We start from the raw sequence: 57,671 nt of genomic DNA on the forward strand, positions 1-57,671 counted from the left end.
ACATTGAATTAGACAGACTTGCAAATCTCAAATCTAGGATTGAGGAGAGTCTGCCATATATTAGTTTGACTAGTGAAGCAGCCCGCAGAGAGTTACTAATTGCCCCAATTTTATTGGATATTGTTCATTACACCCGCGCCCAACTTAGAATCGAATATCCTTTAATTGTTACAGAACAGTTAAAAGGTTCCCTTGACTATTATCTCCATGCAGACCATAACCTTTTAGTTGTGGAAGCTAAAAATGCTGATTTGGCAAAAGGTTTTACCCAGCTTGCTGTAGAACTGATTGCGATTGATGCGTGGACTGATTCTCAAGAGCCAAATTTACAGGGAGCTGTTTCTACAGGGGATATCTGGCAATTTGGTTTATTGAATCGAGAAAGTAAACAAATAACTCAAGACCTTAATTTATATCGTGTTCCTGCTGACATAGAAGATTTGGTTCGTATTTTGGTGGCGATACTGGGTTAAAGATGAAACACTATCACATTAATATTTTCTACAGTGAATCCCCATAAGACAATCATGCTTTTCAGCGATTTTGTGACTTAAAGGGAATTATGTCACACTTGGGTAAATTGATTTTTTACACAGTTCCCAAAATTAGGGACTTGCAAAAAATCAATTATTCCAAATTATTTGTGGATTTGTAAGGGCGCAAGGTCTTGCGCCCCTACTATGGGATATTTTTTTAACTGGAAGTCCCTTGCTATAGTTAAACTTTAGTCGTTATGTTTAATGCTTTGTTTAATAAGTAGTTAAGGTCTTTCCAATCACTACAAAACTCAGCAAACAAAGCTTCTATTGGCTTGCCTTCGCTCGAAGACTTTCCAATTAAATCAATTGCATGTTCTTTCATATCAATTTTTAGCTTGACACTAGAATGTCCCTCTACGCTAGTTACATCAACACTAAATAGAGTATTTTCTATGATTCCTGTACAACATTTACTGTCTTTGTCTCCTGTCCATCTTATATACGGAAAGTTTTCTTGACATTTTTCTAATAAGCTCAGTGTGCTTGTTTCCATTTTGTTTTCATAAAGCAGTGTTCTTTTTATACTGCCCAAACTAAAGCTAAAAGTTGCAACGCTGTTGTATAGGTTGTGGGCTACATGTGACAAAATGGAGATTATGCCCAGTACCCAAGTTCTAAAATGTTTAGCTGTATCATACTTAGTACTGGTGAGATTCTTTCTGATAACCTAGTTCAATTATTCCCACATCAACTTGTAAGTAACATCTGATACAGATAACTTGTAACCATCAGCTATCCCACTTCTACCCATCAGCACAATTAATCACGGGATCGCTTGCTGTATTCTTCACAGTTTGTTACAAAAGTACAAAGAACTTCTAGAGACTAAAAACCACATGTTCGGCGGACTTACTGGTTTACAAGATCCAAAAGGCACTGATTGGGGAGAGCGGATGCTCAACACAGTCGCCAGCCAAACGATTCGCCACCTGTTTAGCCAAAGCGAGTCAGTAGAAGTTTTTGTGCGCTGCTATCCCTCCAGCAAACTGTTGCAAGGCAGCATTGATAGCTTCAAAATGAGCGGTCGTGGCTTGGTAATTCGGAGAGATTTCGCAGTAGAGGAGATGTCTTTTGAAACCGATGCGGTTGCCATTGACTTCGGCTCGGTTTTAAAGGGCAAACTCAGTCTCAAGCAACCCACTCAAGCGATCGCTCAAGTAATTCTATCAGAAGCAGGCATCAACCAAGCCTTTAGTGCTGAACTGGTGAAAAAGCGCCTACTTAACCTCACCGTACCAGCCTTGACGGCATTATCTGGCGGTGAACCAGTCTCATTTACAGAAGTTCAGGTACAGCTATTACCTGAAAATCGCTTACAGCTTGTAGCAAAAGCAGATTTAAACAATGGCGAACTTGTACCCCTGAGCATGATTCTAACTATAGGCATTGAAAGGCGGCGGCGAGTTTCTTTCAAAGATCCGAAAATTGAACTTGACCAAGTGCCAGAAGCCCAACGGGAAATTTCGCAAACTTTGAGCGTGGCGCTGGTAGAAATTTTGGATAATATGGTTGATTTGGATCGTTTTGACCTTGATGGAGTGAAAATGCGGCTCAACCGATTAGAAACTGAAGGTCAAAAACTTATTTTCAGTGGATATGCTGAAATTGAACGTATTCCAAGTAGCACTTAATCTGAGAGTTTCACGTAAAAATACCAAATTTTTTTCAGATTTAGTCAGAAAAAATCTGCGAAATATGGCCTAAAAAGCGATGCCTAAGGCGGTCTACGCCTACGCACTATTTCATCCACAACCAATAAGCGATGCTAAACCCCTATATTCATTGACGATAGATGAGCGATCGCAGTCCATTATCTATAAAAACAGAAAGGCGTAGACGCGTAGCGGTGAGGGAGTCGCAGTCTTCTCTACGAGACGCTCCGCGTTGGCGAAGCCTCTCGCAGAGAAGGCGGTCCCCGTCGATTGCGTTAGCGCAAGCGGTTGCGACGTTCGCGTAGCGTCTCCCCTTGGGAGAAGGAGCCTCACCCCCGAACCCGAAGGGCTTGTCGTTAGACATCGCTAATCAGTGGATAATTAGGATATAGTTTATCCTTATATGAATGTTCCTTGGATAATAAACACAGATGTCTAAGATATTAGTAATCTCAGAACATATTGAAATTACTCCAGGTGTGTGTGGAGGTAAACCGCGCATTGCTGGACACCGAATTAGAGTAGAAGATATTGTTATTTGGCATGAAAGGATGGGGCTTTCCCCTGACGAAATCGTTTATCATTATCCCAGTATTACTTTAGCTGATGTTTATGCGGCTTTAGCTTATTACCACGATCATTTAGATGATATTAGACAACAAATTGCAGAAGGTGAAGCCTTTGTAAAAGAATTACAAGCTGAAACTCCTTCGATTCTGCAACAGAAACTAAAAAGTCGAGCGTGACACAGAAAATTCGATTCCATCTAGACGAGAATGTTAGTAATGCTATAGCAGAGGGTTTGCGTCGCCGTCGTATTGGTGTGACGACTACACCAGAAACAAGACTGATAGCTGCATCAGATGCAGAACAGGTTGCTTTTGCACTTTCTCAGAATCGGGTAATTGTTACTCATGATGATGACTTTCTGGTGCTTCATCAAAGTGGTGTTGTCCACTCAGGAATAACTTACTGCGCTCAGAACCGCCGCTCAATTGGTGAAATATTGACGAGTTTAATTTTAATCTGGGAAGTTCTTGAGCCTGAAGATATGAAGAATCAACTTGAATTTCTGTGAAAGATGTGATTGGTTTTATTCAAATGTAAAAAAGCGATACCTACGGGGGGCTACGCCTACGCTCCATCTCATCCACAACCAAAAACAAGCGATACCTACGGGGGCTACGCCTACGTACTTTGGATAGTCATAAGGGCGATCGCTCTATTTCATCCATAACCAAAAACAAGCGATCACGTCCTCATAACTATATCAATGCCATATCAAACAGCAATCGCCTTTCAATTCAAACTTCAAGAGTGATCACTTACTTACTTCATTGAAAATAGCTACAAATTTTAAATTCAGTCCCAAATTATCAAAACAGAATAAAAGCATCAGTCGTCAGAATTGAGCATTAATTCTGACGACTGGTAGATAAATAAACGGCGTTTTTGCACCCCCACTTCAAAGATTTAGTGGTCTTCAAGACCTTCGCGGACTTATAAAGGGGGGTTAGAGGATCTTTTTGCGTCAGTTCAAAACTATCTATCTTCCCACACCTACATATTGGAATCCAGCCCGGATGAGTGTTTCGGGGTCGAGGAAGTTGCGACCGTCGATGATAACGGGGTGGGCCATCAATTTTGCCATCTTCACATAGTCGAGAGTGCTGAACTGCTGCCATTCGGTAACGAGTACTAAAGCATCGCAGCCGTCAGCTAGTCTTTCGGCATCGGTTTCTACTAGCACACCGGAAAGCCCATGACGTAAACCTGTTTGGGAAACTATGGGGTCGTAGGCTTTGACTTTGGCTCCCAGTCGGTTTAGCTGCTCAATTAAGTTGAGTGCTGGGGCATCGCGCAAGTCGTCGGTATCTGGCTTGAAAGTCAGTCCGAGTAGTCCGACTGTTTTGCCTTTGAGAATTTTCAGAACTTGTTGGAGTTTCTCCAAAGCAATCAACCGCTGACGTTCGTTAACACTGACAGCGGATTTCAGTAGCTGGGCTTCATAACCATAGTCATCAGCAGTGTGAATCAGGGCGGAGACATCTTTGGGAAAGCAAGAACCGCCCCAACCAATACCAGCTTGTAAAAACTTGTTACCAATGCGGGAGTCTAGACCAATACCTTTGGCTACTTGGGTGACATCAGCACCGACGCGATCGCAAATATTAGCAACTTCGTTAATAAAACTAATCTTAGTGGCTAAAAAAGCATTAGCGGCGTATTTGATCATCTCCGCCGAACTCAGGTCTGTTGCCAGAATTGGCACAGGGGGTAAAGATTGATCCTCAGCGTACTTGCGTTCCACAATGGGGGCATACAGTTGTTGCATTAAGGCTACTGCCCTTTGACTATTGCCTCCTAGTACAATGCGATCGGGGTTGAAGGTGTCGTGAACTGCCGAACCTTCGCGCAGAAATTCTGGATTGCTCACTATATCAAACTCGGCTGCAAACTCAGGTAATTTCTGATCATTCGGCACTCCACCTGCGAGTATCAGTGTTTTTTGCCGCTCTGCAATCCCATCTAGAACAAGCATCCGCACCCAGTCACCTGAGCCAATGGGTACTGTAGATTTATTCACTATCACCTTATAACCACCGTTAAGATTTTCCCCAATCCCACGGGCTACAGCTTCGACATAACGAGTATCACTTTCACCAGTAGGTAAAGGTGGTGTTCCTACAGCAATAAACAGAATTTCTCCGTGAGAAACTCCAGCAGCGAGATCACTAGTAAAATGAATCTTCTCTGTTTGAATGGCAGACTGCATAATTTCTGAGAGTCCCGGCTCAAAAATTGGGGACTGCCCAGACTTCATTAACTTAACTTTTTCTTCGTTGTTGTCTACGCAAATTACATCATGTCCAATATGAGCTAAGCAAGCACCTGTAACTAAACCAACGTAACCAGTACCAATCACGCAAACACGCATTTTTTAACTCCTCGCTTTTTTAGGGTTAGTCTTCAAAAAGAAGTTCTCAATATAACACTTACACACTGGCAGTAAACTCAGCCACCAAGCATACTTGCTACCGATAGGGTGAGCCTGCATGAAAATTCAGAGCGACGCTAGGCGTCACTCAGGTGGTTGAATTATTGACATCACTTTGAATGCGATCGCGAAAATCTTCTATTGTCAGTTTTAACCCTTCTTGCAGAGGAATGGTAGGTTCCCAATTTAACCAAGTTTTTGCCTTTGTAATATCAGGCTGGCGACGCCGGGGATCGTCCGAAGGTAGTGCCTCGAACTTAATCTGCGCGTCCGGGTTGATCATATTTTGCACAGCTTGTGCCAATTGTAAAATCGTGTATTCACCAGGATTGCCCAAATTTACTGGGCCAATGTAGTCGCCATTCATTAGGCGGATGAATCCTTCTACCAAATCGGAAACGTAGCAGAAACTACGAGTTTGCGAACCATCTCCGTACACGGTTAAAGGATTACCCCGCAAGGCTTGAACTATAAAGTTGCTCACCACCCGACCATCGTTTTCTAACATTCTTGGCCCGTAGGTGTTAAATATCCGCACAACTCGAATATCAACTTTATTTTGTCTGTAGTAATCAAATGCTAAAGTCTCAGCAATTCTTTTACCTTCGTCGTAGCATGAACGTATCCCAATGGGATTGACGCTACCCCTATACTCTTCAGTTTGGGGATGAACTTCTGGATCTCCGTATACTTCACTAGTTGAAGCCAAGAAAAACCTAGCTTTTACACGTTTAGCCAGCCCCAACATATTTAGTGTTCCCATTACGTTAGTTTTAACGGTTTTAACTGGGTTGTACTGGTAATGTACTGGTGAAGCAGGACAAGCTAAATGATAAATTTGATCCACTTCTAACCGAATTGGTTCGGTAATATCGTGGCGGATCATTTCAAAGTACGGATGACCTAACCATTTAAGAATGTTGCGTTTATGACCAGTGTAAAAATTATCCAAGCATATTAATTCATGCCCAGCAGTCATTAGTCGGTCGATGAGATGGGAACCAATAAACCCAGCACCGCCCGTCACCAAAATTCTCATAGGTTTCCCAGTTACTTACAAATATTTTCGGTAGCTATTGCACTTACTTTTAGATTACCCAGCTTGGGGACAAAAATACAAAACGAAAAAAAGACCAAGGCTCAATCAATAAGTGTTATTGAACTAACTTATTTTTCTTTGGTTGTAGTTTTGTGGTATTTTTACCTACTTCTTTAAGAATTTAACTAGTAAAATAACAAACATTGTTTGAAAATTGTCAGTCTTTTAGCTAAAATTCATCAAATCTTCAATAATATAAAGTATTTTTACGATTATTACTTACTGTTCTAATTGTTGAATACAAAGATGCAGGGAGTAGGTTGAGACTCACGCAACTTTAAGAGCTTACCATTACCTAAATTTTTCTAAGAGTCAAGGTGTTGTGGCGTTTACCAACATCCATCCTGTACTTAAATGCAGAGGCTTATCTCATTTCACGAAATTCCTCCTACAAAACCTTGATAGGGGCGTAAAGTTGTGCATCCCTACAGCGATACGCTTGGGTTAAGAAAATTCCTCAGTATAGGCAGGCTCTTGAGGTAGGGGAAGAAAAATAGGCTTATCCCAAGCGTATTGATCCCTACAGCCGATTGATTTGTTGCAAAGATTTTTGTCAAGGCGATGCAGAACGCGAGTGCGTCTTGTTGAGTTGGCGGGCTACGCCAACGCAGCCCAAGTCCACGTGAGTGGACTGAACTCTGCCTTATATCATACAGCAGATGTAATGCTGGTAACCGTGTTAGACATAACTACATTTGTAGTTTGAGGACGTTGCGGTTCTCCAAGCATGACAATGGAGCAGGTGAGTTGTCTGGCTAACTGAGTTGTGACATCGCTAATGGCTAACCCTCCAGGACTGGTCCGATTACGTATGAAAGGTAAAACGACTAAATCATATAATCGTGCTGCCTGCAAAATTGCTTGGGCAACATTTTCATGAGCGATAATTTGAATTTCTGGGGCATTGGCCAAAGCTAATTTAGATACCAATAGGGAGAGATGCGATCGCCTCCAAGCAATTTTACTGGAACTAGTGCGGCGATCGCACACATTTAGCACAGTAATGTGACTCTGATTTGCCTCTGCCAGCATCTGGGCAAATTGTACAGGCTGTAATGTCGGTGCTGTTAAATTTTCTATTGGTACTAAAATGCGCTGAATTTTTTTCGGTGATTCTACTAGACGTGTCACCGCTACTGGACAATGGGATGCCCAAAGCACACCATCAATCACATTCCCAAATAAACGCGCTCGCAACCCAGTCCGTTTACCCCAACCCATAACAATTAAATTAGCCTTTTGTTCGCGAGCAGCTCTGCTAATTCCTTGAGCAAAGGCATCATCAATTCGCAGCACTGGTTCTGCGGCCACGCCCAATACTCGACTTTGTGCCGTGGCTTTGGTTAATAACCGTTCACTCCGTTGTAGAGACGCTTCTAACTGCGGTGCATCCATGTGAGCAGCAGCAGTAGCTATCGCTAACGGCATAATTTTGCCCTGAGATTGACGCGCTAATAACGCCGCCATTTCAATCAAATACTGCTCGGTCTGAGGATTATACACAGGTACGACTATAGTAAAAGCACTGTCTGTTTCTGGTGCTTTTTGGTCAGGTAGGGGTGGTGCTGAATCTTCGGCTGGTGAGGAATTCAAACCAACAGCTATTCGACTGGTCATTAACGGCCCCAAGGTTGATGTGACAAGCATTAAGACAATGACGCTGTGTAATACTTCTAGTGGTAGCAACCCAGCCCGATATCCCACCAAGGTTGCTGCTAACGTTGTACTAACCTGGGGAAGTGATAGCGACCACATGGTTAGCATTTCTTGCCAGTTATAACGGTAAACCAGTTTTGTCAACAAAGCTGCAATCAATTTACTGACAATCAAACCGACTATCATCAACAGCGTTAACTTGAGCGTGTCCAGGTTGTTCACAAAGGCGGGTAAATTGATCAGTAAGCCAACGTCAACAAAGAAAATGGGAATGAACAGCACACTGCCAATAAATACCACCTTTTCTTTGACTGGGCCTTCACCCACAGCTTCATTCACCGCCAAACCCGCTAAAAAAGCACCAACAATTTTTTCTACCCCCATCAATTGAGCACCCACAGCCGCCAGAAACACAGAAAGCAACACAAACAAAAACTTGTTTCCTTCGTCGTCTCCAGACCGCTTGAAAAATTCTTTGCCTGCCCAATCAAAGCCTGTGACAACGGCAACAGAGTAAATAATTAACCAACCTGACAAGGTGAGTAGTTTAGCAAAGCTGAATGTTCCAGCATGAGCGACGGCTACACAAACGGCTAAGATCAGCACTGCGCCAATATCTGTAAAAATCGTAGCTCCAATGGTGATAGTAACAGCTTCGTTATTTACCACTCCCAAACGACTGATTATGGGATATGCCAAAAGGGTATAGGAAGCAAATAAAGAGCCAATTAAGATTGAAGTATTCCAGCCATAGCCTAAAATCACCCCTACTAAGGTTCCCATCACCAGGGGTAGACTAAAAGTCAAGCTAGCAAATCCAAAGGCGCGACTTTTTTGTCGGCGAAACTGTTCTAGATCAACTTCTAACCCTGTGACAAACAGCAAGTAAATTAACCCAATGTCTGATAGCAGGTTAATCATCGGCGAGTCATACGGAAATAGATTCCAGCCTGAAGGCCCAAGTACTAGCCCTGAGAAAACCAAACCCACTAATCCTGGTAATCTTAGCCGCTCAAATATGATGGGTATAACTAAGATGACCACCAGCAAAATAGCAAAGGGAACAATTGGTTCTTTGCCAAGAACTTGGGAAGTTGGTTCCAGAACAAGAACTTGTGATATGAGTTCCATAGGTAGGAATTGAAGGGGCTATGGTAAAACTGCGATTACCTTGGGGGCGATCGCCTGATCGATATAAATAAATAGAGAAGCCACCTGACGAAAAATCAAAAATCTGAACTTACACTAACTAGCAGGTTGTCGGAGAACTAACTACCTACGGGTGGATTTGACTCAAAATAAACCGCAAGCGATCGTAGTCGTCTTTTAATAGCACGCTCAGGCTACGTCCAGCTTTAATTAGCCATTCTCGGTCAGCTTTGCGTAACTGGTATACATCTCGAATGGCAGCTGCGGTCAAAGACTCTATTGGCGCACCGTTAATACAAAGCAGGGTCCGCAAAAAATCTAGTTCTTCAGTAAATTTAATGATCGCTTCTGGTTCACATCGATAAACAGCTTGATGAATTTGCGGGGGACGGGGTGGTAGATACTGATATATTCTTTGGTTATAACCTCGATTCTGAGAAGACTGCTCAAATCCCACGATCGCAGCCCGGAATTCAGTTCTAAGCATGGCAAATATCTGGGGTTGTTCCTCACGTAAGTCTTGCAAAGACAACCCCAAAGCTCTAGCTCTGTGTACGGAATCTATGGGCATCGTTGTGGCATAATATACCACACCGTACACTTGATTGCCCGATTCTTCATCTACAGAACAGACCCAACTACCAAAAGGTGGCATAGAGGGAAAGCTCAAATCTTCTGGTTCCAAACACTGAGCCAAAAATTCGGTACTAGTAGTCTCAATCACCTCCGCAATGTGGTTGGGATGGCGATCGCCAGTAGCAAACTGTGGTAGGGGGAGGCGCATAGTAATTTAGTCATTAATCATTGGTCATTAGTCATTAGTCTTTGCCAAATGACAAAGGACAAAGGACTAATGACTAATCTTATTTGGCTTTTTTACGTCCGGCTGTGGTCTCTACGAGTTCCAATTCGCTCAGGCGGAAGGTAACTAATTTATCCCAGTTACCACCTTCAAATAATACGGCTACTTTGCCATCACTCACCCGTTGCACGAGTCCTTCGTAACGATAATAGGTATCTGCGGGATTCTTGACGCGAACAGTTGCTCCAGGCAGGATCATGTTTTTAGCCTCGCTTGTTTCCTTTTAATAGCTTAATACTTGTTAATAGTCATTGGTCATTTGCAAAGGACAAATGACGAATCAAACCGCAACGCGAGAGTCATTAGTCATTAGTTATTAGTAAGAAAGTCCTTGAAATACCACGCCCACTCTTTAACTGGTTTGAATTATTCTGATATAAGAAAGTTTTTTTCGCCCACCAGGGGTGAGGTATGTACCAAAAACTCTTGTATCTTTGACTAATGACTAATGACTACTTGATCAATAATACTTCTGTCTTTGGCGAAAATTTGCTACTGATTCTACTATTCCCAAGGAAATGAAGTTAGTCAGCATAGCAGAACGCCCATAACTCATCCAAGGTAGGGGAATTCCTGCTACAGGCGCTAAACCTACAGTCATGCCAACGTTTACAATCACCTGAAATATGATCATGGACAAAACGCCAATAGCCAACAAGGAACCAAAGTTATCTTTGGCGGTTTGGGCAACATGCAGTAGACGGAAGCAAATTAAGCAGAAGACAAACAGCACTACCAAACAACCAACAAAACCGAATTCTTCCCCCACTGCGGAAAAAATAAAATCTGTATGCTGTTCAGGTACGAAATTCAGTTGCGTCATTGGACCCTTGAACAGGCCCCATCCCCAAATTTTACCAGCACCAATGGCAATGCGAGATTGGATTAGGTGATATCCAGCACCGAGTGGATAGTGATCGGGGTCTATGAATACAGTTAGCCGATCTTTTTGATACGGTTTCAAAATATGGTTCCAGGCGAAGACTCCTAATTCGCCACCCACTATATTGAAACTCCACGCACTGATTGCACCGAAACCAAATCGACGCCACCGAAGAGTTTGCCAGCCCACAATAGCCATTGCAACTGACCAAATTAGCCCTAATGGCCCAAAAGATAGTTCTTTGAATAAAATTATCGGCTCTGATAAAGGCCAAGATATACTAAACAAAATGGCAGCAACCACAGGAGAAATCATCAGAATTAACCAGCCTGGGTTAGCATTTGCCCAGTAAAGCATTCCTAAGACGATCGCACCAAATACCATTGATGTTGCTAAATCTGGCTGTGAAAATACTAATCCCCAAGGTATAGCGGTGATTGCCAGAACGCGGAAAACACCTTCGAGGCTAGAAGCAGTGCGCCTGTGTAACAAAGCTGCTAAGGTGATGATCATGCCGACTTTGGCAAATTCTGAGGGTTGCACGTTAAAGCCGGCGATACTAATCCACCGCTCCGCCCCTTTGGCGCTGGTACCAGCAATCCTCACGGCGATTAAACTGAAGTTCGTTAGTGCGTATGTCACCCAGTGCCATTGCATCAAGATTTCGTAACGGGTGCGAGATAAAAACAGGGCTATAAGTACGCCGATAGCCGCTACCAACCAGTGCCACCACCAGTCAGTTACTGGCTGCTTTAGTTCCGTACTGAGGATCATGATGCCACCAAAGATGCTGACAGCAATCGGCAAACAAAAAAGTAGCCAATCTACATCCTGCCAGGGCTTAACCCAAGACTTCCAGCGAATTTTGGGGAGCGATCGTTTTAACAACATTGTGCCAGTTTAGACTTTAGCTTTTAGATTTAATTGTTGGGCATTGGGCATTGGAGAGCCACTGCGTTGCCGGGGTTCCCCCGGTTGAAGCAAGTGGCGTCTTGGGCATTGGGTATTGGGTATTGGGCACTTGTACTGAGCTTGTCCTGAGCGTAGCCGTTGGCGCAGCCTAAAAAGAGAAGTATTGGGCATTAGTTATTTCCCCCTACTTCCCCTGCTTCCCCTGCTCTCCCTGCTCCTCCATCTCCCTCATCTTCCTTGTGCTTAATACCCAGTCCCTAGTATTCCCAAGCTATAGCCCAGGAAGTAGATAGAAATTAAAATTTATTTATGTCAAGGCAGCAACTGATACTTTACCAGCAATGGTAAGAGCGATCGCTGTTAATGCTTTTGCCGAAGCTGAATCTGGATCGCCAACGACTATCGGCACACCACTGTCACCACCAACTCGCGTGGAAATCTCTAGTGGTACGCACCCCAACAGTGGCACTCCCAATTCGGCGGCTGTTTTGGAGCCACCACCGGAACCAAATATGTCATACTGCTTATCCGGTTGATCAGGAGGTATAAAATAGCTCATATTTTCCACGATTCCCAATACTGGCACATTCATCTGCTGGAACATCCGCAATCCCTTGCGAGAATCTAACAGGGCTACAGTTTGCGGTGTGGTGACAATTACTGCCCCTGCCATCGGCACTGCTTGGGTTAAAGTTAACTGAGCATCTCCGGTTCCCGGTGGCATATCTACAATCAAATAGTCCAGTTCTCCCCATTCAACTTGATAGAGAAACTGGCGAATTACACCATTGAGCATAGGCCCCCGCCAAATTACTGGTTGATCTCGGTCAATCAAAAAGCCCATTGAAACTAATTTGACGCCGTGATTAAAAGCAGGTTCTAGGATCTCACCTGTTTGGGTTGAGCGAACAGTAATTTGGGCATCAGCCAGACCCAGCATGGTAGGGTCATTGGGGCCGTAAATATCAGCATCTAGCAAGCCGACTTTCGCCCCAGTTTGAGCTAAAGCCACTGCTACATTCACCGCCACCGTACTTTTACCAACGCCACCTTTGCCGCTGGAAACAGCAATGATATTTTTCACCCCAGAAATGCCAGTGCGGTCGGGCAAACTTTTTTGTTGGGGTGTTTCTGCCGTAACTTCTATGCTTACATCTGTAACGCCTGGGAGTTTTTTGACAGCTTTCTGACAGTCTTCGACAATAAATTCACGTAAAGGACAGGCAGGAGTGGTCAACACCAAAGTGAAACTAACCTTGCCAGCGTCAATTTTCACGTTGCGAATCATATTCAATTCTACCAGACTTTTGCGGAGTTCTGGGTCTTCCACTGGTCGCAACACTTCTAAGACAGAGCGGGAGTCGAGGACATCGTACATAAAAAATTCAAAATTCAAAATTGAAAATGAAAAAATACACTCGTGGCGAACATCTTAGCTATTAACTGGCTGCTTTCTTGAGCAAGGTCAGCTTAGTGTTATCACTGTTACTGCCGTAATAAAACTTAGCAAATTGCATTATCACCTAATAGAATCTTAACTTTCTTTAGGGATTAGTTATTGGGCATTAGGGATTGGGCATTGGGCATGGTAAGAAAGCGGGGTGCAGAGGTGAGAATTTTCTCCCCTGTTGCCTTTTGCCTGCCCCTTTGCCTCTTCCCCAGTTGCCAGTCCCCCTTACCTAAAAATCAAAACAACTGTCATTAAGTGATTTTTTCTTACCAGATATCGTTGGCAATGCCGTCTTTTCTACTGCCTCTACTAAAGACCGTGCTACGCGGTCTGCATAAGGACGGGATAAAGACCAAATCAGGGGTGAGAACCAACCTCGTAGCGTTACAGAATAAGACAGACAAGTACCACAAACCGTTGACTCTACTTGGTAAGTCACCCGTTCCTCTATCCCAGGAATCGCCAGCACTCGGATACTCAACATTTCTCTATGATTGACGCGCTCCACAAAAATCCGGATGGGAATCGGCGAAAAGCGTGTTACAGCATGAAAAATCAATCCTGGTTTGGGTACTAATCCGTGGGGAACATTAGTACTCTTAAGTAGTGGATGCCAGGAAACATCTGTTAAGTCAGCGACTTTTTGCCACAGTTCATCTACAGAAGCAGAACTAATCTCTTGATATGTCCGCACCAGAGAAGCGCAAAACCGACGACGTTTGCGGTGGATGAATTTGGATAACCAACCTTGCATTTTCCTAATCCTCCTCCCTAGACACTTTCTGGTAACTCTGGTATGGTGAGCAACTACGCTCAGTTCCTAAATTAAAACTTTCTCAGAAATGCCCTAAACATAGCAAGCTTCGATTCGGCAAAGACGCCAACAGCCAACATAATAATATGGCAAAGAAGTTTTGAGCAGGCAAGTCTTACCCTTGATACTTCAAGGTTACGACTAAAGTCTAGTGTTTATACCAGAATATTCCAATTAAAAATTAAAAAAAAACTCAGTCAATATACAACAAGCCTATACGCATTTGAGGGAAAATAACTCTAGTGATGCCCATCAATCGTATAAATGCTTAACCAGTAAGAAAAAGCGGGTTGGGCAAATAGAGCTTGATTGTTGACGCATGTTTCCCCCAAATTTTAAGATGAGAAATTTGTGGCTTTCTGAAAATTGTAATTTAGGTTCGGGAATCTATGTTGACCAACTCGCAAATACCAACTGTAGCAGCAGAATCATCCAAGTCTTTGCCAGCAACTGACGCTCAGACTAGGGTCAGTCAGTTTATGAAACAACTGCAAGACGAAATTACGCAAGCGTTAACAAAACTAGATGGTGTGGGTAAGTTTCTCGAAGATAGTTGGGAACGCCCAGAAGGAGGTGGAGGGCGATCGCGCGTGCTGCGCGAAGGTGCAATATTTGAACAAGCAGGTGTAAATTTTTCTGAAGTTTCGGGTTCCCATTTGCCAGCCTCAATTTTAACCCAACGCCCTGAAGCAGCAGGGCATGGCTTTTATGCCACGGGCACTTCAATGGTATTACATCCTCACAATCCTTACGTGCCCACAGTTCATCTAAATTATCGCTACTTTGAAGCGGGGCCAGTGTGGTGGTTCGGCGGTGGTATTGACTTGACACCTTATTACCCCTTTGCTGAAGATGCGGCACATTTACACAAAACATTAAAACAGGCTTGTGACCAACACCACCCAGAATATTACTCGGTATTTAAGCAGTGGTGTGATGAATATTTCTACCTCAAGCATCGTGATGAGACACGGGGTGTAGGTGGTCTGTTTTTTGATTACCAAGATGGTCAGGGTGCTTTATATCGCGGGCCAAATCCCAATGGGAAAGCGGCTATTTATAGTAACCAGGTGGGAACACCAGCAACCCGCAGTTGGGAAGATTTGTTTGCCTTTGTGCAAGACTGTGGAAGAGCATTTTTACCAGCTTACGTACCAATTGTAGAACGGCGACATGGGATAGAATATGGCGATCGCCAACGGAATTTTCAACTTTACCGCCGGGGACGGTATGTAGAATTTAACTTGGTTTATGACCGAGGTACCATTTTTGGTCTGCAAACCAACGGACGCACCGAATCAATTCTTATGTCCCTACCACCCTTAGTGCGCTGGGAATACGGCTATCAACCGGAACCCAATTCCCCTGAAGCCGAGTTGTATGAAACCTTCCTTAAGCCTCAAGATTGGATCAACTGGATACCCAGTTAATAGTGCTGTAAGCGGATAGCTATGGTTTAGCCCGTGCTGAGTGCTGAGTACTGAGTTAGGAGTTAGGAGTTCGGATAACTATCCTGATCTCCCTCGTCTCCCCCATCTCCCCCATTTCAACTTGGTACTCAGCACTATTTTGGTGAGTTAAACTACCAAAGGTAAGCACTTAGCAGAAAAAGGTGACAATTTTAGCTATAGCTTGTTAATCTCAAGTGGCAGCATTAAAAAATTCTGTAACTAGTTAATCTTAAGAGGAATGCCACGGGGAGGGCTTTAATGATTCATATAGACCAAAAAACTTATACAACCCAAGACGGAAACACCGTTATTGTGCTGACACCAGCAGGTCGCCTAGACATTACCACTGCTTGGCAATTTCGCCTGAAGTTACAGGAGTGTATTTCCAAACTCAGCCGCCATGTAGTTGTTAATCTGGCTCAGGTAAATTTTATTGATAGTTCGGGTCTCACGTCTTTGGTAGCTGGGATGCGTGATGCTGATAAAATCAAGGGCAGTTTCCGCATCTGCAATGTACATCCAGAAGCCAAACTCGTGTTTGAAGTTACGATGATGGATACTGTCTTTGAAATCTTTGAAACAGAAGAGGAAGCTTTAGAAGGTGTACCTCGTAGCATCGCCAGTTAAAAAACGAGTTAGGAGTTAAGAGTGAGGAGTTAATTCAAAATTCATAACTCATAACTCATAATTCATAACTTTATCTTATTAAATACTGATTTCGCTTGGTATAACGATAAGGCCCCATAATCGCTCCCCAAGTTGCTTTTCCAGTTGCTGGATCAATTCCTTTGTCGTAGCTGTGAAATTCTGCCGCAGTTGCTTCAAATCCCAAGGAAACATAGACGCTATTGCCAAGATAAGTAAAGCTACAACGAGTCTCTGGTAGTGGGGTAGCGGTAAACTTATAGCGATCAGGGGCTAGTGTTTCCTGGGTAACTGTTAAAATACAACCTGGTAGTAAATCTAATTGTTCGGGTGTCAGTGTGTTCAGTAGAGCAGGGTTATGACCTGCGCCGATTAATGTACCTGGATCTTGAGGCATATAGTATTGCACTTCCAGAGATGTGTCAGAGTTGCTCCTCTGACGTAACCGGATAATTCGCTGGCGGTAAGGTTTATCTAGGTTAATAAGGTTAGCCTGTTCGGCAAACAGGGTGATACTATCTTCTGTGAACAAATTAACTGGTCTTTGCCACAGGCGCAGGTGGACATACCAAACTGGTTCTCCTATGGCTTGTTCTCGATTATCAAATTCACCAGCTAGGTACTCACCTAAAGCAATTAACTGTGGCGAAAAGTTCATAAATGCGATAAACGAATCATTAACGATGATAATTTTTGGCTAGTTTTTTAGGGCAAAGGGTCTTATCCCCTATGCCTACCAGCTGATAAAATACTTATGATTTGTCTATATTGTAAATGAAACCGTCACCAGCTAAAAGCTCAACTTGGCAAAGTAGCCTTTAAGCGAGAAAATAAAGATACGTCGCCCTTAATATTTTCTTTTTCTTTGTGAATAACGTCCGTACTGTCTCTGATACAAAGCGAACTTTCTACAATCTTCACACCCGTCCGATCAACACTATTTATCGTCGGGTAGTGGAAGAATTGATGGTGGAAATGCATCTGCTGTCAGTAAATATCGATTTTAGCTACAATCCAATTTATGCCTTGGGCGTCGTCACTACTTTTGACCGCTTCATGCAAGGCTATCTACCAGAACATGATCAAGAATCAATTTTTAACGCCCTATGTCGGGCTATAGAACAAGATCCGCAACGCTATCGACAGGATGCCCAAAGATTGCAAACTGTAGCTAAAGGTTTGCAAGTTAAAGATTTAATTGCGTGGCTGGGTCAAACTAGTTACTTAGATCGAGATGCTGACTTGCAAGCACACCTGCAAGCGATCGCCAACAATCCTAACTTTAAATACAACCGTTTGTTTGCAATTGGTGTATTTTCGTTATTAGAACAGTCAGATCCGGAATTGGTCAAAGATGAAAAGCAACTAACTGAGGCGCTGAAAGCGATCGCTGCTGGCTTGCACGTGTCCAATGACAAACTCAACAAGGATTTGGAGCTATACCGTTCTAACCTAGACAAGATGGCGCAAGCACTGGTGGTGATGGCAGATATGCTCTCAGCCGATCGCAAAAAACGCGAGCAACGTAAACAACAATCAACTGCCCCTGTTGCTCCCCCAAGTTCTAACGAATAGTTAGAAGTTAGGAGTCAGGAGTTAGAAGTTAGGAGTGAGGAGTGAGGAGTTGTTAATAACTCTTAACTATTAACTCCTAACTGTTGCCTTTAGACGCCCAATAATTTGTAGATTAAGCTGTTAATAAAAGTCAGCGCAAACGCCCCAATCACAGCACTCCAAATTCCGTAACGCAAGCGAAAGCCCTCTACTAGCCAAGCAGCCATACTAAAACAAACCACGGCAATCATAAATGTGAAAATGCTGGATAATAAGTCCAACGTGAGTAAGTTTGGTACTGCAAAAACGAGGCTTAAAATCGGTCTAACTATTGCCGTGACGATACCAAGCACTGCGGCAGAAAGGAAGGCTTTACCAGGAGTGTCAATTTCAACTCCCAAAGGTAATTTACTAATTATCAACAGGCTGATAGCTGTTACTATCCAGACAATTAAAAGCGTTACGAGATTCATGCCACAACCCCTGAAACGTGAATGGCAATTGGTGATAAATTACTTTAGTTTATCGGTGGAAAAATCTTTAAAGCTCAACCAATTATCTATAAATTAGCAGGAAATTTTTCTCTAACCAAATTTTATTTTAGATATCTTTAGGTTTGGGAAAGAGCTTGAAGGGGAGTGGGGAGATGAAAAAGATGAGGGAGATGAGGGAGATTTTAACTCTCCCTTGCTCTCCCTTGACCTATCTCATCTTTTAAGAGGAGGTTGGGTTTGTTTGGGTGCTACAGGCGCTTGGGATGCTGGTGGGTTGGAAATACCAGGATTGATAGGACTGATGCCTTGCCCAGTTGGAGGTTGACCAGTTACTGTAGGCAAGGGTACGGAATTAGGTGCTAAGGGAAATTTCGGGCTAAGATTGCCTTCGGGATTGATACCTGGAAATGGTACGGTGGTGGGTACTGGTGCTGCACCAGGATTGATTGGGAAAGAGGGAACAGCAGGCTGGTAAAGTGAGTTTGTGGATGGTTGAGATGGGCCAGGAATAATTCCCAGAGAGACGCGATCGCCCCCTACTTGCCGTAGCAAATCCAATGTCTCAATCACATCATTGTAAGTTGCTGTCCGCGAAGCATTCAGCACGATTACAGCACTGGGGTTTGCTTGGAGATACTGTTTTAACCTCGCTCCCAAATCCTCCCGTTTTACAGGCTGTTTTTCTATGTAAGTAATGCCAACGGCATCGATAGTTACAATCAGACTTCCACTCTGTGATGTTATTCCAGATACTGAACTGGGGCTGGCTTTGGGCAAATCAACATTTATTGCCTGTTGCCGTGTAAATTGTAAAGCCGCTAATAAAAAAAAGGTCAGAATACAAAAAACAACATCTATTAAAGGGATGATTTGAATTTGGACTTCTTCAATTGGGGTATGTAGATTAACTTTCATTTTCTCAATTTAAACGCCTAGTGGGTTGAATTCTTGACTAATTAGGTGAATTCGGGGGTTCAGGAGGTTCAGGTAATCTAGTCTTTCCTGGTTTGCGGGGTGGAGTGAAATTTTCCCGCACAATTGCTGATGTACTATTACTAAAATCAGGGGGGGACTGGCGGTAGAGCAATTCCATCTCATTCCCTGCTTTCCGAAAAACTTTGACTTGGTTGACTACAAAACTTTGAAATAGGCGGTAAAATACCAAACTAATGATGGCAACTATTAGCCCCGTTGCCGTAGCAATCAGGGATTCACCAATACCAGTAGTCACCCCAGCAGTAGATTCAGTTCCCAAATCGCCAATCCGAATTGATCGCAAAGCTTTGATCAAACCCAAAACCGTGCCCAACAATCCCAGCAGTGGCGCTAGGGCAATTACGGCTTCTAAAAGCTTTTCACCCCGCCGCATTCCAGCCAATTCATCTTCTGCTGTAGCCTCCAGTGCTAGTCGAAAGGTTTCTGCATCAGTTTTGGGAAAACGTAAGGGGGCGTAGAGAAAACGCCCGACAGGCTGATGGCTTGCTTGTTTTGCGATGTCAGCAGCTTCTTGCCAATTATCCTGGGCAGCATCGAGGATGCGATCGACTATTTGCTTTTCCTGAGTCAAAATTCGCAACCAGAACCACAAACGCTCAAAAATCACACTCAAAGACAGAATTGAGAGAACAAGCAAAGGCCACATCGCTGGCCCGCCCTTATAAAACAAATCTAAAATATCCACTGTTTAAGTTTCCTCCCTCCATGACTAAAGCAAATGTGCTAAGGCATTTTAATTCTAGAGATTAATGCAAAATGAGGGACTTCCAAAATATAAATTTACCGAAAACCTAAAAAGACAGTGCAAGCATGGGGTATTTGACTTAGACTGCTGTAGAAACTTGCTGCTGGGTAGGCAATTGAATGATCAACTCACTTCCTTCACCAGGAGTAGAAAAACATTCCAATTTGCCACAATGTTTTTCGGTGATAATTTCAGGACTTACGCAAAAATTGCTAAAAAGCTTAATTTATCGAACCGCCAAGACACCAAGAGCGCCGAGAATTCGTCGAGTGTGCGTGAGTCCTAAATTTGATAGCTAATTGCCATGCCCATTCCTGTTCCTTTGCCTACAGGTTTGATGGTAAAGAAAGGATTGAAGATACGGTTTTTTACTTGTTCTGGCATTCCCCTGGCATTATCAGCGATGCCTTCTCTACGAGACGCTGTGCGAACAGCGGGCTTCGCCAACGCAATATGGTTACAGATTACGAGTAGCGTCTTCCAGACTAAATTAGGGCGGTTATTCCCACCAGGAATTTTTAAGATAATTTGCCAAAATTAAAGATAACTGGAGGTTCAAAATATGAAATTTTCAATCCAATCACTTTACACCTGGTATCGCGATGTGCTTCGTAACCCCAAGTACCGTTGGTGGGTAATTTTAGGAACGTTGGTCTATTTGGTCAGCCCAATTGATATTCTCCCAGATTTTATACCCGTTGTGGGACAGATTGATGATGTTTTTCTTTTGACCCTACTAGTTAGTGAGGTATCCGGACTAGTAATTGAAGGCTGGAAAGCTCGTAAGGGTGAGGTGGGCACTGAAGCATCTAATACTAGTGAGGGTTCTACCTCGAGTGCAAGCACCGTTGATGTTGATGCTGTTTCTGTTAAGTAGATTTAATAAAACCCCTGCTTTTAAAATCTGAGGTGGGGGATATTTTTTTTAAAATCTTTCACAAATTCCGTCAAGAACCTGAATGCCTTCAAAATATAACTGGCGCAATCTCTAGGCGAGGTATTGTAAAACGATCGCCACGCACTCGCCTTAGGGACTTCCAATTAAAAAAATAATCAATCGCTGTGTAGGCAGGGGAGCAGGGGGAAAAGAAAAATCTCATCTGAATAAATGGGGTAATTTATTCTCTGGAAGTCCCTTATCTTCATCATAGCGATCGCTTCTATTAGGATATTTACAATTCTCCAGCAAGGCGTAGAGCATTCTGGACTAAAGGCTCTGCGATGCGAAAATCTGCTGCTTCCAAAGCGGTTAATAAGGGTTTAATCTCAGCAATTACACTGTTTTGTTTGACACGTAGCAACATTCCCACTGTTCCAATAACTTTTAAGCCAAGTTGTTGAGCAATCCGCCGAGCATTTCTATCATCAAGAATTGATGAAAACATCTTCTAGTTCCATTGCAAGCGCTATTGCTTCTGCTTCCCCAGCATCAATTTGAGTTTTCAAAGTTGCAACCACTGCTAAATTTTTGATTGCTTGAACTGTTAACCACTCTGCTGATAGCCCAACTTCAGCCTCTACTGCAAAAGGTATAGTTACTTGGAAAAATACTTGAGGCAATATATCTAGTCTTCCAATACGTTCCAAACCAATTAAACAGATACTCTTAGTAACTGTTTGTACGCTCAAAGGTTAATCTCCTCTTCTAATTCATCGGCTGGATAATTAATTACTGGAATTTCCATTTTTCCTAGTAACTCTATAAATGTTGGTTTGGAATAACCTGCTAATTTTGCAGCTTTTCCTAGTGATAGCTTTCCCGTTTCAAATATTTTAACTGCCAGCAATAATCGTGCCTCGTCTGTAGAAATATATGGGGGTAGTTCTACTGTTAGTTGACTCATGTTATTGCCTCTGTAAAAGAATTGGTTATTAGGTTGTTCACGGGTAGGCGTAAACTGGGTTTGTGAACATAGTGTAACGCAAGCTAGGCGCTAATTAAGCTGCACTGACTTCGCCAAATTTTGTTAAGAACCTGAATGCCTTCAAAATATAACTAGCGCAATCTCTAGGTGAGGTGTTGTAAAATGATCGCCACGCACTAGCTTTATCCTCATCATAGCGATCGCTGCGATAACTATGGTAGTTTTCTAGCCATCTTAGTTACCTGCCCTCACTGTAGTGGAGAATTTTATGTGGAACCTCCGCCACCAGGGGAGTAGTTTGCTACCCCTCTGAGGGGTTGCTGAATAGCCTATATTGCCTCTGGAGAAGAATTGTAAAAAGACTGGCAAATTGTACCCAGGTTGCTGATGTATGGGGATAAACTAGGTTCGTAAGCATAGTGTAAGGCAACCTACACCTATGCTAATTAACCTGCACTGACTTCGCCAAATTTGGTTAAGAAACGGAAAGCTTTGAGTATATAACTAGCACAATCTCTAGGTGAGGTATTGTAAAACGATCGCCACGCACTCGCCTTATCCTCATCATAGCGATCGCTGCGATGAGTATGGTTTTCTAGCCACGCCAATCGCACTGCATGACCAATTAAGACATCCAACACGATATATTCTTCGATTTGCAGGTTGGGATTATTAGCTGCGATCGCAGCTAATTCTACTAATGCTTCAATATTAACTTGGCGATATTCTGGAGCTTCAATTTTATTCAGCAAATGCTCAACTAACAGAGCAAAATTTCTTTCCCCTGCTGTCATTTCCGATAGCATTATCTCACTATCTAAACGATTGCGGCGCTCTAATTTATCGCCAATCACTAAACCCTTGCAATGTTGCATTAATAGCCAAACTTGCTTAAAAAATTCTTTTGGTACGCGCCCCGTCGCACCCTCGGCTTGGCGAAACCGCCGCCAACCACCCGACGGAACTTCTATTCCTTCGGCGATTCCTGGTAAAACCACCCAAGCAATATCACTTTCTTTTTGTTTGACATGTAGTGATTCTTGCTGGCGTAACAGGTTACTCATACCACTATATCCAGTTAATACCTGACGCAAGCGCATTTTCACTTCAAAAGGTGAAAGTTGCATTAAGTAATCGTATGCTTCATCTTGAGTGACATGCAATTCCCGCGCTAGTTCGCTGGTTATCAACAGGATGAGATAGCCGACTCTCAGCGTCAGCAGTCCCTGAAATAGTTTGGATTCTGAGCGAATTAAGATGCCAAGATAGATTAGAATCTCTTGGGTAAGGACGCGATCGCGTATATCCTCACGACAAAAATGATTAATTTTATCGGCAATTTCATCGTGGGACATGGGTACGGTAATCAAGGACGCTTCACTGTAAGCTTTACCCACAGCAATTTGTTTACCCCGCACCAAAATACTCGTCACTGCATCTGATAGGCTAATATCAACCATTTGCCGTAACCCCGCAGCCCGGCGTACCACTGCCCAAATACTTAAATCTCCAGCTTTGGTGTAAACTTCATCTAGTAAATCGGCTACAGTGACAGGATATCCTGGGCCACCATACCCCGTATCAAATTTCATTCCCTGCAAACGAATTAAAGTTTGCAATAACTCAATTTGCTCGTAGATATTCTCTGATGAGCGCAAATAAGAAAGTAATAACCCCAAGTTGGTTTCACACTCCATTTGAAATTCTTGGGTATGTCCTAAGCGCCAGTTTTTCTCAGGATGATCAGCCAGATAATAGCAACGTAGTCCAGCATTTTTCACTGGCGATCGCGAGAATTCTGCATTTGGGAGAAAATCAATTCTTTGGATTCCAGCTGTCAACATTAACTGATTTAGCCGCCCTAATTTTACCCGCACACCGTTACAAACACCATCTTTCAGTTCTTGCATCAGTTCTAGTAATGCTTCCGAACCGCTTTCTAACATGGTGTGCGTCAACATTAAAGTCAGAGTTGGACGCCCTAAATCGCTCCAATATTTTTGAATGTAAGCCAGTTCGCTTCTAATTTGATCCAGTAGAAAATGGTAATCGAGGGTTAAGTAAAACTGTTGAGAGTCTGAAAATGAAGGTAAAAATACAATTGTTTCACCGCGAATGCGAAAGATTCTAGATGTTGTTAAACTCCGCAGCCGCCGCACTGGCCGCCCAGTTAAACCAAGTTTGCTGTTACGTCCAATTTTGGTATAAATAGCGGAAAATTCTTCAGCTTTTCTCACCTGAATCGGTTCTACTTGGGTGGGTGTTTGTGCTTCAATTCCGTGAACTTCTAGTTTTATCTGTAAATCCTCATCTTCTGCTAGCAAAGCAATTTGTACCAATGCTTCGCGCTGTTTTCCCACACACAAATGTCTTCCTAAAGGGTCGATATCACCAACCGCCACTAACCCTTCACTTAACATTTGACTGAGAAGATATAAACTCTGTGCCCACACCAAGGGAATATTTTCATTGGGCAAACGTGGTTGCGTTTGGGGTGTTAACTTTTCTGCTTCTATATTTTCGGCTGGGACATAATAAAGTTCTGGTAATAAACGCAAACCATCTTGTTCTATGAGTAATGATTCTAAAAGCTCTTGGTATTTTTTAACTTGTTCTGGCTCGCCGCGAAATAATCCATCTAAAACTAAATAAGTGAAAAATAACGGCCATTCGCATTCAATATGCTCAAATTGCTTGAGTTCCCACGGTTCGTAGTGCAAGCGATGATTATCTTCTAAAACGGTTTGGTGTCCATCACGCAAAAAGCGTTTGCAGCCGTATTTACCTGCGAGTTTATTGATAATATCGTTAAGTGTGCGATCGCGTAACTGCAAATCTTCCACTGCAAAGGCAGGATAACTAATAATACTTAACAGCGCCGCATCAATTTCTTTGGAACCAGATTCCCTTGGTAATAAGGATTCTAAAGTAATCCGGGCGCGGGCGATTTCATCTGGTAGCACATGAATCACCGATGCTTGACTACCACGCACCCCAAACAAATCCAATCCGTTAATGGCTTCTAAAGCAGCTTTTGCCATACCTACGGAACTGGCATTTAACTCAGCATTACCACGATTAATTTTATTACCACGTTCCCAAATGCCGTAATCTGGTGTGCGGTAAGCTCGTCCAATGTAGTAAACCAAATTTTGGACGAAATTCACTTCATCAATAGTATAAATTATTTGCAATCCCGCAGCGGTCATTTGTGCCAACATCAGTAAAAATATAGATGTGGCATCAAGTTGCAAATGTCCCCATTGGTCATCACCAACAACAATGTCGCCAGTCGCGGTATTATATTTGGCGTGCAGTCCATCCAGTAGCGACTGAGTATGTTTAAATGTCTCTACTTTATGAGCCTGTCGCATCATCGCAAAAAGCAACCCGCGCATCAGTTTTATTACACTGTGTTCTAGTTCATAAGTGCGTCCTTTGTCGTCGTCAATCTTGCGGTATGCAAGTCCTAAACCCCAAACTGCCAAAATGCTGTAAACGTTGTCTCGTACCCAGGCATCAGTATAATCGCCGTGGGCTGTAATCGCTGTACTCGCAGGTAACAAACCAGTAATCGGATTCTGCCGAGTCAGGATGATTGTTTTGATTTGCTGGTAGTAATACTCCAGACGAGCTAGCAATTTGGTAGATGTTTTCATGATTTGGTTCAGAACTACTTGCAAAATTCGACCCTATGACTGTGAAGTGAATTACCTAAACCAAGGCAAAACAAGTTCTGTAATGGTTGATGGGATAACAGCTGAGGGTGGTGTGAGTTTATTATTATCTCCTGTTAATAGGTTTCTGGGTACTGAATTTTAGCGATCGCAAACTAAAATACGATATTTATTCAAATCTTCATATTTACTTAGGCTATTTTATACTTTATTTAAGTTATTTTTGTTAATTCTAAAGAAGAATGATTTATTGGCGAAACGCCTTCCTATTTGCACTCACGAAAATACCTTATCTTTGCGTAAGTTCTGCTCTTATCTGAAAAACCCTCTCCAAACTACTAGGGAAGAGGTTTTGTATTCTCCTCTTTTCTTTGTAAAAAAAGAGGAGAATAGGTTTCGCATTGTTATTTCTATTTGATGCAAAAGTCAGGTTTTTGAAGACATCACAAATTCTTTTATTGACAAATAACGTTAGATAAATAAATACTAACTTCAGTTTAATTACGCATATATTGCTAACTAGTGGCGGATTACAATAAGTTATAAATTTGAAATAAAATATCTGAACAGTGGCACAAACAGCAAGCTTTGAACAGTGATTGCTTGTATCATCAGGAATAAACCTCAGATTTAGTTTTTAAGTAACTTACACAGATCATAAATATTATCAATATTCACTGCGATTTAATGAGGAATCGCACTAAACTAGAATGGCGAATTATACAGATTGGAATAAAGCTTTAATTTCTTATTTTATCAGTGGAACACCACGCGGTATAAAAATTTATTTGAGTGTTGATGAAGATGTCATAGAACATATTGGTTATAATTTTGAGCAATTACCTACAAATGTTACTTGGGTTGATGACTTCTGCACAGCAGTGAAAAGAAAAGTCATCTTTGAGGGACAGGTTAATTTGCAGCATTTAAAAGGGCGTGATTCCCAAGGATTACCCAAAGGAGTTGCTTTTTTATGTGCCACAATTTTAGCCGCTTCACAAATGGCTCAAGAAGAAAAAATATCAGAAACTAATTATTTTAAACGCTTACGAGAGATTTTAGCCTTGCCTGGTTTTAGTCGTCCGCCGGGGATGAAATTGGGTAATGAAGCCGAAGAACCCCTTTGGCGAGAGTGGAATCACTGGCTAATGGAACATAGATTTTTGCCTTCAGCACAACGAGGGCGTGGTGGTTCAACTACCTATATTAATTATCCCATTTCTCAATCTTTACTGCGTCGCACTGATAAAGACAAATTGCGACAACTATTTCAAGAGAAGCAATGGCAAGCACAATGGGATGCCCAAACTTTGTTTACTCATATCCGCCGAGAAGCAGGGGGATTTGGTATCCATTTAAAAGAATTGCTAACTGAAAATAAGCAACGCCACGAGGCGATTGTAGAAGCTTTACATCAAGTTTATGAACAGTGGAAAGCTCAGGGATGTCCTATAGCAGACAAGAATAATTATTGCACTTGGAGCCGTCATCTTTTCTGTGGTTTATATCGCACTGAAGATCCATTTTTAGGTCAGGTAGATTATTCTCTTTACCCCAAGCAGCAGCGAGGACGCAGGCTAGAATCAGTAGAAATTCAATTAGGAGATAATCCTCACCCATTAAGGGAAGAACGCCCTGGATGGTATTTTCCTTTAGAGTATTCAGGAAATGGGAAGGAGTTAGAAAATGGTGCTAAATACCAGATTACTTCCCCGAATGATCTAGATTACCTAATTTTGCCCGCTCGTGACTTTTGGATACTAATTCCTGATCCGGAAAACCCTGATTCTGGGGCTTATGCATCCTGGGAAGCGCCATCATTAGGTACTCAATTTATTCTCTTGTGTAAACAAGAATTACTCAGTGATCTGGAACGCTTGCGAGATGAGCATTTACTAAAGTGGAGTTCTACAACTGAAGCGATATTTAATAGTTCGGAATGGGTAGAACTTCAGCAGTGTATGGTTGTTTCTCAAGCTTGGGATGGAGTCTTTATCAAAAATCAAACTCTTAAGTATGCTTTACAACCAACTGTCAAATTATCAATTAGTTTGTCTGATGGCTTGCGTGTACCTACAATTGGTGCTTGGCTTGTAGAACATAGCCCTAAAATTACTATTTTTGGCTTTTACCCTACCGCACAATTACAAGTAACTCAGTTATCAGATAATCAGGTAATTATCGATAGTTCACAAAGTACAAATACTTCTATTGCGCTGAAAATTTCCCATCCTGGTGATTATCTCATAGAAGCTAGTTTTGCTAGTGAATCGAGTCAACGTTTAGTCAAAATTGTGGATTGGAATTCTCTTGCCATCGACAAAGATGTGCTTTGTGAAGTGATACAAATTAATTCTGAATATCATATTCTTGGCAGTATAATTGAGCGAAGTTTTTAAATTATTTATATTTATCAGGGTGTATGATGCCACAAGTTAAAAGATGGTATACAGGATTTTCTTATCGGGGAAATCCACAAGACCTCATCAACCAAATTTCTGAACAAGTACATCGTCAAAATCTTAGTAAGATCATACCATGATTACGAGTAGAAAAGGGGATAAAATCTCGAAAACCATTTTATTTCTTCCTTGCAATTGATAGTTGCGAAGTAGGTGAATTACCTCCAGAGTTGCAATTAAGTTTGCTGAAGTTATCGTTTTTCCAATGTCCAGTTAAAGGTAGTCGTGGATTTACTTATGAACAGATAAAACCTATGGTTGGTGTAGCTCATGATGTTTACGATTATACCAGCCCTATTCCTTACCAAGCTAGTTACAATATCACTGTTGATAACCCGTTTGAACTGGCACAATTACAATCTATTAATCATTCTGATGCTGATTGGGTGAAAGCTTCCCAAAATAGCGATCGCTTCCTATACTGGTTATCAACCCTCGGCAGCGGTAGCTGGGAATCTTTTAAAAAAAGCTGTAATGCACTCCAACTTGAAGAACCTAAACGCATCTTACGAAGGTTGCGCTTATTAGGACATCTTGAGTCTTCACTAGATGGTTCCAGATGGTCAGCGGCTCCTACTGCAATTGTCAAAATTAACTCGCCCTATTCCAAATTTATACTGTGTGGTCAACGCAGTATAAGCCTAATCAAGCAACTAGAAGAATATGGAATTGTAGCATCTATTACTCATCAGCCCAGAGGGGAAGCACCACCCTGCATTCAACTGGCGGTAAGTAATCCTGATGTGATCACAAATAATTTTCCCATCATCAACGCGGGTGAAGCATCCAAAAAACTTGCCCAAATTTTACCTGATATCGCCACTTGGCAGCAAAGTCTGAGGAATGTGCCAGGGATTGTGCCGAGTCGGTGGGAATGGAAGCACTTTGACGGTGATGGTTTTGAAATCTGCGGTATTCCTCACGAAACAGGGATGTATCAGATGTGTGATCAGAACCTAAACCTTCGCTACACCCTTTTCTACAACCAAAACACTAACACTTGGCATCAAGGTGATTGGTATGGTTTACGCTTTCTAGCTTTGTATCATCATGCCGCATCTTGCCAAGTTCATTACAATGTTGCTACAAAGTGTTTGGCAATACCAGTAAAGCAACGCTGGCCTGAACTATATGAACGTGCTTTGGTGCTGGCATCTGGACAACTACCAACATATCAGGGCAACTGGCTACTGTATCAAAATGTAGGTGGGGAAGTTGCACATCAGTTGAGTCAAAAATTGAATGTTAAATATGAAGAGGCATTAATCTGTGCATGACGTAGTTGGAGCGTATCAACGACTTAACCATATCTATCAGCTTTATATTAAAAGTGCCTTTCCATTACGTTATCGCTCTTTGGCCGCAGAACGCGATCGCCTTTTGCAACAACCAGGTATTTTAAGTCAGCCGCCTTTAATTGAACCAGTTCCCATTTATCCCTCATCGGGGAGAGACTTACAAACTGCTGTCAAACAACTGCCTGGGAAATACCATGACTTGGCACAACTAGGAAAAATGCTGTTTGAAAATGGCATCGAACTTTATCAACACCAGTGGGAAAGTTTAGAGTCAGTCTTAATCAACCAAAAAGATTTAGTTGTTACTACTGGTACGGGTTCTGGTAAAACTGAGTGCTTTTTATTGCCACTACTCGCCCATTTAGCATGGGAATCCAGCACTTGGGAGGCAAGTCCGTCTCCACCGATCAATCATTGCTGGTGGGATGTTCAAGGCGATCGCGTCTCTCAATGGGAACATGTGACTCGCCCTAAAGCCATGCGAGGTTTGATACTTTATCCCCTCAACGCTTTGGTAGAAGACCAATTGAGACGATTGAGAAAAGCCTTAGAAGCGCCAGAAATTCACGATTGGTTAGATAGAGAACGCGGCACAAACCGCATCACTTTTGGACGTTACACTGGACAAACCCCGATTCCGGGTGAACCAACACCTGATAAAATCAAACGACTGCGAAACGAATTAGATGAGTGTGCCAAGCAGCAACAAAATTTACTTCAGGCGAATTTATCTTTAAATCCCGATTTACCTTACTACTTTGGGCGACTTGATGGTGGGGAAATGTGGTCACGTTGGGATATGCAAGATACTCCACCAGATATTCTAATTACTAACTACTCGATGCTCAACATTATGATGATGCGGAGCATTGAAAACGATATTTTTAATATAACTCGTGACTGGTTGGCAGAACTAAATCATCCAGAACGGCAATTTTTCCTGATTATTGACGAACTACACGCCTATCGTGGCACTCCAGGAACGGAAGTTGCTTATATTTTACGCTTGCTTTTTTCTCGGCTGGGTTTAACACCAGATTCGCCAAAGCTGCGGATAATCACGACTACAGCAAGTTTGTCAGATAATGCTGAAGGGAGAAAATTCCTACGCGAGTTTTTTGGACGTGATGACAAACAGTTTGCTTTCATCACTGGACAACAACGACAGCCAAAAGTAAATGCTAAAAAATCTTTGGTGAATTACCAAGATGCTTTTGCTGATTTTGCTAAATCTGTACAATCAGATCCATTGCAATCAATGGCACAGCCTGATCTAAATAATCAGAATGTAGAGAACGCGAGATTAACTTTAGCTAACCAGTTGGGTTATTCAGCATCATCAGGAACAAGTTCAGAAAAACTTGGTGAGGCTTTAACGACTGTGGATGCTGGTGAAGCTTTGCGAGATGCTTGTCAAGCGGTTAATGGGAGTGTTCGCGCTACAAATGTCAAAGATTTAGAACAGCAGCTTTTCCCAAATTTACAGAGGGCGACAAATTTTGTTTCTGACTCCATGCGGGGACTCCTGTTAGCACTGGGGATGTCGAAATTGGCTAACGGGCGATCGCCCCAACCTGTGCGTGGACATTTATTTTTCCACAACTTGCAAAGCCTATGGGCTTGCTGTAACCCCAGTTGTACCCAAGTTGATCAAATTCAGCGACAAAGCGATCCACCAACCATTGGCGCTATCCATGCAAACCATCGCCTCACCTGCGGTTGTGGTTCCCGCGTTCTCGATTTAATTGTGTGTGAAGTCTGTGGCGATGTCTTTTTGGGAGGATACAAAAGTACTCGCAAGCTAGGTAACTTGACAGTAGATATCCTCACGCCAGATCAGCCGAACTTAGAAGGTATACCCGATTTGGTTGTGATGAATCAACGTTACGCCAACTATCGGGTATTTTGGCCATTACCGGGAGAAACACCAGCCTGGACTACACAACCTCAAGTTCTAAAATGGACTGTTGACAAGATAAAACGCCAGTGGGTGAAAGCAAAGTTAGGCAAACAAACAGGCGTACTTATCCAGGATTCCACACCACCGAATACTGATAAGAATGAAATTCCAGGGTGGCTGTATCAGGTAACGGGAGATGATTTAGATCAACCAGCACTACCAACAAAGTGTCCCCGATGTGATGCTGACTACGGTGAACGAAGGAAATTTCCGACACCTTTACGTATCCACCGCACAGGCTTTCAAAAGGCTTGTCAAGTGATTGCTAGTGGACTGTTACGAGAAATGCCAGCACCGTCTCAAAAGGGGTTAGGTAGTTCTCGCAAGTTAGTAATATTTTCCGATAGTCGCCAAGATGCAGCTAAACTGGCTGCGGGAATGGAACTTGACCATTACCGCGATATGGTGCGCCTACTACTGATCCAGTCCTTTTCTCAATATTGGGATGACCTGATCGCCTTTTTGCGGATTACTGGTGCTAATAACCCAGCCAGTCTTGCTAAATTGCAGACTTTAAACGCTAATCTTTATAGTGCTGTTACCCAAGCAGCAGATGATCAGACTCGACGCGATCGCTTTGCTAATGCTAATCCTACCTTAGTTACAGAGGCGCTTTTCTGGGTGATGGGTTTACCCGCCAGTAATCAACAGGCGAGTAGTGCATGGCTTGGTTTACTCAAACACTACCCCGAACGCATTCCTTTATTAGAATTACGGCAAAAAGTTAGAGATGCTTTATTAGAATGTGGTATTTGTCCCGGCGGATCAAGTTTTCGCGCCTTGAATTACTCAATTGGACAAAATCAGGGTCAGCAACGGTATTCTTGGTTTGAATGCTACAACTGGACTGGTAATTTGGTGAGGCGAATTTTTCCAGCGACACAAACCCAGACTGACCATGCTACCCGACTGGAAGATATGCTCACTGCTGAACTGATGAATCCATTGTTTGATCACATGGTACGCACAATGGAGGGTTTTGGGCAAGGATGGGTCAGCTATTAACCGCCAGAAAATACACCACTTAAAATAATTGAAGCAACTGATGCAGTCATCAGACAATTGGGCATCCGTCGCCGACATCAGTATTCTAAGTTTTTTTATCCTGGAACTGATCACAACTTACCCGGCTTTGCCCAAAAGTACATTCAGTCTACAGGTTTAAAACCTGAAGATATACAACAGCAATTACTCCAGTCACAAGCGGGAATTTCCGCGAGTGGAAGTTTGGCACTAGATCCAAATAAACTTTATTTAATGCTACCGTCGGCTAAAAATCAAGGATATCGGTGCGATCGCTGCAATGCTTTCTACCTGCATCCTGCTGCTGGCTTATGTCCTGAATGTAATAGCCGTACTAGCACTAACAAAAATCCTCAGCAAATCACCGCCGGAACACCCACGGGAGACTTCGACTATTATACTTATCTTTCTTCAGAAAAATCAGGTCAGCCTTTCCGCATGAACGCCGCCGAGTTAACCGGACAAACTGACCGAGATGAACGGACTAAGCGCCAACGCTGGTTTCAAGATATTTTTATCAATAATGAAATCTCCCGCGTCCAAGGCATCGACCTTTTAAGCGTTACAACCACAATGGAGGCGGGGGTTGATATCGGTGCGCTATTGGCAGTGATGATGGCAAATATGCCACCCCGTCGCTTCAACTATCAACAGCGAGTTGGTCGCGCGGGTAGACGTTCGGCTGGAGTTGCCTTAGCTGTAACCTTTTGTCGTGGTAGAAGCCACGATGATTTTTACTTTCAACGCCCGGAAAGTATTACAGGTGATCCGCCACCACCGCCCTATGTTGATATGACAAGCGTTCCCATTTTTTGGCGTGTTCTAATTAAGGAAATCTTGCGGCAAGCCTTTGCAGACACAAATTTTAGTGGAGTTAGCGATAACGTACACGGCGAGTTTGGGAATGTAGCTGACTGGAATATTTACCAAGCGGATATCCAAGAATGGCTGCGGGATCGCCAGAATGAGCCAGCTATAATCACTGTATTAGATAGTTTACGAGTGCAGACAGCCTTATTGAATGCCAGCAATGCCCAAATGTTGGGCTTTCTTCGCGATAATTTAATTCCAGAAATTCAAACAATTGTAGAAGACCAAACTTATACCCAGGATCAGTTAAGTGAACGTCTGGCAAATGCTGGGTTATTGCCAATGTTTGGCTTTCCGACGCGGGTGCGATCGCTTTATACCCGTTTTCCTGTACGCGCCAACCAATGGCCGCCAACAGAGGGAGTGGTTGATCGGAATCTAGATATTGCCCTCAGTCAATTTGCCCCTCGTTCCCAAACAGTCAAAGATAAAGCTGTACATACAGCCTGTGGTGTAGTCGAGTTATATCCCCAAGGTAAGAATATAGAATCTAAACCAGGACTTGTGCCAGCACTCACCCAAGAGAACAAATCTTTGGGACTTTGTGGAAACTGTCAAGCGGTGATTTACTCATACAAATTGTTAAAAAAACCACATCCAGGACATCAGGAACCGCCAAAAGATATCTGTCCAGTGTGCAGTGTGGATGCTTTGCGTTGTCTAGATGCTAGAGAACCCAAGGGATTTTTTACCAACTTGCAACCCGAAGACTTTGATGGACAATTTGAGTGGCAACCACAGGCAACCAGACCATCCTTAAGTGTAAATGCTCAGGTAGGCAATGTCCAGCGTACTCTTAACGCCTCCGTATCTGCATTTAATGACCAGATCATTTCTGTGAATGATAACGGCGGTAATGGCGGATTTGACTTTCAAAATGCCTTAATTTATGGTAAGCCCAAACCCGGAGCTTATGCAGTTTCTCCAGATAAGAATAGCCCAGTAACTACATCTGGTGCTGCCTATCGGGTGGCGTTGTTATCTCGGCGGAAAACAGATATTTTGTTAGTCAATATCGAACAGTGGCCTACTGGTGTTTTTGCAGACCCAACCACAGTTATAGGACGTGCGGCTTGGTATTCTTTTGCTTTTTGGTTGCGGGTAGCAGCTGCCACCCAATTAGATGTGGATGCAATGGAGTTGCAGGCGGGATTCCGATCGCTAGAGCAAAATGGATCAGTTATCGGGCAGGCTTTTTTATGCGATCATCTAGAAAATGGGGCAGGATATTGTCAGTTTCTGGAAAAGCCAAAAGAATTTAAAAAATTGATGGATTTGGCGAATCCGAATATTTCTAGTAGCATTGCCAGCAAGTGGATAAATCAGCCACATGGAAACGCCTGTGATACATCATGCAACTTATGTTTGCGAGATTATCAAAACCTTGCTTATCACGGGTTATTAGATTGGCGACTGGCTTTAGATATGGCGCAATTAGTGTTATCAACCTCCTCTACAATTGATCTCAACTCTCCTTGGGGCAGTATTCCAAATCCTTGGAGTGAACTAGATCAACGTATGAATGCACCAATTCCCGTTACCCTTCAACGCCTTGGTTACGGCTTACCCACTCAGTTTGGAACTTTCACTGGCTACGTACACCAAAATCAGAAGCGTCAGACAATCCTGATTTTACGTCATCCTCTGTGGCAAGATCACCATCCTGAGTGGATTGCATCGGAAGCGATCGCCAAAGCTCAAACAGATTACCACGACTATGAAGTCAAACCTGCCAACCCATTTCTGATTCTCCGTCGTCCAGGTGACTATGCATGAAGTTGCTTGACACCAAATACTACTTGTAATGTTGTAAATATTTTAACTCTATAAAATTTGCGATGAAATTCGTTCATTGGCAAGACACATAGCTTGTAGCAGGAGTAGAATCTACTTTAAGTTACACGGAAATTACTTGAAACTCAGGGCAATTAAGTTATATCATGTCCGCCTGAACACTTACGATAAAATTGACGCTGAGATGTTCAAATATAAGAACTATGGAGATTTTTTATCGTAACTAATTACCCGGACATGATATTAGTCACTAGTGAGCAAGATCACCAATACTGAATGCTAATATTCAGTATCTACCGGAGAGCGCTATTCCGGGTTAGGATGATGACTAGCGATGCCTTGAATTAGATATCGATATTGAATTGTTGAAATTTTATGGACCATAGTCCACAAGATGGCAGTATCAACCTCCTCTGAGCTGGCGAGGAAGTCTCCCAGCGCGGGGGAGACTTAGGAGATATATATCATGCTCACAGAAGATATTCGGGATTTACTGACTGATACTACCGATTTAAACCAGCTGAAATGGGATTTAAATCGCTTACAACCCGTGGATGTGGGAGAATACATTACACAATTACCTGAAAAACAACGGGCGATCGCCTTCCGTTTACTCAACAAAGCTCAGGCAATTGATGTATTTGAATATCTGCCCACAGAGGTGCAAGAAGAACTAATTAATTCTCTGCATGATGTGCAGGTAGTACAACTTGTAGAAGAAATGAGTCCTGATGAACGCGCAGAATTGTTTGATGAACTACCCGCTGGAGTAATCAAACGGCTATTGCAGGAACTGAGTCCAGAACAAAGGCAAGCAACAGCAACGATTCTCGGCTATCCAGAAGGCACTGCTGGGCGGGTGATGACAACCGAATATGTGCGGTTGCGGCAAGGATTGACTGTAGGCGAAGCCTTGAGCAAAATTCGCCGTCAGGATGAAGACAAGGAGTCGATTTACTACGCCTACGTCACAGATGACAACCGGACACTGGTGAGAGTAGTTTCACTGCGCCAGTTGCTGTTTACCTTTCCCGATGTTTTCATCAAGGATATTGCCAGCGATCACGTTGTCAGGGTGAGAACCGAAACCCCGCAAGAAGAAGTGGCGCGAATCATGCAGCGCTATGACTTAATCGCCATCCCCGTGGTTGACCGAGAAGACCGATTGGTCGGCATTGTCACCATTGACGATGTGATGGATATTTTGGAAGAGGAAGCCACAGAAGATATTCAAAAACTGGGGGGTGTGAGTGGTGATGAAGCTGCTTTGTCTTCTCCCCTACTAACCATCCGCAATCGCTTGCCTTGGCTGTTGGGCATCATGGCCCTGTATATTGGTGCAGCTAGTGCGATCGCGCCTTTCCAATCTGTAATTGCCGCAGTGCCAGTTCTAGCAGTAATCATGCCAATTTTTTCTAACACTGGTGGTACTGTTGGTATTCAATCATTAACAGTGACAATCCGCGGCTTGGGAGTAGGCGAGGTAACACCCAAAGATACTTTGAAAATTCTCCGCAAAGAACTTTTAGCTGGTTTAGCCACAGCTCTGGTTTTAGCCACGACGATGATCCTGCTTTCCTTAATTTGGGCGCGACCCCAAGAGCGATGGGTGGCTTTAATTGCCGGAATGGTAATGGCAACCAATACAATTGTGGCTGTTACACTCGGCACTTTACTGCCAATGGGTTTGAAACGACTGAAGCTTGACCCGGCACTAGTTAGTGGGCCGTTGGTGACTACAATGCTAGATACAATTGGGTTTTTAACGTTCCTTACCCTGATTTCGTTTGCTTTGCAGGTATTACATTTACCAAGTTAATGGACGTATGAAAGACCAAGAAAATCTGAAGTATCCTAACGTTTTAAAGCACATTCAGGCAGAGTCTGAAGCCCTAAATTTTCGTATGGCTTCAGACTCACTGACAGGTTCTTTTCTAAGAACACTTGCTGCAAGCAAACCTGCTAGTATGTTTCTTGAACTGGGCACAGGAACTGGGATATCTGCTGCTTGGCTTTTGAACGGTATGGATCAGAAATCTAAGCTGATCTCAGTTGACCAAGATGACAAAGTGATAGCTGTTGCCAGAAAGTATTTGGGTCAAGATCGGAGAGTCGTTTTCCATGCAGAGGACGCGACGATTTTTTAGGTAAAATAGCTACTCAAAGGTTTGATTTTATATTCGCTGATGCATGGGTAGGAAAATATAGCTACCTTGAGGATACGCTCAATTTGCTTAAGTTGGGTGGCTTGTACGTTATTGATGATATGTTGCCTCAAGCCATATGGTCTGAGGATCAGGCTTCAAAAGCTAGCCAGCTCATTTCAAGGTTAGAATGCAGGAGCGATTTGACGCTTTCAAAAATTAACTAGTCTACAGGGTTAGTAATTGCAGCGAAAGTTAGAGGGGAGACAGCGACAGGATTGCCAGGAAAGCGATTTTTTTTGGGGGAGATGGGTAACAATTAAGTGATTTATGTAATACCTTATCCAATTGACAAGCGCTATATAAATCCTTGATGCTAGAAAGAACAAGTAGGTAATTTGATATAAGACAGGTGATATCATTTCCTCTGCATATGTAAATTAAAAAGCTGTAGAGACGCGATCGCTCGGATCTCTATGCAGGAAACTGATTGCTATTTATGCCTACTACCACCTGGAATCGTCATCACATTCTTTCCCTAGCTGACTTCACTACCACTGAATATAATACTGTTTTGCAAACTGCGGCCTCTTTTCAAGAGGTGCTATCACGGCGGACAAAGAAAGTACCAACCTTGCAGGGACAGGTGGTGGCGAATTTATTTTTTGAACCGTCTACTCGGACTCGTAGCAGTTTTGAAATCGCTGCCAAACGCTTAAGTGCAGATACGCTGAACTTCGCCGCAGCCACTTCCTCTATGACTAAGGGAGAAACAATTCTCGACACGGCGAAGACCTATTTGGCCATGGGAACTGATATTATGGTAGTCCGCCATCGAGAGGCAGGAGTACCAAATGCGATCGCGGCTGAAATGGATCGTTTGGGTGTAAAAGTTAGCGTCCTGAATGCTGGTGATGGTCAACATGAGCATCCTTCTCAAGCACTGCTAGATTTATTTACCATAACTACTCTAATTGACCCAGATCACCCGCGACTGGAACTTTTAAAGGGTAAAAAGATTGCCATTGTTGGGGATATTCTCCATTCTCGCGTGGCGCGATCGAATATCTGGAGTTTAATTGCCAGTGGTGCCGAAGTGCATCTGGCAGCACCACCCACCCTTTTACCCAAGTTATTTGCCGAGTATATCTTGGAATCAGGAGTTAGAAGTCAGGATTTTCTTATCTCCTCATCTCCTTCATTCCCCCCTTACCACGCCCCAAATCAACAACTTTTTCTACATTGGCAACTAGAACCAGCTTTGCAGAATGCTGATTTTGTTATGACTTTGCGCCTGCAAAAGGAACGCATGACGGCTCATTTGCTGCCAAGTTTGCGAGAATATCATCAATTATTTGGCATTACACGCACAAAGCTGCAACTTTGTAAACCTAACGTCAAAGTTTTGCATCCAGGCCCAGTTAACCGTGGTGTTGAAATTAGTTCTGAATTGATGGATGACCCAGAATTTAGTCTTATTCAATCGCAAGTTACTAGCGGTGTCGCCGTTCGCATGGCGCTGCTGTATTTGTTAGGTAGCGGCAAGGCTTAATATAATCTCCGTTTGAATAGTTATTCTGAAACTCTTATTCTTTTGCGGTAGCCTGCGGAGTTATTGCTGACAATCTTTTAATATTAGTCCTATCGGACTACCTTACGGAAGAATACCTAATCTTATAGATATTATATATTCCTCCGATCGCATGAGGACAGAATCCTGTAATCTTGGCACACTGGTAGCGTAGAAGTTAAGAATTTAATGACTTCTAGAAGTGTCGGAGGTAAATATGAAACGAATTTTTTTGACGGCAGCAGCCATACTCAGCACGCTATCTTTAGCTGCTCCTATTCCCGTCAAAGCAGAAAACTCCGCCCCTGTCCGGCGTTTGCTGGAAACTAGAGCATGTTTGGGATGTAATTTAGCAGGTGCAAACCTCAAAGGCGCTCATCTGATAGGTGTTGACCTGAGAAATGCAAATTTAAAAGGAGCTAATCTCGAAGGCGCTAACTTAGAAGGTGCCGATTTAACTGGTGCCAATTTGAAGTCTGCTAATCTCACAAAAGCATTCGTCAGCGATACTATCTTAAATAATGCCAATCTCACCAACGTCAATTTGAGTAATTCCCGTTTATATAATAGTGACGTAAATGGCGCAGTTATGGCTAATATTGATTTAAGCGGTGCTCATGTATTTAATACTGCCATTAGCGTCGGTGGTGAATACTAATGGTGAGCGATGATTTCAAAGTGATGAGTTAAGAGTTATATTCAACTCCTAACTCTGCACTTGGTAAGGTTTATTCACCGGTAATCGACAATTCATTAACCCAGATTTTCGGGCAAACTCCCCCTGGCGTTAACTCAGCCTCTTTTTCTACATAAATAATTGACTTTAAGAGTTCTAAGAAATCTCCAGCAACAGTTGCTGACTCAATACTCGTCCTGACACCCTTATTAACTAGCCAACCATCAAACGGCAAAGAAAACGAACCTTGCAAAGCTTTGACTCCAGCATGGAGAGCTTGTAAATCATCGATAAAAATCACATTTTCAGCAGTTTCTAAGCTGAACTCTTCTTCAGGAGTTGCTGTCGAAAAAACGTGATAAAAATTGGGACTAACGCTGACTTTTGCACCAATACTGGCATTACCTGTTGGCTGGGCATTTAACCTTTTAGCAGTGCCTGCACTGTGAAGAAAGCTTGTTAAAACACCATTTTCGATCAGTGAAATCTGACGAGTAGGAGTTCCTTCACCATCAAAACTTTCTGCACCTACGTTCGCTGGGTGAAGTCCATCATCATACACTGAAAGTAGAGGAGAAGCAATCTGCTTACCTAAATCATCAGGAGTAGATAGGCTTTGATTGTCCAAAATACTTTGGGCGTTGAACAAGTTAGAAAAACCACCCAACAGACTTAAGAAAGCTTCCGCCGAAAAAACAACTCGATATTTACCAGTCTTGATTTTTTCATAGTTCAAGTGACTGATAGTTTTATCTGCGGTTTCTTTGATGCAACCATTGATGTCTAGATTATTTAAACTTTGGTTGATTCTAAAAGCACCTGCACTGCGCGGCTTTTTCCCTTCTTCCTCAGTTTTGCTGTAAAGATAAACTGATGCTAAGGAGTGAGATTCAGTTCTGACTGCACCGTCGCTATTTAGATAAAACCTGTCAATATCTCTTTGCGATAACCCATTATAAGGTACACCTTTAATTGCCGGATGAGCTGCCAATAATTCTTTTTCAGCTACCAACAATCTTTCTATGAGTTCAGCAACAGGTGCTTGAGGTGTCTTATCCTGAGGTTTATTTGGGATAGGAACAGTAGCTTCTGGACTAAAATCAGGAACATTTTCTTTAACACCAAAGAAACTGGCTTCGTAGGCAGTTTTCAAAGCTAATTCCAGTCCCTTGGGATCTACATCTGTGGTGCTGGTGACACCCATTGTCTTATTTTCATTCCAGACACGAACAGTAACACCAGAGCGATTTGAGGCTTTGACTTGTTTTGGCTCACCTTGGTCTACTTGCACGCTAGTATCATCTACTGTTGAGCCATAAATGTCAAATTTATTAATACCAAGCTTATCAGCATTATCCTTGGCAGAATTTGCAATCTCATTGATATTCGGCATAGTCAATTTTAGATTTTGGATTTTAGATTTTGCGGAAAGTCTGAGCGCCGGTTTCCGGCGATTAGAACTTTCCAAGACGGATTGGAAGCGATTCCATTTTAGATATTAAATTTTGGATTTTGGATGTTATGACTTACATTTTTCTCGTAGTGCTTTTATTGACGCAACAGTCATAGCTAGAATTTCGGTAGCTTCTTGCATTAGGCTTTTTAGTTTTTCTGCTGTCATTAATCTAGATTCAATAACAAGCTCCAACCAGTAAAGCGTTTCATCAGCTTCTTCTTCCACAATACCGAGTTTGGCAATTAAATCAGCTATTGATTTAGCTCGACAGGCTGCTCGATAATTAGCACCAACTGAAGTTGCTGAACGTAATAACTGTTTGCCAATGACATCAGCAACTCTAGTTTATGGTAGCTGCTCAACTAGACGAATAACTTGTAATGCCAGCTGCTTTGTTCTAGCCTTAAACTCCTGTTCATTCACAATCCCTTCGGGTTCAGCAGTCGCTCATGAGGGAAACCCCCATCGCCCTTGGCGTCTCCCCTTGGGAGAAGACCGCGCTGCTTCACCAAAATCCAAAATCTAAAATCTAAAATTCTTATCGTCCACCTACGGTAATAGAATCAACCTTGATGTGAGGTTGTCCAACTGTGGTGTAAATACTGCCACTGACAGAGCCACAAAAACCTGGTGCAATTTCCAAATCTTGGGAACACATGGAAATTTTATTCATAATTTCCTTGGCTTCACCGATGAGAATTGCTCCCTTTAACGGTTTGGTGATTTTGCCATTTTCAATCAAATAAGCTTCATCGACACTAAAGTTAAATTGACCTGTAGCACCAACGCTACCACCACCCATCTTTTTACAGTAAATACCTTTATCAACAGAGGCAAATAAATCATCACTGGTGTATTCGCCAGAATCAATATAAGTATTACGCATCCGGCTAGCAGCAGCAAAGGTATAATTTTGGCGGCGTCCACTTCCAGTTCTGGGGTGTCCGGTGCGTGCAGAACCTGTTCTATCTGCTAAGAAGTTTTTGAGAACGCCTTTTTCAATTAATAGAGTTCTTTGAGCCGGCATACCTTCATCATCCATGTCAATTGTCCCGAAGGCATTTTCAGAGCGCCCTTCATCCCACGCTGTCAAACTTTCGTGGGCAATTTTTTCACCTTTTTTGTCAGCAAAGGGAGTGGTATTGCGTTCAATTTGAGTGGTTTCTAGCAGGTGTCCGCAAGCTTCGTGGAAGATTACCCCACCAAAGTGATTGGCCATAATGATTGGGTAAGTGCCCGATTCCACGTAATCTGCGTAGAGCATTTTTCCAGCGGATTCTGCTATTTTCTCGGCGGCTTGTTGAGAATCCCAAGTTCTCAAGAAGTTGGCATCGCTAGTATTACCAGCGCGATCGCCAATCGAGGTACGATTAGCACCATCGGCACACAACAGGTTAAATCCTACAGACTGGGTGAGGCGGATGTCACGGGCAAAAGTACCATCACTGGCGGCGATTAAAACTTCTTGCCAATCCCGGAAATAGGTAGCACGACGCGATTGGACGTGGCTAGCTTTTTGCTTCAGGTGGGCAGTACCATCAAGCAGGACTTCTCCCATTTCTCGGATGGAGCTACACACTGGTAGCCAAGCATCTTTACCTCTTTTGGTGGCGTAATCTCTCAATAATTCCAGGTTGATTTCTGGGATGAAAGCTTTAGCAGTAGGTAGTTGCAATCCCAGGATAGAAAGACCTTTTTCTAATGCTGCTTTCAAACCGGAAAAAGAAAGGTCATTGGTACTTACATAACAGTCAGCTTTGCCGCGAAATACTCTAACTCCCGCGCCTGTAGACAGACTGGGTGAAATACTGGTGATGGAGTCGTCTTCTGCAAGACAACTAATATAATTGCGACGCTCTAAAAATAATTCGATAAAGTCAGCGCCAGCGGCGCGTCCTAGTCCCAGAAGGGTAGCCAGGGGGGCTTCCCAGGTTTCATCGAAACGCTCTGGTGTGGAGGAATATTGTAAGGTGGGAAGTTGATTCGAGAGAAGTAGCGTACTTGTAAGCATGGGTAGCCTCGTCTGCTGGCGTAATTCAGAGATTTGACTGAAAAATCCTGGTGTGTTCAGTCTAACAAATGAGTGAAAGCCACAGTCGGCAGAAAGGCAGTAGAGGTTTCCTCACCTTGGAAACTCACTTCTCCCTCTTAAGCGTCAGTGAAATATTGTAAGTAACGCCCTTTCAAGAGCGATCGCTATCATGTAGAGTCGAGATAGAATACAGTTTCATTTTGCGAGAATAGGGTAAAAGTTCCACAGCATTGCTAATATCCGCAGGAACTGTTTTACCTAGAAAAGGAATATAAAAAATGAGTTCGTATGCTTTTTGGAACAACAAAGGTGGCGTGGGAAAGAGCTTTCTTTGCTTTGTGGCTGCTGCTGAATATGCTCACCGTCATCCCGATACAGATGTTTATGTAATTGACCTGTGTCCCCAAGCCAATGTCTCAGAAACCATACTAGGGGGATATCTCAATAGTCCTAATGCACTACATTCTTTGAGCAGTAAAACACCGCGTGCTACAGTAGCCGGCTATTTAGAAGCACGTCTTAACTCCCCCTTCCGAATGATTACGGATGTATCTCCTTATGTGTGTGAGCCAAGAGAATTTAACCCACAAATACCAGAAAATCTGAGGCTCGTGTGTGGGGATAATCTTCTCGAAATAATTTCTGAAGCAATTAGGCAAACTTCTCAACTGTCCATACCAATTGATGCTTGGAAACAGGTGCTTAGTTGGGTGCGAGATTTAACATTTGCTTTACGTACATATAGTGGTGAGCGAGATACTTTATTTTTAATTGATTGTAACCCTAGTTTTGCTGTATACACACAGCTTGGTCTAGTTGCAGCAGAGGGCGTAGTTGTGCCATTTACTGCGGACGATAGTTCGCGTCGTGCAATTGAGAATGTGGTTGCACTTCTATATGGTATTAGCGATCCCAATACTGCATCATATGCACGAATTAGCTTTGCTAAACGTGCAAAAGAAGAAGGCGTATCCGTGCCAAAATTACATACGTTTGTGAGTAATCGAGTCACAATGTATGAAGGTAAAGCCGCTTCTGCATTTATAGCTGTCAACAAAATCATTAAGAAAACTATGGATGATATACATCAGAAGAATCGTCATATTTTTGCTAGTCCTAAAGACTTACCAAGTAACAGTTTCATTGAAATTCCCGATTATCACAGTGCTTGTGTAGTTGCGGCAACAACTGGCACCCCTTTACATAAGCTCAAACCAGGCCCCAAAAAAATTGGCGAGGAGCGAGTGCAATTAAATCCAGAGCCATTAAAGAGGTATCGAGATGCACTTGAAGAGTTTGTGAATTGCCTTTGAGAGCATTACCGTGCCATCACCAGCAGCATTAAAGTACGATAAAGCGGCTCACAAGGCTCGTGTCCTACGTGATACTGCGACAGATCCCCGCTTGCGCCCAATATTAAACAGTCAAACTCAAGTCTATTATCACTCTGCTTTAGCAACGTTTGTTGCTGGATGGGAGGCTTATATTGAGGAACTAGTTCGTAACTTTTTTGATGTAACCGCAAATCCCTTAGATCCTCAGTTTCATGCTATCCATTCTATTGCTAAAAATGCAGCAGAGCGATCGCTTAAACAATTTAACACGCCCAATTCAGATAATTCGCGTAATCTTCTGGTTCAATATACTGGCTATGACCCTATCAATGATTGGGTTTGGTCAAGAAGAAGTATGAATGCACTCGCTACTCGACAGATGCTAAACGATGTTCTGCAAGTCAGGCACAGCTTTGCTCATGGCTTTTCCATTCCTGCATGTTCTTGGACACAAACACCAACTGGAAAAGTTCGGCTTACTGCGAAAGCTATTAAGGATGTTGATGCGTTGTTACAATATCTTGTCGCTGTTACTGACCTTGGTATGAAGCAAAATATTCAAATTATCTATGGCATAGTTGCACCCTGGTAATAAATGAAGAGAATGTTTAGAGAATCAGTTGCAATACTGGGTGTAATGTTTTAGACGCCAATAATCAGCAAACCAGAAAGTTAAAACATTCATACATAATTGGAAGGCAGTCTTAGACTGTCTTCCAATTTATTAAAGTATAAAGAGCAAAATTCACATATATTGGCAAAAGCAGCAATTTAATCAAAGTTATTTTTGATTTCTGCCTTCCTCATCCCTAGAATGACACCGTTGAGAAGTTACCATTTTTCCATCAAGTTAATTCTTGGTGAGAGCCTATTCCTTCTCAGCTTTATTTATGATTTGCCATTTTAAGTGGAATTTGTGTTGTTTCTTGCTTTGTGAAAGTATCACCTAAATTGGAAGTTTGTCCTGTCGATGAAAGGTTCTTAAACAAGACATTTAGGGTTCGAGTAATAGTTTTAAGAATTTTCATCTTGCTGGCACTCGGTTTTTGATCGTATCTCAAAACCATTGGGATTTCTACGATTTTTGGTTTGAGTACTTTGGCTTTCAGCAGTAAATCTATCATGCAAGCAAATCCACTTTCAGTGAATAAACTCTCCCCATAATACAGATCCAGTTTACTAACTAAATTACGGTTATACAGCCTATAACCACAAGTATAGTCTCTTACACCTGGTACACTGGCTGCAATTCTAAAAAGCCAGCTGGCTCCGTAACTCATCAACTCTCTAAATTTTGATAAGCCTATGACTTTAGAGCCTTTTCGATATCTAGATGCGATCGCAATATCATAGCTACCAGCTATCATGGTGTCATACATCTTTATTAACAGTTCTGGTGGTTGAGTATTGTCGCAATCCATAGCAGCTAAAAAATCGCCTTCTTTAGAAATTTCTAAGAAAGTCATGAAACCTGTTTTGATTGCTTGACCTAAACCAGCATTTTTGGGATGTTGTACTAATTTCAGAAATATACCCAGTGATTGAGATTCATCTAAAGCAGTCTGAGCAGTTGTATCACTACTGCCATCATCAACAAGAATCAGTCGGATCTCCATATTAGAGATTTCCTGCAATATCTGAAACTTTTTGAACAAGGGGCGAATTGATTCTTGCTCGTTGTATGCGGGTAAAAGAACAAAAAGACTCATAATGACCTCGTATTATTTTTAAAATAAAATACCATTACTCAAATTTCAAGAATTCAGTAATGTTGATTTTTGGAGAAATTCATCGACGTGTCGGACAACTGCGTTGTTGTTGACGCTATCATTGACCAACTGTGAGGTATTAACGACGAAAAAATCATCGTTTTCAGTACTCACTTTTGGAACAATACTTGAATAATCTAAAACTTGTAGTGGCTGTACTTTAATAGCTCGATTAATATGTGCTGCCACAATATCATCTGCTTTGAGTTCTGGGAACATCAAACGTATACCCTGGAAAAATACTTGGCGCAATTCATCATCGGGCTGTTTTAACAGCGGGTCAGTGGAAAGTATATATTTTGGTAAGAATGTCATGTGATATCCTGCCGTTTCCTGTAAAGAAACTAAGTTACTCATACCGATGACGCCAGTAAAGGGAACATTTCTATCGGCAATATTTACTACGTAATAAGGAACTAGAGCCTTGCGAGTAATAAGTACCATGCAGATTACACCCAGATATTCTACTGTTTCACTAGTGTCTGAAACTTTCACCAGTTCATTGGCAGCGACCTGTTGCAGAATATTAACTGGACCAGTAAAAATGACTTTATCAAAATGTTCCTTTTTACCCTGATATTCTACCCACATTCCACCCCCTGGATGAGGTGCAATATATTCCACTGCAACACCTGTATGGACATGACCTCCAGCCGCGTAAATTAATTTTTCTATATGGTCAAAAACAGTTTTGTAACCACCTGAGACATAACCCAGTTGTTCTTTATTTAATGAAGAATCCCGCGCTGAAAATAGTCGTTTGATATAAGCCCAGATAAAAACTGCTGATATTCGCTTATAGTTCTCTCCTAATTTGGATAAAAGTAAGGGTTTCCAGAGCTTTTCGTATGTGTTTTTTCCACCGAGTTTTAATAGCCAATCTTCAACTAAAATTTTCTCTAAGCGCCGCCAGTTATTAAGGCGTGAACCATATATGAGAGTAAAAGCTAATCTGATTTTACCTAGAAGCCCAAACAAAGGAAAGCGCAGAAATTCTATCGTGTTACTAATAGAATAAAATTTTTGATTGTCGTAGAAACCTGTTAAACTTCGATGCCAACGCAGTTTTTCTCCAAGACCAATATCTCGGAGAAAATTTATTAGGTGAGTATCAGAAGGTAGGATAACGTGATAAAAGCGATCCCAAGTAAACAACCCGTAATCATGATAGGTGGTAAGTCCACCAAGCTGCTTATTACTATCGAAGACAGTGACTGTATGTCCTTGATGTGAAAGACGTTGAGCTAATACTAGCCCAGTTATACCCGCGCCAATGATACCTATATTCATAAATTTAGATTTTTGTACGGATGTCTTTGAGATGAAATTTATCTTCAGAGGCTTTTAATATTAATAACCTCAGTAATTGCCTTTTTAGCTATTAATGTACAACCATAACTACACCAGTTATGATAATGGAAATTCCTAACCACTGGCTAAATAGAACCTGCTCTTTTAGAAGATAGTGAGAAGCGATCGGTATAAGTGCATACATTAATCCTAGAATTGGAAATGCTTGACTTAGAGGAGTTGTCCGCAATACATAAAGCCACAATATAGTCATAAATGTATAGCAGATAAACCAAATCAAAAAATAACGAGAAAATAACAGATTTCGGATAGATGCACTTGCTCCCTTAGTAGGGCTAGTAATGTAAAGTCCATATTTTAGTGATAGGTTAGCTGTTGTTCCTAAGAAAACTACAAGCATTAAAAGTAGCCAAGTAATGATGTTCATTTGTCAATGCTTTTTGTGAAAGTTACTAGAGAATTATATAGACTTTTTAAGTGGAATAGCCACTAAAAGAACACCCAGAAAAATCGTGATTACTCCTGCTATTCGAGTTAGTGTAATCACCTCATTAAAAAAGTAGTATGAACCGACAAGTATACCGACATAATTCAAGCTAGTCAGTGGATAAGCAATACTCAATTTTACAGAGCGCAGAGCCAATATCCAATTTGCTATTCCCAAGCAATAAACACTAACAGCTAATGCTAATTGTTCAATAAATACCCAAGTAAATATTCCCTCATTTGTCTGACTCATGGTATGCTTCATCAGCAATTGTCCAGAGATACTAAATAAAATACTGATAAACAAGATGATATAAGGAGTTATTTGAAAGTCTGAAATTTGCGAGATAGATTTCATAGTACATTTGCCTCAATCGAGATAGGAAGTATGAACCAGACAGTAAACAGTCGGTTGTTTTGAACGTTTCGGATTTCGATGACACCTTCTGTGCAATTCAACCTTCACTTCAGTAAATAGACAACAAAATTAGCAAGTTTATGCTAAAGGGACTGACATCAAAATGACCATTGAAGCTTATGTCCTAGAGTTAGCAACTAAATAGTATGCAACTTGCAGGATGGTTACTTTATCATGGCAGCGTTCGATATGACCGAAGTAGAGTACGCTAAATTGGTTTACTGGGTTATACTCCCAGACAAACCAGTTTTCTTGCTTGGCGATTGGCACAATCCATTTAGGCTTTGCCCAACTGTGAATTACAGAAATCTTGGTCTCAGCTAGTTATGCTTCAAGACTACTTTTAGTGCGATCGCAATATTTAGGTCATAGTGGATGCAGAGATAGGAAAGGTTGAGGGCTTTGGCACAAATTTGCTCTGGACAAAGTTTACCATAAGCGTAGGTCTAGCCCGTCATAGACATCGCTCATGCTAAACTCGGATTCGACCCGCATGTTCAACAGATGGGGCTAAGAGAATAAAAATGGATTACTAGAATTTTTGATTAATCCATTGATTAACTTTCATCAGTTGTATCCTGCTGTAGAAATCTTCTTGAAGATACTACTGAACTTCTCAAACCATTAACTTAACTGGATTGATAAATGTTCTTAATTTTCTCCAGTAAAGTTGATTAATTTACTCATATACTATAGAACTTTTCCAAGCTCACAGACATATCTGTTACCTCGGCTGATAACTAAGCCGATTAATAAAAATTTGTACTCAATTTAAGTCTGTATAGGTGCTTTTTTTGGAAATAGAATAGAAACACAATGAGTAACAGAAGTCTGCTTGGCTACGGAAACTATAGATGAATCAGTCTACAGTAATGTATTTTACAGGTTTTTAGAGAATTTTAATCATTGTCTAAATGAAGTTTTTGACGATACTAACGACTAATCTAAACCAGCCAAGGCTGATTAACTCTGAGTTGATATTCATTGCATCGGATTTGAGATGTTTTTACATTATTTAGTATTAGGTTCTCAGTGTTATGTTTGCTTGATTGTTTTTCACTACATGTAATTCTAACTAGAGTTTTTTTTTCAATTTATTGTTACATGTAATCACTTACTAGAATACCACGAGAAAAGCGTGTTGCGAATTTATCGCCACACTTTATCAAAACTTCATTTCCTAAAAATATCCTTAAACATAAACTTCATAAAATCCAAACTTTCCCTTAGATGAATTTTTATTTTTAAAGATTTGTACATTTATAAAGCACTTTCTGGTTAATCTGACTTTTCAGTGTTAGACCTCAAACCGTGAGACAGCGTGGCTTTTTCCACAGCCTTATGTAAATAATTATGAATTAATGAAAATGAGCAACGGAAAAATCAGGGCTAGGGGAAATCCTTAAAATGACCTTTTCCACATACAATGAAAAGTCAGTCTGGCTAATAAACTTGCAGAAGTAGCGATTTAGTATCAGACTTTAGAAGTGCAAAGCTAAGAGTTTCAGAAAGCAGAATTGAAACTTGAACCAAAATGCAAACAATGTCCTCCTGTAGTAAAATAATACATTAATTACATAAAAAATTATAGATGGCGATCGAGAGTCTGAATCGTTTCTTATTTATCCACGAAAATATTCCAATTCAGATATCTCAGACAAAAAGTTAAGAGTTAATTCAGACACTAAGTAAGTCGGAAGACCCTATTTTTGAATTCTATTATCAAACTTTATTTGATACTACGATGGATTCTAAGTAGGACTTACGCATTAACAGGAAATACTAAATACGGATGATTTGAAAAACTACATCTGTCGTCGGGGCAATTCATGAATTGTCCCGACAGCAGGGCTCTAGTTACGCTCAAAAAATGATCAATAAAAGCCTGAAACACCTATGCATGGTAAATGTATACCATGATTAATTTGTACAGTGCGTAAGTCCTAGTAAGTATACTTTTAAAAGTTGGCGTCGCCTGACGGATGGAAAAGCTCAACAATACCTAACCTAACCATAGCGTTCATGGGCTGAAGGAGAAGATCAATCTTGCCATGATTAGGAAATATTCCATTTAAAAAGCGAGTATAAAGTGCTCAAGGGCATACCCATACTTAACAACTTAACTATAAAAAATTACCAAGTTCTGTTTTTAAAGACATTACTCGGTTAGCTGTCTGAGAATTTTCAGCAATTTAAAGTTGAAAAAAAATTAGTTCGTGGTAGTTGGTATTATTTAATTTCTCTAGGTTGTTTTCCTATAGCTTCAGTTTGTCTTGACTCATTTTCCTGCAAAAGTCTGTTGGTAATGATTAAGACAATGATTAACAATCCAAACTGAATCTGCCAGGGTGCTAATACTAGACTTAATATCAAGCTAATAGCTGCAAATACACCTGCTAGATATGCAATTTCATCAGTACTCTTTTTAAAGAAGTAGCCAGTAGCTAAAGCCGTACACAGTGGTATCAAGAAAAACAAAGGCATTTTATTAACCTCTGAACTAAAAGCTGTTGTGCTTATAAAACAAATTGAAATTCTTTTGGGAATTATTTGGTTAATTTTACACCCGATAAGGTTTTAGCCACAACAGTCGATCGAAATAAATATTATAGAAAGTCGAGATTATGCAACGTCGTATCTTACACCAATTGGAATAATGATTGCGACAGATGAGACGCTCAATAGCTTGGTGAATCACTCCTTCATCTGTGCTTGATGCTACGTGCCAGCTTGCTTTAAGGGTAGAGGTACGAGACGCTATGCCTAAGCTTGCTTTAAGTGTAGAAACACACAATCTCTTCCGGTAACGCTCCGCTCGTTATGCCGTCCCGACTTAGCATAGCTGCGCTATGCTATACAAACTCTCGTTTACCTACGTGGATTGAAAGAGTTTAAAACTTACGTAGGTGGGTTTTGTCTATTTCGCCAATTGCACTCTTGTGAGCAATCATCTGGTAAATTAGCTTAAAACTTTGGGCTTGCGCCAGGATAAGGATCTAGCATATTACCTTTAGAAGTAGCATTTTCATTTTTTCATTTTAGACACCCAATGCTGAACATTCCTCAATTACTGGCAACTGAAATAAACCTCAAACCCCATCAGGTGCAAAACGCACTGGAACTTTTGGCTGAGGGTGCAACAATTCCCTTTATTGCACGTTACCGCAAAGAGCGCACCGATGAGATGAATGAGGTGCAACTACGTGAACTGGCTGATCGATATACTTATTTAACAGAACTGGAAGAACGAAAATCAGTGATTTTAAATGCGATCGCTGACCAAGGTAAACTTACAGATGAACTTAAAGCCAAAATCTTATCCTGCTTACAAAAAACTGAACTTGAGGATTTATACTTACCCTATCGACCAAAGCGACGCACCCGCGCCACCATCGCCAGAGAAAAAGGACTCGAACCACTGGCGGAATTTATCAAGTCGCTAAATATAAAAAATGCTGCAACGGCTTCCCTGGAAGAAGAAGCGGCTAAGTATATTTCTGAAAGCAAGGGAGTAAAAACAGCAGAAGAGGCGCTCAAAGGTGCTGCTGATATTTTAGCGGAAGAAGTAGCCGAAAAAGCTGAGTTACGCGCATATATCCGTGACTATCTTTTAGATGAAGGGGTATTTGTCTCCCGCATCAAAGATGATTATCCTGAAGGTACAACCAAATTTGAGATGTACCGTAACTATCAAATTAAGGTAAAAAATATAGCACCCCACAATATGCTGGCGTTGTGTCGGGGTGAAACTGAGAAAGTATTAAGCTTTGAAATTGCTTTTGATGAGGATACGGTACTTTACTATCTTGAGTCGAAAGAAATTAAAACTAAAGTTCGGACAATTCGGGATTTTTATCAGTCAATGTTGAAAGATGCATTCAATCGTTTGATGAAAACCTCTCTAATGGGAGAGGTAATTTCTGAGAATAAAGTTTATGCAGACATAGAATCAATCAAGACATTTGAAACTAATCTGCGGGAGTTGCTGCTGTCTGCACCAGCAGGAATGAAACCAACACTGGCGATAGACCCTGGATTTAGAACTGGGTGTAAGGTTGCAGTCCTCGACCAAACTGGAAAATTTTTGGAATACCAAGCGGTATTTCCCCACCAAGCGGCTGAACAACGACTCAAAGCCGCACAAACTGTCAAAAATTTGATTGAAAAGTACAAAATTGAGTTAATCGCCATCGGTAACGGTACAGCGTCCCGCGAGACAGAGGAATTTGTCACGCAAGTATTGCAAACCATAGAACGCAAACCAGTTAAGGTAATGGTGAATGAGTCTGGCGCATCTATATATTCTGCAAGTACTGTAGCGCTGGAAGAGTTTCCTGATTTAGATATTACCGTGCGCGGTGCAATTAGCATCGGCCGCCGTTTGCAAGATCCCTTAGCGGAACTAGTGAAAATCGATCCTAAATCCATTGGTGTGGGACAATATCAGCACGATGTCGATCAGAAGTTGTTGAAAAAGAAATTGGATGACACTGTAGAAAGCTGCGTTAACTACGTCGGCGTAGACTTGAACACCGCCTCCAAAGAACTTCTAACTTCCGTCTCTGGGATTACGGCAACAGTTGCCAATAACATTGTCGCCTATCGCAACCAGTATGGAGCTTTTAAAAATCGCCGACAACTCTTGAAAGTTCCGAAGCTGGGGCCAAAGGCTTTTGAACAAGCAGCTGGTTTTCTGCGGATTCGCGGCGGTGACAACCCATTAGATAATACAGCAGTGCATCCAGAGAGTTATTCTGTAGTAGAAGCGATCGCATCTGATCTAAATGTGCCATTAAATCAGGTGACACAAATTGCCGAAAAACTTAAAAAGACCAACCTGAAGAAATATATTACCGATAGCGTTGGCGAACCTACACTGCGCGACATCCTCAGCGAACTAGAAAAACCAGGTAGAGATCCCCGTGCTGAGTTTAAGTATGCCACCTTCAAAGAAGGAATTAAGGAAATCAGGGACTTAAAGCAAGGAATGGAACTAGAAGGAATCATCACGAACGTCGCCAACTTCGGCGCATTTGTCGATATCGGCGTACATCAAGATGGCTTGGTGCATATATCCCAACTTGCTGATAGATTTGTAGACGATCCCAACAAAGTTGTCAAAGTTGGACAAGTAGTCAAAGTGCAGGTGTTAGAAATCAACGAGAAACTCAAGCGGATTAGTTTGTCGATGAAAATAGTTAAACAATAATTAGAAACAGCAGATGGTAGTTTATCAAGTTCGATTCATCAATTCTACACTTGGGTTAGATCGCACCATTGCAGTACCAGATGATCAATATGTTTTGGATATGGCAGAAGATGCTGGTATCCGTCTACCATCTGGGTGCAAACAAGGCGAATGTTCTGCTTGTGTAGCCAAACTCATTGGCGGTGAAGTTGATCAAAGTGAGCAAAAATTTCTGCGCCCAACCGAAATACAGGCTGGTTATGTTGTTACTTGTGTAACTTACCCCTTGTCTAATTGCACTTTAGAAACCCATCAAGAACAAGTCTTATATAAATCAGCCCTTTACTATAAGCCTGAGTCGGGAAAATCGGAGTGATTATTGCCCTGTTACATTAAATTAATCTTAAATTCGTAGGGTGCGTTAAACACATGACGCACCCTCAAAAACATAGCATCACGGCACTTGCAAGTTTTGCAATTGTTCAAACAGAGTAAGGGCGCATAACTATGCGCCTCTACAACGTATTGCATCCAGATGAGAACCGCTATAGTTTTCTAAATGATCGACCTAACGGTAGAAGCAAATTCTATCTTGCAAGAGAGGTTAAAACATAGCAGATAGTTAAAGATGAGATAAGAAGTTACAAACAAAAAATCTTTAGTGATTAGGTCAGAAAAATGTTAACACCATTATTAACCGCACTAGCTACAGCTTTGAGCCTGTTGATTGTCGATTTAGTTGTTCCAGGCGTTAATATTGCTAATTTCCCCGCAGCTTTGATTGCCGCTTTAATAATTGGTCTGATTAACGGTTCGGTTAAGCCAATTCTTTCTACTCTTTCCCTACCACTTAACTTTCTATCATTTGGAGCATTTTCGCTGATTGTCAACGGTTTGTGTTTCTGGTTAGCAGCAGTGCTAGTTCCTGGGTTCGGAGTTCGTGGAATTATTGGTTTCCTTCTTGGGCCAGTAATTCTAACTTTTGCTAACACCTTCATTAACAACTACTTTGTTGAAAAAAATCTTTTAGCCAGCAGTGGTGATGTAAAAGCCCAAGGTGAATTACCTTCTAGATAAATATTAGAGGGAGTAGAAATACCAATTAGATCACGTCTCTACGCCAAAGAAAATATCCGAAGGTGGATTTCCTAATTCGGCATTTTCAAAAGAATGTAACTAAACAAAATCACAAAGTTGTAACATCATGAAATTAGTTCGTTTTCTTCTAGGTTTGTTAGTGCCTCCTTTAGGCGTTTTCCTGACAGTTGGAGTTGGCCCAACCTTGATTATTAACATTGTGCTCACAGTTCTAGGTTGGCTGCCCGGTAGTATTCATGCAATTTGGGTGATTGCCAAGCATGAAGAACAACTTAATGGTGAGGGACGTAGTTACTAATACGCAAGATTCATTTTAATAAATCTTAAGTAGGGTGCGTTAGGCTTTATCCTAACGTACCATTGTACTACGAAAATTAGAATTTATAAGCTATTCCAATTTTAACTTGCATAATTAGGGTAGGTATCTTGCACACCTGATAAGAGTTTAATTTAATTCAAGCAATTTAGATGTTTTTCAACTTATCAAGCGGTGCGTTAGCCTTTGGCATAACACACCCTACGAAAACTGAGTCTTTGATAATTATACAAATACGTTGGTAGGGGCACGGCATTGCCGTGCCCCTACGAAAAATCTATATGTATCAGGGTTTTTGTGAAAAAGCAGTCTAGTCTATTTATGAATAGTATCCCGCTCTTTATCAGCAGGTTGCTTATCTTTGAATAAGTCAGCCGCCGTTAAGAGTAACTGCCTCAACGTTTGTTTGATTTGGCGCTCTTTTTTCGCTAGAGATGTACCAGCTTCACCTAGTTGATCTTCTAGTTGTGATCGCTTTTGTTCTACCTGTGCAGCCATAGATTCTGCTTGAGGACGAGCTTTATCATACCAGTGTTTAGCCTCGTCTAGATAATCTTGAACCTCCAGAGAACGTCCGCCATAGCGTGCAGCTAAATTAGCTCGGACAATCGCTAGCTGCGCTTGCAGTTGCGCGTAACGTTTCTTTAACAACCCTACTTCTTCACTATCTTTAATAGCATTGACAGCAGAATCAATTGCAGTTTTAGTACTAGCAGGTTCTTGCTTACTCGTCTCTTCAATCTCTGCCAAGATTACATCAACTTCTTGCTGAAGTTGTTCTTCTTCATTATCCAGCTCAGCCTGTAGCCGCTTGATATCTGTCTGAGTTTTAGCAATGTTTTCGTGTCTTTGACTATTAATTCCTTCCAGCGCTCCTTCAATCGAAGCCGTCACTTCATCTTTGAGTTCGCTACCTTTTTCTTGGAAATTTTCAATGACAGCAGAAACAGCATCTCTAACAAGGCCACGAAGCTCACTAGAACCTTGTTTAAACTCAGAACCTACTTGAGAAACTGCGGATTTGACAATTTCTCGAATCCGATCAGTTCTTAATTGTCCGGTTTCTTTAGCTTGTTGCAGGTCTGCTTGAATTTGTTGTTTGATATTGTTAGGCATTTTCAACTCTTGGGATTTAACTAATTTGGATAAAATTTTCTAAGCATGTTCCCACACCCACATTATGGCGTAGTCTAATAGGGCTAGGCACTTCCTTTAGATAGAAAATAACAGCCTGAAGGAGGTGATGTATAACATGTTGCCCATTTGTGAGATGATTGATATTTGTTGGTAGTAATTGAGAGTGAAATATGTGGCGAGTAAATATTACTTGTTCAGGCGATGCCTGGAAACGTTATGGTACTGAATTTAAAGCGATCGCAGAAAAATATCAAGGTGAATTGATTGGTTCCAAAAAAATGCCAGATGGTACGCGCATCATGTCCTATAAAATTGAGGATGTTAGTGATGCAGAAGCCTTTCAAGAAGATTGTGCAAATTTTGCTGGATTTACAACTGACTTTGAATCCCTGTAGTATTGGTTCTGACAGTTATGCTTGCAACCAATATGTAAAAATCAGGAGAAGTTAATTGAAAAAAATAATCACATTAGTATTAGTAACGTTTTTGTTATTAATCAGTACTTTTACTTTCCCTGCTAGTGCAGCAGACACAGTTAACGGTGAACAAATATTTAGTGTTCATTGTGCTGGTTGTCATATCAACGGCAGCAACATAATCAGGCGAGGTAAAAATCTCAAAAAGCAAGCGCTGAAAAAGTATGGTATGGATTCAATAGAGGCAGTTACATCTATAGTAACCAATGGTAAAAATAATATGTCAGCCTACAAAGAGCGGATCACTGAACAGCAAATTCAAGATGTTGCTACTTACGTTCTCGAACAAGCTGAAAAAGACTGGCGTTAAAAAGTTATGAGTTATGAGTTGGGAGTTAGGAGTTAAGACTTTAGCAGTTTTTTACTCTAGCAGTCCTAAATCATTCATAATAAAGTAGAAAAGTTAAAAAGGCTGTAAAAACCCGCTTGTCAACTCAGTAATTATTAACTCTTCTCACTCTTAACTCCTCACTCCTAACTCTTCTCATTCCTAACTTCTGACAACTTCTCACTCCTAACTTGAAAATGAACTTACCCGCAGCTAGCCGTCTCCAATTCACTCCTGATTTGAACATCTGCCGCATATTAAATGGGATGTGGCAAGTCTCCGGCGCACACGGACGGATTAATCCCCAAGCCGCCATTGAGACTATGTTCAAATATTTAGATGCAGGCTTTACCACTTGGGATTTAGCAGACCATTATGGCCCCGCTGAAGACTTTATTGGTGAGTTTCGCTGTGAACTAATTGATACTCGTGGGAAAGATGCTTTATCTCAGGTGCAAGCTTTTACAAAATGGGTGCCTCGTGCAGGCAAAATGACGAAAAAACTGGTTGAGGAAAATATTGATATTTCCCTGCGAAGGATGAATGTAGAATCGTTAGATTTGATGCAATTCCATTGGTGGGAATATCAGGATAAAAATTACCTGGATGCCCTCAAATATATGGCAGAACTTCAGACTGAGGGTAAAATTAAGCATCTAGGTTTAACTAATTTTGACACGGAAAACTTAAAGATTATTACCGAAGCAGGTATCAAAATCGTTTCTAACCAAGTGCAATTTTCCCTTGTTGACCGTCGCCCCGAAGTTAATATGGTGCAGTTTTGTCAACAGCATGACATAAAGCTTTTTACTTACGGTACACTGTGCGGCGGGTTGTTATCAGAAAACTATTTGGGTAAACCGGAACCGCGAGGATCTGATCTATCTACTGCTAGTTTGAAAAAATATAAAAACATGATCGATGCTTGGGGTGGTTGGCAATTATTTCAAGAGTTGCTGGCTATCCTGAAGGAAATTGCTAATAAGCATGGGGTCAGTATTTCCAACGTGGCAGTGCGTTACATTTTAGATCAGCCAACAGTGGGCGGTGTGATAGTTGGTGCCAGACTTAGTGTATCTGAACA

At 41.8% G+C, this 57,671-nt stretch carries 56 protein-coding genes and 3 pseudogenes (2 of these 59 cut by a window edge); 27 read left to right on the top strand and 32 right to left on the bottom strand.

Annotated features, from left to right (window positions below; genetic code table 11):
* Positions 1–473, top strand: partial view of a hypothetical protein gene (locus tag V7K85_RS19730; RefSeq protein WP_334815731.1) — the 3' portion only. The gene continues 139 nt to the left of window position 1, outside the view; only the last 473 of its 612 coding nucleotides appear in the window; the start codon falls outside the window, past its left edge; its stop codon occupies positions 471–473.
* A gap of 244 nt (positions 474–717) precedes the next feature.
* Here V7K85_RS19730 and V7K85_RS19735 read toward each other — a convergent pair whose 3' ends face one another.
* Positions 718–1,032, bottom strand: a complete 315-nt coding sequence (locus tag V7K85_RS19735; protein WP_334815733.1) for a hypothetical protein — start codon at positions 1,030–1,032, stop codon at positions 718–720.
* 343 nt (positions 1,033–1,375) lie between these two features.
* Here V7K85_RS19735 and V7K85_RS19740 point away from each other — a divergent pair, with 343 nt between their 5' ends.
* Complete coding sequence (locus V7K85_RS19740) at positions 1,376–2,170, top strand: LmeA family phospholipid-binding protein (protein WP_334815735.1); 795 nt, start codon at positions 1,376–1,378, stop codon at positions 2,168–2,170.
* Positions 2,171–2,318: 148 nt separating this feature from the next.
* Here the strand turns inward: V7K85_RS19740 and V7K85_RS19745 are convergent, their stop codons facing one another.
* Complete coding sequence (locus V7K85_RS19745) at positions 2,319–2,555, bottom strand: hypothetical protein (RefSeq protein WP_334815737.1); 237 nt, start codon at positions 2,553–2,555, stop codon at positions 2,319–2,321.
* A gap of 67 nt (positions 2,556–2,622) precedes the next feature.
* Here V7K85_RS19745 and V7K85_RS19750 point away from each other — a divergent pair, with 67 nt between their 5' ends.
* The 3 genes from V7K85_RS19750 to V7K85_RS19760 are packed head-to-tail and all read left to right on the top strand — an operon-like array spanning position 2,623 to position 3,428.
* Positions 2,623–2,937 carry a DUF433 domain-containing protein gene (locus V7K85_RS19750; protein ID WP_334815739.1) on the top strand — a complete coding sequence of 105 codons (315 nt, stop codon included), beginning with the start codon at positions 2,623–2,625 and terminating at the stop codon, positions 2,935–2,937.
* Positions 2,934–3,269 (top strand): DUF5615 family PIN-like protein, encoded by a 336-nt coding sequence (locus V7K85_RS19755; protein ID WP_334815740.1) that lies wholly within the window; start codon positions 2,934–2,936, stop codon positions 3,267–3,269. The genes V7K85_RS19750 and V7K85_RS19755 overlap by 4 nt, the downstream gene beginning before the upstream one ends.
* 9 nt (positions 3,270–3,278) lie before the next feature.
* Positions 3,279–3,428, top strand: a complete 150-nt coding sequence (locus tag V7K85_RS19760) for a hypothetical protein (RefSeq protein WP_334815742.1) — start codon at positions 3,279–3,281, stop codon at positions 3,426–3,428.
* A 309-nt stretch (positions 3,429–3,737) separates the two neighbouring features.
* Here V7K85_RS19760 and V7K85_RS19765 read toward each other — a convergent pair whose 3' ends face one another.
* From V7K85_RS19765 to V7K85_RS19805, 9 genes are all read right to left on the bottom strand, one after another.
* On the bottom strand, positions 3,738–5,129 hold the full coding sequence (locus V7K85_RS19765) for a UDP-glucose dehydrogenase family protein (protein ID WP_334815744.1): 1,392 nt from the start codon (positions 5,127–5,129) through the stop codon (positions 3,738–3,740).
* Between the two features lie 148 nt (positions 5,130–5,277).
* The gene (locus V7K85_RS19770) at positions 5,278–6,228 is read right to left on the bottom strand and encodes a UDP-glucuronic acid decarboxylase family protein (protein ID WP_334815746.1); all 951 of its coding nucleotides are present in this window, start codon (positions 6,226–6,228) and stop codon (positions 5,278–5,280) included.
* 708 nt (positions 6,229–6,936) lie between these two features.
* On the bottom strand, positions 6,937–9,075 hold the full coding sequence (locus tag V7K85_RS19775; protein WP_334815748.1) for a cation:proton antiporter domain-containing protein: 2,139 nt from the start codon (positions 9,073–9,075) through the stop codon (positions 6,937–6,939).
* A gap of 145 nt (positions 9,076–9,220) precedes the next feature.
* The gene (locus V7K85_RS19780) at positions 9,221–9,877 is read right to left on the bottom strand and encodes an HAS-barrel domain-containing protein (protein WP_334815750.1); all 657 of its coding nucleotides are present in this window, start codon (positions 9,875–9,877) and stop codon (positions 9,221–9,223) included.
* A gap of 79 nt (positions 9,878–9,956) precedes the next feature.
* Complete coding sequence (locus tag V7K85_RS19785) at positions 9,957–10,154, bottom strand: NAD(P)H dehydrogenase subunit NdhS (RefSeq protein ID WP_094351697.1); 198 nt, start codon at positions 10,152–10,154, stop codon at positions 9,957–9,959.
* 261 nt (positions 10,155–10,415) lie between these two features.
* A complete protein-coding gene (gene rodA / locus V7K85_RS19790; RefSeq protein ID WP_334815752.1) occupies positions 10,416–11,729 on the bottom strand; it encodes a rod shape-determining protein RodA in 1,314 nt (437 codons plus the stop codon).
* 9 nt (positions 11,730–11,738) lie between these two features.
* A complete protein-coding gene (locus V7K85_RS19795) occupies positions 11,739–11,921 on the bottom strand; it encodes a hypothetical protein (RefSeq protein WP_334815754.1) in 183 nt (60 codons plus the stop codon).
* Positions 11,922–12,057: 136 nt separating this feature from the next.
* Entirely contained in the window at positions 12,058–13,128 is a 1,071-nt protein-coding gene (locus tag V7K85_RS19800; protein ID WP_334815756.1) for an Mrp/NBP35 family ATP-binding protein, read from the bottom strand.
* A gap of 301 nt (positions 13,129–13,429) precedes the next feature.
* The gene (locus V7K85_RS19805; protein WP_334815758.1) at positions 13,430–13,954 is read right to left on the bottom strand and encodes an SRPBCC family protein; all 525 of its coding nucleotides are present in this window, start codon (positions 13,952–13,954) and stop codon (positions 13,430–13,432) included.
* A gap of 449 nt (positions 13,955–14,403) precedes the next feature.
* Here V7K85_RS19805 and hemF point away from each other — a divergent pair, with 449 nt between their 5' ends.
* Together hemF and V7K85_RS19815 are read left to right on the top strand one after the other, a co-directional pair.
* Positions 14,404–15,444: an oxygen-dependent coproporphyrinogen oxidase gene (gene hemF / locus V7K85_RS19810; protein ID WP_334815760.1), complete on the top strand. Its 1,041-nt coding sequence runs from the start codon at positions 14,404–14,406 to the stop codon at positions 15,442–15,444.
* Positions 15,445–15,723: 279 nt separating this feature from the next.
* Positions 15,724–16,092, top strand: coding sequence for an STAS domain-containing protein (locus tag V7K85_RS19815; protein ID WP_334691009.1), 369 nt, complete (start codon positions 15,724–15,726; stop codon positions 16,090–16,092).
* Positions 16,093–16,162: 70 nt separating this feature from the next.
* On the opposite strand, the gene V7K85_RS19820 is transcribed toward V7K85_RS19815, so the two are convergent.
* Positions 16,163–16,768: a chromophore lyase CpcT/CpeT gene (locus tag V7K85_RS19820; protein WP_334815762.1), complete on the bottom strand. Its 606-nt coding sequence runs from the start codon at positions 16,766–16,768 to the stop codon at positions 16,163–16,165.
* Positions 16,769–16,977: 209 nt separating this feature from the next.
* Here V7K85_RS19820 and psb29 point away from each other — a divergent pair, with 209 nt between their 5' ends.
* Entirely contained in the window at positions 16,978–17,685 is a 708-nt protein-coding gene (psb29, locus tag V7K85_RS19825; protein WP_334815764.1) for a photosystem II biogenesis protein Psp29, read from the top strand.
* 89 nt (positions 17,686–17,774) lie between these two features.
* Here the strand turns inward: psb29 and V7K85_RS19830 are convergent, their stop codons facing one another.
* From V7K85_RS19830 to V7K85_RS19845, 4 genes and pseudogenes are all read right to left on the bottom strand, one after another.
* Positions 17,775–18,137 carry a phage holin family protein gene (locus V7K85_RS19830; protein WP_334815766.1) on the bottom strand — a complete coding sequence of 121 codons (363 nt, stop codon included), beginning with the start codon at positions 18,135–18,137 and terminating at the stop codon, positions 17,775–17,777.
* Between the two features lie 234 nt (positions 18,138–18,371).
* Positions 18,372–19,073, bottom strand: a complete 702-nt coding sequence (locus V7K85_RS19835) for an ExbD/TolR family protein (RefSeq protein WP_334815768.1) — start codon at positions 19,071–19,073, stop codon at positions 18,372–18,374.
* Between the two features lie 37 nt (positions 19,074–19,110).
* Positions 19,111–19,839, bottom strand: a complete 729-nt coding sequence (locus V7K85_RS19840) for a MotA/TolQ/ExbB proton channel family protein (protein ID WP_334815770.1) — start codon at positions 19,837–19,839, stop codon at positions 19,111–19,113.
* 139 nt (positions 19,840–19,978) lie between these two features.
* A pseudogene (locus tag V7K85_RS19845) lies at positions 19,979–20,304 on the bottom strand (ATP-binding protein); the annotation flags it as partial.
* Between the two features lie 157 nt (positions 20,305–20,461).
* On the opposite strand from V7K85_RS19845, the gene V7K85_RS19850 reads away from it, so the two are divergent.
* Positions 20,462–20,776, top strand: a complete 315-nt coding sequence (locus tag V7K85_RS19850; protein ID WP_334815772.1) for a YkvA family protein — start codon at positions 20,462–20,464, stop codon at positions 20,774–20,776.
* A 20-nt stretch (positions 20,777–20,796) separates the two neighbouring features.
* Here the strand turns inward: V7K85_RS19850 and V7K85_RS36580 are convergent.
* The 6 genes and pseudogenes from V7K85_RS36580 to V7K85_RS19870 all read right to left on the bottom strand — a co-directional run.
* A pseudogene (locus tag V7K85_RS36580) lies at positions 20,797–20,928 on the bottom strand (hypothetical protein); the annotation flags it as partial.
* 143 nt (positions 20,929–21,071) lie between these two features.
* The gene (locus V7K85_RS19855) at positions 21,072–21,284 is read right to left on the bottom strand and encodes a DUF3368 domain-containing protein (protein WP_334815774.1); all 213 of its coding nucleotides are present in this window, start codon (positions 21,282–21,284) and stop codon (positions 21,072–21,074) included.
* Positions 21,265–21,528, bottom strand: coding sequence for a hypothetical protein (locus V7K85_RS19860; protein WP_334815776.1), 264 nt, complete (start codon positions 21,526–21,528; stop codon positions 21,265–21,267). Before V7K85_RS19860 ends, V7K85_RS19855 begins: the two co-directional genes overlap by 20 nt.
* Complete coding sequence (locus tag V7K85_RS19865) at positions 21,525–21,743, bottom strand: UPF0175 family protein (protein ID WP_334815778.1); 219 nt, start codon at positions 21,741–21,743, stop codon at positions 21,525–21,527. The genes V7K85_RS19860 and V7K85_RS19865 overlap by 4 nt, the downstream gene beginning before the upstream one ends.
* 94 nt (positions 21,744–21,837) lie before the next feature.
* Positions 21,838–22,002: pseudogene (locus V7K85_RS36585) on the bottom strand (hypothetical protein); the annotation flags it as partial.
* Between the two features lie 208 nt (positions 22,003–22,210).
* Positions 22,211–25,423 (bottom strand): glycoside hydrolase family 15 protein, encoded by a 3,213-nt coding sequence (locus V7K85_RS19870; RefSeq protein WP_334815780.1) that lies wholly within the window; start codon positions 25,421–25,423, stop codon positions 22,211–22,213.
* Between the two features lie 728 nt (positions 25,424–26,151).
* Here V7K85_RS19870 and V7K85_RS19875 point away from each other — a divergent pair.
* The 9 genes from V7K85_RS19875 (at position 26,152) to V7K85_RS19910 (ending at position 39,220) form a co-directional block, all read left to right on the top strand.
* Entirely contained in the window at positions 26,152–27,840 is a 1,689-nt protein-coding gene (locus V7K85_RS19875; RefSeq protein ID WP_334815782.1) for a hypothetical protein, read from the top strand.
* Between the two features lie 317 nt (positions 27,841–28,157).
* On the top strand, positions 28,158–29,180 hold the full coding sequence (locus tag V7K85_RS19880; protein ID WP_334815784.1) for a hypothetical protein: 1,023 nt from the start codon (positions 28,158–28,160) through the stop codon (positions 29,178–29,180).
* Entirely contained in the window at positions 29,173–32,166 is a 2,994-nt protein-coding gene (locus V7K85_RS19885) for a DEAD/DEAH box helicase (RefSeq protein WP_334815786.1), read from the top strand. Before V7K85_RS19880 ends, V7K85_RS19885 begins: the two co-directional genes overlap by 8 nt.
* Before the next feature lie 57 nt (positions 32,167–32,223).
* The gene (locus V7K85_RS19890; protein ID WP_334815788.1) at positions 32,224–34,830 is read left to right on the top strand and encodes a C-terminal helicase domain-containing protein; all 2,607 of its coding nucleotides are present in this window, start codon (positions 32,224–32,226) and stop codon (positions 34,828–34,830) included.
* Between the two features lie 484 nt (positions 34,831–35,314).
* Positions 35,315–36,667, top strand: coding sequence for a magnesium transporter (gene mgtE, locus V7K85_RS19895; RefSeq protein ID WP_334815790.1), 1,353 nt, complete (start codon positions 35,315–35,317; stop codon positions 36,665–36,667).
* Between the two features lie 7 nt (positions 36,668–36,674).
* A complete protein-coding gene (locus V7K85_RS19900) occupies positions 36,675–36,995 on the top strand; it encodes an O-methyltransferase (protein ID WP_334815792.1) in 321 nt (106 codons plus the stop codon).
* A 29-nt stretch (positions 36,996–37,024) separates the two neighbouring features.
* Positions 37,025–37,219 (top strand): hypothetical protein, encoded by a 195-nt coding sequence (locus tag V7K85_RS36590; protein ID WP_442940605.1) that lies wholly within the window; start codon positions 37,025–37,027, stop codon positions 37,217–37,219.
* A gap of 272 nt (positions 37,220–37,491) precedes the next feature.
* Entirely contained in the window at positions 37,492–38,544 is a 1,053-nt protein-coding gene (locus tag V7K85_RS19905) for an aspartate carbamoyltransferase catalytic subunit (protein ID WP_334815794.1), read from the top strand.
* Positions 38,545–38,779: 235 nt separating this feature from the next.
* The gene (locus tag V7K85_RS19910) at positions 38,780–39,220 is read left to right on the top strand and encodes a pentapeptide repeat-containing protein (RefSeq protein ID WP_334815796.1); all 441 of its coding nucleotides are present in this window, start codon (positions 38,780–38,782) and stop codon (positions 39,218–39,220) included.
* 70 nt (positions 39,221–39,290) lie between these two features.
* Here V7K85_RS19910 and V7K85_RS19915 read toward each other — a convergent pair whose 3' ends face one another.
* The 3 genes from V7K85_RS19915 to V7K85_RS19925 form a co-directional block, all read right to left on the bottom strand.
* Positions 39,291–40,631: a TldD/PmbA family protein gene (locus V7K85_RS19915; protein WP_334815797.1), complete on the bottom strand. Its 1,341-nt coding sequence runs from the start codon at positions 40,629–40,631 to the stop codon at positions 39,291–39,293.
* A 126-nt stretch (positions 40,632–40,757) separates the two neighbouring features.
* Positions 40,758–41,021, bottom strand: coding sequence for a four helix bundle protein (locus V7K85_RS19920; protein ID WP_334815833.1), 264 nt, complete (start codon positions 41,019–41,021; stop codon positions 40,758–40,760).
* Between the two features lie 211 nt (positions 41,022–41,232).
* Positions 41,233–42,705: a TldD/PmbA family protein gene (locus V7K85_RS19925; protein WP_334815799.1), complete on the bottom strand. Its 1,473-nt coding sequence runs from the start codon at positions 42,703–42,705 to the stop codon at positions 41,233–41,235.
* A gap of 299 nt (positions 42,706–43,004) precedes the next feature.
* On the opposite strand from V7K85_RS19925, the gene V7K85_RS19930 reads away from it, so the two are divergent.
* Positions 43,005–44,039 carry a ParA family protein gene (locus tag V7K85_RS19930; protein WP_334815801.1) on the top strand — a complete coding sequence of 345 codons (1,035 nt, stop codon included), beginning with the start codon at positions 43,005–43,007 and terminating at the stop codon, positions 44,037–44,039.
* 10 nt (positions 44,040–44,049) lie between these two features.
* Positions 44,050–44,652 carry a HEPN domain-containing protein gene (locus V7K85_RS19935; protein WP_334815803.1) on the top strand — a complete coding sequence of 201 codons (603 nt, stop codon included), beginning with the start codon at positions 44,050–44,052 and terminating at the stop codon, positions 44,650–44,652.
* Between the two features lie 292 nt (positions 44,653–44,944).
* On the opposite strand, the gene V7K85_RS19940 is transcribed toward V7K85_RS19935, so the two are convergent.
* The 6 genes from V7K85_RS19940 to V7K85_RS19965 form a co-directional block, all read right to left on the bottom strand.
* Positions 44,945–45,769, bottom strand: coding sequence for a glycosyltransferase family 2 protein (locus V7K85_RS19940; protein ID WP_334815805.1), 825 nt, complete (start codon positions 45,767–45,769; stop codon positions 44,945–44,947).
* A gap of 45 nt (positions 45,770–45,814) precedes the next feature.
* A complete protein-coding gene (locus tag V7K85_RS19945; protein ID WP_334815807.1) occupies positions 45,815–47,119 on the bottom strand; it encodes an NAD(P)/FAD-dependent oxidoreductase in 1,305 nt (434 codons plus the stop codon).
* Positions 47,120–47,210: 91 nt separating this feature from the next.
* On the bottom strand, positions 47,211–47,567 hold the full coding sequence (locus V7K85_RS19950) for an EamA family transporter (RefSeq protein ID WP_334815809.1): 357 nt from the start codon (positions 47,565–47,567) through the stop codon (positions 47,211–47,213).
* A 33-nt stretch (positions 47,568–47,600) separates the two neighbouring features.
* Entirely contained in the window at positions 47,601–47,984 is a 384-nt protein-coding gene (locus V7K85_RS19955; RefSeq protein ID WP_334815811.1) for an EamA family transporter, read from the bottom strand.
* A 177-nt stretch (positions 47,985–48,161) separates the two neighbouring features.
* Positions 48,162–48,314: a hypothetical protein gene (locus V7K85_RS19960; protein ID WP_442940604.1), complete on the bottom strand. Its 153-nt coding sequence runs from the start codon at positions 48,312–48,314 to the stop codon at positions 48,162–48,164.
* A 1,959-nt stretch (positions 48,315–50,273) separates the two neighbouring features.
* Positions 50,274–50,528, bottom strand: a complete 255-nt coding sequence (locus tag V7K85_RS19965) for a hypothetical protein (RefSeq protein ID WP_334815813.1) — start codon at positions 50,526–50,528, stop codon at positions 50,274–50,276.
* A 565-nt stretch (positions 50,529–51,093) separates the two neighbouring features.
* Here V7K85_RS19965 and V7K85_RS19970 point away from each other — a divergent pair.
* The 4 genes from V7K85_RS19970 to V7K85_RS19985 all read left to right on the top strand — a co-directional run bounded on the left by V7K85_RS19970 (position 51,094) and on the right by V7K85_RS19985 (position 54,628).
* Positions 51,094–53,253 (top strand): Tex family protein, encoded by a 2,160-nt coding sequence (locus V7K85_RS19970; RefSeq protein WP_334815815.1) that lies wholly within the window; start codon positions 51,094–51,096, stop codon positions 53,251–53,253.
* 13 nt (positions 53,254–53,266) lie between these two features.
* Positions 53,267–53,608: a 2Fe-2S iron-sulfur cluster-binding protein gene (locus V7K85_RS19975; RefSeq protein ID WP_334815817.1), complete on the top strand. Its 342-nt coding sequence runs from the start codon at positions 53,267–53,269 to the stop codon at positions 53,606–53,608.
* A 302-nt stretch (positions 53,609–53,910) separates the two neighbouring features.
* Positions 53,911–54,309 carry a phage holin family protein gene (locus V7K85_RS19980; protein WP_334815819.1) on the top strand — a complete coding sequence of 133 codons (399 nt, stop codon included), beginning with the start codon at positions 53,911–53,913 and terminating at the stop codon, positions 54,307–54,309.
* Positions 54,310–54,436: 127 nt separating this feature from the next.
* On the top strand, positions 54,437–54,628 hold the full coding sequence (locus V7K85_RS19985) for a YqaE/Pmp3 family membrane protein (protein ID WP_334815821.1): 192 nt from the start codon (positions 54,437–54,439) through the stop codon (positions 54,626–54,628).
* A gap of 333 nt (positions 54,629–54,961) precedes the next feature.
* Here V7K85_RS19985 and V7K85_RS19990 read toward each other — a convergent pair whose 3' ends face one another.
* Complete coding sequence (locus V7K85_RS19990; protein WP_334815823.1) at positions 54,962–55,762, bottom strand: histidine kinase; 801 nt, start codon at positions 55,760–55,762, stop codon at positions 54,962–54,964.
* A gap of 191 nt (positions 55,763–55,953) precedes the next feature.
* Between V7K85_RS19990 and V7K85_RS19995 the strand changes: the two genes are divergently transcribed.
* The 3 genes from V7K85_RS19995 to V7K85_RS20005 all read left to right on the top strand — a co-directional run.
* Positions 55,954–56,178: a hypothetical protein gene (locus V7K85_RS19995; RefSeq protein ID WP_334815825.1), complete on the top strand. Its 225-nt coding sequence runs from the start codon at positions 55,954–55,956 to the stop codon at positions 56,176–56,178.
* Between the two features lie 55 nt (positions 56,179–56,233).
* The gene (petJ, locus tag V7K85_RS20000; protein WP_334815827.1) at positions 56,234–56,569 is read left to right on the top strand and encodes a cytochrome c6 PetJ; all 336 of its coding nucleotides are present in this window, start codon (positions 56,234–56,236) and stop codon (positions 56,567–56,569) included.
* Positions 56,570–56,784: 215 nt separating this feature from the next.
* Positions 56,785–57,671: the 5' portion of an aldo/keto reductase gene (locus V7K85_RS20005; RefSeq protein ID WP_334815829.1), read on the top strand. The gene runs 133 nt beyond the window's last position; only the first 887 of its 1,020 coding nucleotides appear in the window; the start codon lies at positions 56,785–56,787; the stop codon falls past the right edge of the window.

Origin of the sequence: Nostoc sp., assembly GCF_036917615.1 — a bacterium.
In the GTDB taxonomy this organism is placed as follows: Bacteria; Cyanobacteriota; Cyanobacteriia; order Cyanobacteriales; family Nostocaceae; genus Nostoc.

Excerpts from the sequence above, each read along its gene's own strand:
- V7K85_RS19855 (WP_334815774.1), bottom strand. The coding sequence starts at position 21,284 with ATGTTTTCATCAATTCTTGATGATAGAAATGCTCGGCGGATTGCTCAA.
- V7K85_RS19750 (WP_334815739.1), top strand. The coding sequence starts at position 2,623 with ATGTCTAAGATATTAGTAATCTCAGAACATATTGAAATTACTCCAGGT.
- V7K85_RS19815 (WP_334691009.1), top strand. The coding sequence starts at position 15,724 with ATGATTCATATAGACCAAAAAACTTATACAACCCAAGACGGAAACACC.
- V7K85_RS19950 (WP_334815809.1), bottom strand. The coding sequence starts at position 47,567 with ATGAACATCATTACTTGGCTACTTTTAATGCTTGTAGTTTTCTTAGGA.
- V7K85_RS19870 (WP_334815780.1), bottom strand. The coding sequence starts at position 25,423 with ATGAAAACATCTACCAAATTGCTAGCTCGTCTGGAGTATTACTACCAG.
- V7K85_RS19850 (WP_334815772.1), top strand. The coding sequence starts at position 20,462 with ATGAAATTTTCAATCCAATCACTTTACACCTGGTATCGCGATGTGCTT.
- V7K85_RS19970 (WP_334815815.1), top strand. The coding sequence starts at position 51,094 with ATGCTGAACATTCCTCAATTACTGGCAACTGAAATAAACCTCAAACCC.
- V7K85_RS19940 (WP_334815805.1), bottom strand. The coding sequence starts at position 45,769 with ATGAGTCTTTTTGTTCTTTTACCCGCATACAACGAGCAAGAATCAATT.
- V7K85_RS19785 (WP_094351697.1), bottom strand. The coding sequence starts at position 10,154 with ATGATCCTGCCTGGAGCAACTGTTCGCGTCAAGAATCCCGCAGATACC.
- V7K85_RS19955 (WP_334815811.1), bottom strand. The coding sequence starts at position 47,984 with ATGAAATCTATCTCGCAAATTTCAGACTTTCAAATAACTCCTTATATC.
- V7K85_RS19905 (WP_334815794.1), top strand. The coding sequence starts at position 37,492 with ATGCCTACTACCACCTGGAATCGTCATCACATTCTTTCCCTAGCTGAC.
- V7K85_RS19995 (WP_334815825.1), top strand. The coding sequence starts at position 55,954 with ATGTGGCGAGTAAATATTACTTGTTCAGGCGATGCCTGGAAACGTTAT.
- V7K85_RS19880 (WP_334815784.1), top strand. The coding sequence starts at position 28,158 with ATGGTTGGTGTAGCTCATGATGTTTACGATTATACCAGCCCTATTCCT.
- V7K85_RS19925 (WP_334815799.1), bottom strand. The coding sequence starts at position 42,705 with ATGCTTACAAGTACGCTACTTCTCTCGAATCAACTTCCCACCTTACAA.
- V7K85_RS19865 (WP_334815778.1), bottom strand. The coding sequence starts at position 21,743 with ATGAGTCAACTAACAGTAGAACTACCCCCATATATTTCTACAGACGAG.
- V7K85_RS19820 (WP_334815762.1), bottom strand. The coding sequence starts at position 16,768 with ATGAACTTTTCGCCACAGTTAATTGCTTTAGGTGAGTACCTAGCTGGT.
- V7K85_RS19745 (WP_334815737.1), bottom strand. The coding sequence starts at position 2,555 with ATGTCTAACGACAAGCCCTTCGGGTTCGGGGGTGAGGCTCCTTCTCCC.
- V7K85_RS19990 (WP_334815823.1), bottom strand. The coding sequence starts at position 55,762 with ATGCCTAACAATATCAAACAACAAATTCAAGCAGACCTGCAACAAGCT.
- V7K85_RS19965 (WP_334815813.1), bottom strand. The coding sequence starts at position 50,528 with ATGCCTTTGTTTTTCTTGATACCACTGTGTACGGCTTTAGCTACTGGC.
- V7K85_RS19740 (WP_334815735.1), top strand. The coding sequence starts at position 1,376 with ATGTTCGGCGGACTTACTGGTTTACAAGATCCAAAAGGCACTGATTGG.
- V7K85_RS19930 (WP_334815801.1), top strand. The coding sequence starts at position 43,005 with ATGAGTTCGTATGCTTTTTGGAACAACAAAGGTGGCGTGGGAAAGAGC.
- V7K85_RS19915 (WP_334815797.1), bottom strand. The coding sequence starts at position 40,631 with ATGCCGAATATCAATGAGATTGCAAATTCTGCCAAGGATAATGCTGAT.
- V7K85_RS19780 (WP_334815750.1), bottom strand. The coding sequence starts at position 9,877 with ATGCGCCTCCCCCTACCACAGTTTGCTACTGGCGATCGCCATCCCAAC.
- V7K85_RS19775 (WP_334815748.1), bottom strand. The coding sequence starts at position 9,075 with ATGGAACTCATATCACAAGTTCTTGTTCTGGAACCAACTTCCCAAGTT.
- V7K85_RS19980 (WP_334815819.1), top strand. The coding sequence starts at position 53,911 with ATGTTAACACCATTATTAACCGCACTAGCTACAGCTTTGAGCCTGTTG.
- V7K85_RS19975 (WP_334815817.1), top strand. The coding sequence starts at position 53,267 with ATGGTAGTTTATCAAGTTCGATTCATCAATTCTACACTTGGGTTAGAT.
- V7K85_RS19795 (WP_334815754.1), bottom strand. The coding sequence starts at position 11,921 with ATGCCCAATACTTCTCTTTTTAGGCTGCGCCAACGGCTACGCTCAGGA.
- V7K85_RS19770 (WP_334815746.1), bottom strand. The coding sequence starts at position 6,228 with ATGAGAATTTTGGTGACGGGCGGTGCTGGGTTTATTGGTTCCCATCTC.
- V7K85_RS19735 (WP_334815733.1), bottom strand. The coding sequence starts at position 1,032 with ATGGAAACAAGCACACTGAGCTTATTAGAAAAATGTCAAGAAAACTTT.
- V7K85_RS19900 (WP_334815792.1), top strand. The coding sequence starts at position 36,675 with ATGAAAGACCAAGAAAATCTGAAGTATCCTAACGTTTTAAAGCACATT.
- V7K85_RS19835 (WP_334815768.1), bottom strand. The coding sequence starts at position 19,073 with ATGAAAGTTAATCTACATACCCCAATTGAAGAAGTCCAAATTCAAATC.
- V7K85_RS19830 (WP_334815766.1), bottom strand. The coding sequence starts at position 18,137 with ATGAATCTCGTAACGCTTTTAATTGTCTGGATAGTAACAGCTATCAGC.
- V7K85_RS19765 (WP_334815744.1), bottom strand. The coding sequence starts at position 5,129 with ATGCGTGTTTGCGTGATTGGTACTGGTTACGTTGGTTTAGTTACAGGT.
- V7K85_RS19910 (WP_334815796.1), top strand. The coding sequence starts at position 38,780 with ATGAAACGAATTTTTTTGACGGCAGCAGCCATACTCAGCACGCTATCT.
- mgtE (WP_334815790.1), top strand. The coding sequence starts at position 35,315 with ATGCTCACAGAAGATATTCGGGATTTACTGACTGATACTACCGATTTA.
- hemF (WP_334815760.1), top strand. The coding sequence starts at position 14,404 with ATGTTGACCAACTCGCAAATACCAACTGTAGCAGCAGAATCATCCAAG.
- V7K85_RS19805 (WP_334815758.1), bottom strand. The coding sequence starts at position 13,954 with ATGCAAGGTTGGTTATCCAAATTCATCCACCGCAAACGTCGTCGGTTT.
- V7K85_RS19985 (WP_334815821.1), top strand. The coding sequence starts at position 54,437 with ATGAAATTAGTTCGTTTTCTTCTAGGTTTGTTAGTGCCTCCTTTAGGC.
- V7K85_RS19875 (WP_334815782.1), top strand. The coding sequence starts at position 26,152 with ATGGCGAATTATACAGATTGGAATAAAGCTTTAATTTCTTATTTTATC.
- rodA (WP_334815752.1), bottom strand. The coding sequence starts at position 11,729 with ATGTTGTTAAAACGATCGCTCCCCAAAATTCGCTGGAAGTCTTGGGTT.
- V7K85_RS19800 (WP_334815756.1), bottom strand. The coding sequence starts at position 13,128 with ATGTACGATGTCCTCGACTCCCGCTCTGTCTTAGAAGTGTTGCGACCA.
- V7K85_RS19945 (WP_334815807.1), bottom strand. The coding sequence starts at position 47,119 with ATGAATATAGGTATCATTGGCGCGGGTATAACTGGGCTAGTATTAGCT.